Origin of the sequence: Parapedobacter indicus (genome assembly GCF_900113765.1) — a bacterium.
GTDB lineage: Bacteria > Bacteroidota > Bacteroidia > Sphingobacteriales > Sphingobacteriaceae > Parapedobacter > Parapedobacter indicus.
The window spans coordinates 346,029-403,699 of record NZ_FOQO01000002.1 but is presented as its reverse complement, the minus strand read 5'-3'; the positions used below and the strand labels follow the sequence as shown (position 1 = coordinate 403,699).

42 protein-coding genes (2 of these 42 cut by a window edge) are annotated in these 57,671 nt (G+C 47.6%); 37 read left to right on the top strand and 5 right to left on the bottom strand.

The window, feature by feature from the left end:
- From flxY to BMZ56_RS05235, 17 genes are all read left to right on the top strand, one after another.
- Positions 1-421: the final stretch of a flexirubin biosynthesis putative acyl-CoA ligase FlxY gene (flxY, locus tag BMZ56_RS05320; protein ID WP_090625788.1), read on the top strand. The gene continues 869 nt to the left of window position 1, outside the view; only the last 421 of its 1,290 coding nucleotides appear in the window; its start codon lies off the left edge, out of view; the stop codon is at positions 419-421.
- Positions 422-496: 75 nt separating this feature from the next.
- Positions 497-1,834, top strand: coding sequence for a DEAD/DEAH box helicase (locus BMZ56_RS05315; protein ID WP_090625125.1), 1,338 nt, complete (start codon positions 497-499; stop codon positions 1,832-1,834).
- Complete coding sequence (locus tag BMZ56_RS05310) at positions 1,831-2,079, top strand: hypothetical protein (RefSeq protein ID WP_090625123.1); 249 nt, start codon at positions 1,831-1,833, stop codon at positions 2,077-2,079. The genes BMZ56_RS05315 and BMZ56_RS05310 overlap by 4 nt, the downstream gene beginning before the upstream one ends.
- Positions 2,080-2,181: 102 nt before the next feature.
- Positions 2,182-2,532, top strand: a complete 351-nt coding sequence (gene gldC / locus BMZ56_RS05305; protein ID WP_090625120.1) for a gliding motility protein GldC — start codon at positions 2,182-2,184, stop codon at positions 2,530-2,532.
- 38 nt (positions 2,533-2,570) lie between these two features.
- On the top strand, positions 2,571-2,990 hold the full coding sequence (locus BMZ56_RS05300) for an EVE domain-containing protein (RefSeq protein ID WP_090625118.1): 420 nt from the start codon (positions 2,571-2,573) through the stop codon (positions 2,988-2,990).
- Between the two features lie 28 nt (positions 2,991-3,018).
- A complete protein-coding gene (locus BMZ56_RS05295; protein ID WP_090625116.1) occupies positions 3,019-4,020 on the top strand; it encodes a 3-keto-disaccharide hydrolase in 1,002 nt (333 codons plus the stop codon).
- 75 nt (positions 4,021-4,095) lie between these two features.
- Positions 4,096-4,308, top strand: a complete 213-nt coding sequence (locus BMZ56_RS05290; RefSeq protein ID WP_090625112.1) for a hypothetical protein — start codon at positions 4,096-4,098, stop codon at positions 4,306-4,308.
- Positions 4,309-4,358: 50 nt separating this feature from the next.
- Entirely contained in the window at positions 4,359-4,964 is a 606-nt protein-coding gene (locus BMZ56_RS05285) for an RNA polymerase sigma factor (protein ID WP_177195039.1), read from the top strand.
- 146 nt (positions 4,965-5,110) lie between these two features.
- The gene (locus BMZ56_RS05280) at positions 5,111-6,118 is read left to right on the top strand and encodes a FecR family protein (protein ID WP_090625106.1); all 1,008 of its coding nucleotides are present in this window, start codon (positions 5,111-5,113) and stop codon (positions 6,116-6,118) included.
- A 162-nt stretch (positions 6,119-6,280) separates the two neighbouring features.
- Positions 6,281-10,099: a SusC/RagA family TonB-linked outer membrane protein gene (locus BMZ56_RS05270; RefSeq protein ID WP_245893087.1), complete on the top strand. Its 3,819-nt coding sequence runs from the start codon at positions 6,281-6,283 to the stop codon at positions 10,097-10,099.
- A gap of 12 nt (positions 10,100-10,111) precedes the next feature.
- A complete protein-coding gene (locus BMZ56_RS05265; RefSeq protein ID WP_090625100.1) occupies positions 10,112-11,710 on the top strand; it encodes a RagB/SusD family nutrient uptake outer membrane protein in 1,599 nt (532 codons plus the stop codon).
- A 112-nt stretch (positions 11,711-11,822) separates the two neighbouring features.
- Positions 11,823-14,690, top strand: a complete 2,868-nt coding sequence (locus tag BMZ56_RS05260) for a glycosyl hydrolase (RefSeq protein ID WP_090625097.1) — start codon at positions 11,823-11,825, stop codon at positions 14,688-14,690.
- Positions 14,691-14,701: 11 nt separating this feature from the next.
- Positions 14,702-16,180, top strand: a complete 1,479-nt coding sequence (locus tag BMZ56_RS05255; RefSeq protein ID WP_090625094.1) for a glycoside hydrolase family 28 protein — start codon at positions 14,702-14,704, stop codon at positions 16,178-16,180.
- Positions 16,181-16,190: 10 nt separating this feature from the next.
- Complete coding sequence (locus BMZ56_RS05250) at positions 16,191-16,925, top strand: glycosyl hydrolase family 28 protein (RefSeq protein ID WP_090625786.1); 735 nt, start codon at positions 16,191-16,193, stop codon at positions 16,923-16,925.
- A 13-nt stretch (positions 16,926-16,938) separates the two neighbouring features.
- Positions 16,939-18,405 (top strand): glycoside hydrolase family 28 protein, encoded by a 1,467-nt coding sequence (locus BMZ56_RS05245; protein ID WP_090625785.1) that lies wholly within the window; start codon positions 16,939-16,941, stop codon positions 18,403-18,405.
- Positions 18,402-20,696 carry a GH92 family glycosyl hydrolase gene (locus BMZ56_RS05240; protein ID WP_090625091.1) on the top strand — a complete coding sequence of 765 codons (2,295 nt, stop codon included), beginning with the start codon at positions 18,402-18,404 and terminating at the stop codon, positions 20,694-20,696. The genes BMZ56_RS05245 and BMZ56_RS05240 overlap by 4 nt, the downstream gene beginning before the upstream one ends.
- A complete protein-coding gene (locus BMZ56_RS05235; RefSeq protein WP_090625088.1) occupies positions 20,693-22,870 on the top strand; it encodes a right-handed parallel beta-helix repeat-containing protein in 2,178 nt (725 codons plus the stop codon). The genes BMZ56_RS05240 and BMZ56_RS05235 overlap by 4 nt, the downstream gene beginning before the upstream one ends.
- Positions 22,871-22,890: 20 nt before the next feature.
- Here the strand turns inward: BMZ56_RS05235 and BMZ56_RS05230 are convergent, their stop codons facing one another.
- The 3 genes from BMZ56_RS05230 to BMZ56_RS05220 form a co-directional block, all read right to left on the bottom strand.
- Positions 22,891-24,726 (bottom strand): glycoside hydrolase family 15 protein, encoded by a 1,836-nt coding sequence (locus BMZ56_RS05230; RefSeq protein ID WP_090625086.1) that lies wholly within the window; start codon positions 24,724-24,726, stop codon positions 22,891-22,893.
- Positions 24,727-24,794: 68 nt separating this feature from the next.
- On the bottom strand, positions 24,795-25,319 hold the full coding sequence (locus BMZ56_RS05225) for an acyl-CoA thioesterase (RefSeq protein WP_090625083.1): 525 nt from the start codon (positions 25,317-25,319) through the stop codon (positions 24,795-24,797).
- A 75-nt stretch (positions 25,320-25,394) separates the two neighbouring features.
- Complete coding sequence (locus BMZ56_RS05220; protein WP_090625080.1) at positions 25,395-26,300, bottom strand: SDR family oxidoreductase; 906 nt, start codon at positions 26,298-26,300, stop codon at positions 25,395-25,397.
- A 255-nt stretch (positions 26,301-26,555) separates the two neighbouring features.
- Here BMZ56_RS05220 and BMZ56_RS26135 point away from each other — a divergent pair, with 255 nt between their 5' ends.
- The 8 genes from BMZ56_RS26135 (at position 26,556) to BMZ56_RS05180 (ending at position 38,963) form a co-directional block, all read left to right on the top strand.
- Positions 26,556-26,738 carry a hypothetical protein gene (locus BMZ56_RS26135; RefSeq protein WP_369678702.1) on the top strand — a complete coding sequence of 61 codons (183 nt, stop codon included), beginning with the start codon at positions 26,556-26,558 and terminating at the stop codon, positions 26,736-26,738.
- A 36-nt stretch (positions 26,739-26,774) separates the two neighbouring features.
- Positions 26,775-27,350, top strand: coding sequence for an RNA polymerase sigma-70 factor (locus tag BMZ56_RS05210; RefSeq protein ID WP_245893086.1), 576 nt, complete (start codon positions 26,775-26,777; stop codon positions 27,348-27,350).
- 108 nt (positions 27,351-27,458) lie between these two features.
- Positions 27,459-28,607, top strand: a complete 1,149-nt coding sequence (locus BMZ56_RS05205; protein ID WP_177195038.1) for a FecR family protein — start codon at positions 27,459-27,461, stop codon at positions 28,605-28,607.
- Between the two features lie 240 nt (positions 28,608-28,847).
- The gene (locus BMZ56_RS05200) at positions 28,848-32,171 is read left to right on the top strand and encodes a SusC/RagA family TonB-linked outer membrane protein (RefSeq protein ID WP_177195037.1); all 3,324 of its coding nucleotides are present in this window, start codon (positions 28,848-28,850) and stop codon (positions 32,169-32,171) included.
- 19 nt (positions 32,172-32,190) lie between these two features.
- A complete protein-coding gene (locus tag BMZ56_RS05195) occupies positions 32,191-33,696 on the top strand; it encodes a RagB/SusD family nutrient uptake outer membrane protein (protein ID WP_090625066.1) in 1,506 nt (501 codons plus the stop codon).
- Positions 33,697-33,703: 7 nt separating this feature from the next.
- A complete protein-coding gene (locus tag BMZ56_RS05190) occupies positions 33,704-35,026 on the top strand; it encodes a sulfatase family protein (protein WP_177195036.1) in 1,323 nt (440 codons plus the stop codon).
- Positions 35,027-35,038: 12 nt separating this feature from the next.
- Positions 35,039-36,607: a sulfatase family protein gene (locus tag BMZ56_RS05185; RefSeq protein WP_245893085.1), complete on the top strand. Its 1,569-nt coding sequence runs from the start codon at positions 35,039-35,041 to the stop codon at positions 36,605-36,607.
- Positions 36,608-36,704: 97 nt separating this feature from the next.
- Positions 36,705-38,963: a family 78 glycoside hydrolase catalytic domain gene (locus BMZ56_RS05180; protein ID WP_090625060.1), complete on the top strand. Its 2,259-nt coding sequence runs from the start codon at positions 36,705-36,707 to the stop codon at positions 38,961-38,963.
- Between the two features lie 21 nt (positions 38,964-38,984).
- Here BMZ56_RS05180 and BMZ56_RS05175 read toward each other — a convergent pair whose 3' ends face one another.
- Entirely contained in the window at positions 38,985-39,854 is an 870-nt protein-coding gene (locus BMZ56_RS05175) for an AraC family transcriptional regulator (RefSeq protein ID WP_090625057.1), read from the bottom strand.
- A gap of 165 nt (positions 39,855-40,019) precedes the next feature.
- On the opposite strand from BMZ56_RS05175, the gene BMZ56_RS05170 reads away from it, so the two are divergent.
- From BMZ56_RS05170 to BMZ56_RS05125, 10 genes are all read left to right on the top strand, one after another.
- Positions 40,020-43,091, top strand: a complete 3,072-nt coding sequence (locus BMZ56_RS05170) for a SusC/RagA family TonB-linked outer membrane protein (RefSeq protein ID WP_090625054.1) — start codon at positions 40,020-40,022, stop codon at positions 43,089-43,091.
- Between the two features lie 13 nt (positions 43,092-43,104).
- Positions 43,105-44,868, top strand: a complete 1,764-nt coding sequence (locus BMZ56_RS05165) for a RagB/SusD family nutrient uptake outer membrane protein (protein WP_218146467.1) — start codon at positions 43,105-43,107, stop codon at positions 44,866-44,868.
- 11 nt (positions 44,869-44,879) lie between these two features.
- The gene (locus tag BMZ56_RS05160; RefSeq protein ID WP_218146466.1) at positions 44,880-46,067 is read left to right on the top strand and encodes a sialidase family protein; all 1,188 of its coding nucleotides are present in this window, start codon (positions 44,880-44,882) and stop codon (positions 46,065-46,067) included.
- An 11-nt stretch (positions 46,068-46,078) separates the two neighbouring features.
- The gene (locus BMZ56_RS05155) at positions 46,079-47,080 is read left to right on the top strand and encodes a 2-dehydro-3-deoxygalactonokinase (protein WP_177195035.1); all 1,002 of its coding nucleotides are present in this window, start codon (positions 46,079-46,081) and stop codon (positions 47,078-47,080) included.
- Positions 47,067-47,735: a bifunctional 4-hydroxy-2-oxoglutarate aldolase/2-dehydro-3-deoxy-phosphogluconate aldolase gene (locus tag BMZ56_RS05150; protein ID WP_090625045.1), complete on the top strand. Its 669-nt coding sequence runs from the start codon at positions 47,067-47,069 to the stop codon at positions 47,733-47,735. Before BMZ56_RS05155 ends, BMZ56_RS05150 begins: the two co-directional genes overlap by 14 nt.
- Positions 47,732-49,006, top strand: coding sequence for an MFS transporter (locus tag BMZ56_RS05145; protein WP_090625043.1), 1,275 nt, complete (start codon positions 47,732-47,734; stop codon positions 49,004-49,006). Before BMZ56_RS05150 ends, BMZ56_RS05145 begins: the two co-directional genes overlap by 4 nt.
- A 90-nt stretch (positions 49,007-49,096) precedes the next feature.
- Positions 49,097-52,336: a glycosyl hydrolase gene (locus tag BMZ56_RS05140; RefSeq protein WP_090625040.1), complete on the top strand. Its 3,240-nt coding sequence runs from the start codon at positions 49,097-49,099 to the stop codon at positions 52,334-52,336.
- Positions 52,337-52,462: 126 nt separating this feature from the next.
- Positions 52,463-53,929 (top strand): sialate O-acetylesterase, encoded by a 1,467-nt coding sequence (locus BMZ56_RS05135; protein ID WP_090625037.1) that lies wholly within the window; start codon positions 52,463-52,465, stop codon positions 53,927-53,929.
- 30 nt (positions 53,930-53,959) lie between these two features.
- A complete protein-coding gene (locus BMZ56_RS05130; protein WP_090625034.1) occupies positions 53,960-55,048 on the top strand; it encodes an SGNH/GDSL hydrolase family protein in 1,089 nt (362 codons plus the stop codon).
- Positions 55,038-56,126 carry an NAD(P)-binding domain-containing protein gene (locus tag BMZ56_RS05125; RefSeq protein WP_090625031.1) on the top strand — a complete coding sequence of 363 codons (1,089 nt, stop codon included), beginning with the start codon at positions 55,038-55,040 and terminating at the stop codon, positions 56,124-56,126. The genes BMZ56_RS05130 and BMZ56_RS05125 overlap by 11 nt, the downstream gene beginning before the upstream one ends.
- A 1-nt stretch (position 56,127) precedes the next feature.
- Here BMZ56_RS05125 and BMZ56_RS05120 read toward each other — a convergent pair whose 3' ends face one another.
- A complete protein-coding gene (locus BMZ56_RS05120) occupies positions 56,128-56,508 on the bottom strand; it encodes a co-chaperone GroES (protein WP_090625028.1) in 381 nt (126 codons plus the stop codon).
- A gap of 224 nt (positions 56,509-56,732) precedes the next feature.
- Here BMZ56_RS05120 and BMZ56_RS05115 point away from each other — a divergent pair, with 224 nt between their 5' ends.
- Both BMZ56_RS05115 and BMZ56_RS05110 read left to right on the top strand, forming a co-directional pair.
- Positions 56,733-57,278 (top strand): RNA polymerase sigma factor, encoded by a 546-nt coding sequence (locus BMZ56_RS05115; protein ID WP_181127797.1) that lies wholly within the window; start codon positions 56,733-56,735, stop codon positions 57,276-57,278.
- Positions 57,279-57,364: 86 nt separating this feature from the next.
- A protein-coding gene (locus BMZ56_RS05110) for a FecR family protein (protein WP_090625021.1) crosses the window boundary here: on the top strand, positions 57,365-57,671 show its beginning. 884 nt of this gene lie beyond the right edge of the window; the window shows 307 of its 1,191 coding nt (coding positions 1-307); it begins with the start codon at positions 57,365-57,367; its stop codon lies off the right edge, out of view.

Genomic DNA, 57,671 nt, shown 5'->3' with positions numbered 1-57,671 from the left:
GGAAGGGATGCCTTTATTGCGGTTCAAGACCGGTGATATTGTGCAGCCGTATTACGAGCCCTGTGCATGTGGGCGCACCACCCTACGGCTCGGACCCGTTATCGGTCGCAAAAACCAAATGGTCAAATACAAAGGGACGACACTTTATCCGCCCGTGCTGTTCGATTTGTTGAACGACTTTGAGGAGGTGGAAAATTATGTGGTTGAAATCTCGTCGGATGAGTTCGGCGAAGACGAAATCACGGTGAAGGTCGGAGTGGAACGTGCTTCGGAAGATCTGCTACTCAAAATCAAAGATCGTTTCCGGGCCAAACTACGGGTAAGCCCTAGGATTGTGTTTGCCTCCATCCAGGAAATCAACCGGATTAAATTTCCCGAAAATTCACGGAAGAGTGTGACACTTGTCGATTACCGGAAGTGATGTCAGTGGTGATTGTTCAAAGGTAGTAAACATTGCATCATTTGGGGCGTGGCTTCGTTTTCTTATCTTTGCCCAATGGAGCGGAAGACCTTTGCGGATTTTAAGTTTAATAAACAGATCCTTAGTGCGATTGAGGAAGCAGGTTACACAAATCCCACCCCAATCCAGCAAAAAGCCATTCCGCCGATACTGGCCGGGCAGGATGTAATGGGCATTGCACAAACGGGTACGGGCAAAACCGCCGCCTTTGTGTTGCCTATCCTAATGAAGCTGAAATATGCGCAGGGAAAAGATGCCCGGGCACTCATCCTTTCGCCTACCCGCGAACTGGCCTTGCAAATCGAGGAGAATATCCGCTTGTTCGCGACCTATACCGATTTGCGTACGGTGGTACTGTACGGCGGATTGGGGCCCAAAACCCAGCTATCGGAATTGGAAAAGGGGGTAGACATTCTCGTTGCTACACCCGGAAGATTTTTAGACCTCTATCTTGCCGGCCACCTCGTGACCAAGTCCCTGAATGTCTTGGTGATGGACGAGGCGGACAAGATGATGGATATGGGATTTATCGGGAAATTGCATCGTATATTGGAAGTGGTTCCGCGTAAACGGCAGAATTTGTTGTTTTCGGCGACCATGAGCGAATTGGTGCATAAGATCGCAGGCGATTTCCTGGCCTTTCCTACCGTTGTGGAAGTGACAGAACAGGCGACGCCGGCACAGACGGTCACACAAGCGCTTTACTACGTACCCAATTTAAAAACTAAGATCAATCTGCTGCAATACCTGTTAAAAGACGACGACACATTAAACCGGCTGATTATATTCTGCAAAACCAAAACCGTGGCGGATAATGTTTTTCATTTCCTCGAACGTAGGTATGGTGCGGAAAGCGTACGGGTAATCCATGCAAACAAAGGGCAGAACACGCGGATCAATTCCATTCAAGCGTTTAAAGACGGGGCCATCCGGATATTGGTAGCGACCGATGTCGCCGCGCGGGGGCTAGATGTCAGTAATGTCAGCCATGTGATCAACTTCGATGTGCCGATTGTGATCGAAGATTATGTGCACCGGATCGGCCGCACAGGCAGGGCATCCCAAAAAGGTGATGCCATCACTTTCTGCAACCCCGCGGAGGAATATTACATCCGGAAAATCGAAAAATTGATCCGCCAGCAAATTCCTAGGGTGGATATTCCCGAAGGCGTATTTGTTGAAAAAACGGATTTCGAAGAGCGGCAGGCCCTGGCACGCGAAATCGACGCACAGAAAAGGAAAGATGATCCGGAATTCAAGGGGGCGTTCCATGAAAAGAAAGTAGCTAACCAAAAAACGAGTAAACGGGGGCGTAACGATAAAAAACGCAGTGGTTCAGCCCGCAATTCGAACCGGAGTAGAAAGAAACAATGAAGAAGCTGAGAATCACCCCGTTGAATATCACGTCTGCGCTACTGATGACCTGGCTGCTGGCGCAGGTTATCACGGATGCGATTGCTATCGGTACCATTGGCTGGATTTTCTTACTTTTGTTGGTCTTGGTGGTGGCTGACCAGTTTTTCAGGCTGATGTTGCGTGACCTGAAACGTGTATGGATTGCAGAAGGGATTTTCGTGGTGTTTGTGGTGTTGGCGATCTGGATATTGAGAGCATGGTGATTTAAAAAAACGAAATATGAAACCGTCATTATTTTCAAAAATCACTCAGAGAAATAATTAAATCATGACAGCTTCATCGCCGATAAAAACAAATTTAATAGGATGAAAAAAGCAGAAATAAAACTAACGATCGAACTGGACGACAATAACGTACCGGATAGCATTACCTGGGAATCTACCGACGGGGAGAATAAGGAAGCGCTGCCTGCAAAAGCATTGTTTTTAGCCTTGTGGGATCACAATTATAAAAACTCGCTGCGTATCGATTTATGGACGAAGGATATGCCGTTGGATGAAATGAAAAGGTTTTTCTATGAAACTTTGCAGACTTTGGGCGATACGTTTGTCCGGGCTTCGGGCGACGACGAAATGGCAAAGGCTGTGATCGGCGACCTGCGCGACTATTGCGATCATTTTGCAGAAAAGATGGAAGTAACCCAAAAGCAGAATTAGCAAGACGCAAATTTGCAGAACCGCAAAAAAGTAAAACAATGAATCATTTCTTAGTTAAATCAGAACCTTTCAAATACAGTTGGGAGAAGTTTCTCAAGGACAAACAGACTTTTTGGGACGGGGTGCGCAACTATCAGGCACGTAATACGCTGCAAGCCATGAAAAAGGGCGATCTGGTGTTGTTTTATCACAGCAACGAGGGTAAGGAAGTGGTAGGGATTGCCAAAGTCGTCAAGGAATACTACCAAGACCCCACCACTGCTGATGAGCGGTGGGTGGTAGTGGATCTGGCTCCGGTAGAAACCTTGAAGAAGCCGGTTACACTTGAAACGATTAAAGCCGATCCGCTGCTTCAGGATATCGCACTGGTTCGTCAGGGGCGCTTATCGGTTATGCCGCTTAAGCAAGAGGAGTTTGATCGAATCGTCGCGTTAGGTACTGGAAATTTTGTAGATTAGCACCCTGATATGAATTAAACCTATAGATATGCTGAAACAATGTGCAAAATATGGCCCCTTGATCGGTCTGTTGACAATGGGCATGATGTCGTGCAATAACGAAACTTCAACGCAGAAACAGGAAGAAGAGATACATAACGCGGCGACACAGGTCGTGCCCGAGGAAGCGGAAGGGGTGATCGGGCGGTGGGATATCACCGTAGATAAAGACGGCAAAGAAGTTCCTTCCTGGTTGGAAGTCGATTTGTCGGGTTTCGATGTGTTAGTCGGTGCCTTTGTCGCCGATGCGGGAAGTAGCCGCCCAGTCTCCCATATTACGCTAAAAGACGGAGTGTTTTCATTCCAGATTCCACCACAGTGGGAAGGCGGCGGCGGATTGTTTACCGTTGAAGGGAAGCTGGAAGGAGATGGGATAACCGGTACAATCACAACCAACAAAGGAAATACATTCAACTTTACTGGAGTTAAAGCGCCTTATCTGGTTAGAACGGGCGATGCAACGTGGGGCGAACCGATCGACCTGTTCAACGGGAAGGACCTAACCGGGTGGAAAACTTCCGGTGATAATAGTCAATGGGTGGTTGAAGACGGTATATTGATCAATAAAGAAAGCGGAGCCAACCTCATCAGCGAGCAGCAATTTGAGGATTTTAAACTGGTGGCCGAATTCCGTTATAAAGAAGGAGCCAATTCGGGTATTTATTTGCGTGGACGTTATGAGGTGCAGATTGAAGATTCCCCGAAAGACAGGCATCCCGGGTCGCATTATTTCGGAGGCGTGTATGGTTTCTTGACGCCCAGTGAAATGGCAACGTTGGGTCCAAATGAGTGGAATAGATATGAAATCACCCTGCGGGGCCGCATGGTCACCATAGTGGCCAATGGCAAAACAATTATCAGTAACCAGGAAATCCCCGGAATTACCGGCGGTGCGCTGGACAGTCATGAAGGGGAGCCTGGGCCGATTTACATACAGGGAGATCATACGGGAGTTGAATTCCGGAAAATAACGATAACACCGGCGAAATAACCTGCCTTCGGTTGGCTAACCAACCAAACATTTTCCGATTGTCATTGTTGATTACTCCAAACAAACAGTAATCAAATGGCAAGGACAATCGGAATTATCTTGATCATCATCGGCATCGTCATGCTGGTATGGACTGGCTTTTCATTTACACGTGAAGAAAAGGTGGTTGATATTGGAGCATTGGAGATTTCGGCAGATAAAAAAGAACAGGTCAACTGGCCGCCTTATGTAGGGGGCGTGATCTTAGTAGCTGGTGTGGTGCTAGTGCTGGTTCCGCGCCGGAAATAGCTGCACGGGAGAGATTCCTCAAACACGGAAATATCCTTACCTTCGTAGTCGTGAAGAGAGACTACGCAATCTTGACTGATCAACAATTAGCTTCGTTGCTGCAAGCAGGTGACTCCAATGCGTTTAAGCTCATTTACGATCGGTTTTGGAACAAGCTGCTTGTCGTGGCCGCTAAACGATTGGGAAGTATGCCGGAAGCCGAGGAAGTGGTGCAAGATATCTTTCTGAATCTTTGGCGTAAACGCGAGACGTTTACGTTAAAAGCCTCGTTTGAGAATTATTTGGCGGTAGCCGTTAAGTTTGAGATTATTAATCGCCGGGCGAAACGCATGCGGGAGAACACGTTGCGTGTCGAATTGGGGTCGCTGTGGCCGCCGGTGAGCGACGATAAAGCCAGTTTCGATCTGGCATATCTCCAGCAACAATTAGAACAAACCGTTAATAGCCTTCCCCCAAAATGCCAACTCGTCTTCCGTCTCAGTCGCGACGACGATTATACGAACAAACAAATTGCGCAGGAATTGGGAGTGACCGAAAAGGCGGTTGAAAAGCATATTTCCAAAGCATTAAAGGTGCTGCGCAAACGTCTTGGTAACTATTATACGGGATGCACGATAAAATTCGGGTTTGCTCGCGAAGTAGGGTTTTGTGGCTAAAAAAGTCACGTAAAGGCGCAGAGCCGCGAAGCGGTTTTCTTTAGTGTCGTGGCGACTTTGCGGGAAAAAATAGAAAAGCACAAAAAAAAATCAATAAAAGGTAGGGTCATGCTGGTTTTTCTTGGCTATATAAGAAAAGCCAGGAAATGACCCCACAGGAAGTCAATCGATTAGCAAAAAAATGGCAGGAAGGTACAATAGGTGCTGAAGAGCGGGAGAGGTTTGAGCAATGGTACCATTCGTTTGACGATACGAAGCTTGAAATTGATTCCGATGAAGGGGAGACCTTGATGAGAACCCGTCTTTATCGGCAAATCGAGGCGTCGGGAATGATAACCGATGATCGACGCCTAGCTAGCCGTGCGGTATGGTGGCGCTATTCTGCTGCCGCCGCTTTGTTGTTCACACTTTTTCTTTTTTATTGGAATCATCAGAATGCATTCAATGATCGCCCATGGATTACCCATATACGTGTTCATGCCGGAGCTACCATTAAGCAAGAGATTTTGCCCGATGGATCCATTATCTGGTTAAAACCCGGTGCCTCCCTCCATTACCTAAAAACTTTCGATACACGTAATGTGGAGTTGACGGGAGAGGCCCTGTTTGAAGTATCCAAAATAGCCGGTCGGCCCTTCAGCGTCCGGGTGGGAGATTATGTGGCTACCGTATTGGGCACAAGTTTCAATATCCGGCAATCGGACAACCAGAAGGATATGGAAGTGGTGGTGCTTACCGGAAAGGTAGCCGTCAGCAAACAACAGCGACAGTCGGAACATAAAACTCAAACAACAAAGACTACCACGGAAGTTGTGTTGATGTCCAGCCAACGGTTGAAGACCAGCGGTGGATTGAGACCGGATGCGGAGCCCGTGGAGACGCTTGATCTGCTGCAAGAAAATGAATATACACAAGGTACCGCCTATAACATGTGGTTTGATGATACGCCTTTTAAGGAAGTTGCACGCCGCATTTCGATGAAATTCGGTGTTACCGTGGAAGTGGAGGGAGATCGTTACAGCACGTGCCGGATCAGTGCAAACCTCAGCGATCAACCGCTTGAATACAGCATGGAGTTGGTAGCCGCCGCACTGGGGGCTCAATACAAGCAGGAAAAAAATAAAATCATACTGAAAGGAGGAGGCTGCCTATGATTTGATGGATACACCCTTATCAATCACAAGGAGTGAAACCAAGTTATGATATCCCAAAAAGAGTCCGGATTCTGGCTGCAACCGGAACCCGGACGGTGGTTCAATAAAATGTAGTACTTTATCTTGGGAACTGACAATTCCCAACCAAACCGAAACAAAAATATGAAAATCCAATTGTATGGAAAAGCCATACTGTGGCATATGATCCGTATTACTTTCTTTTATATGATTGCGTTGCTGTTAGGAGGAGGGCTGTTGTATGCCGATCCTGCTGATGCTCAGTCATTAAAGCGACGCATAGATCTTACGATCGAAAATAGACCGATTACACAAGTACTCCGTCAGATCGAGGAGCAAACAGATATCCGCTTTATTTATACCAATAATCTATTGGACGGAGCAGAAAATGTGACACTCGATGTGCAACGGCAACTAGCCTCTGATGTGTTGAACACGTTATTCGCTCCGCTCGCGATCCAATACGAGGAAAAGGACCGGGGGTATGTGGTACTAAAGAAACGTAGCGAAACGCAAGCGGTACTCGCTCTGCTATCGTCGTTATCGGCTAAAGCACCGAACCATAGTCTTGTAATCCAGCAGTCTGTAGTGACCGGCAAAGTGGTGTCCACCGTGGATGGTCAACCCCTGGAAGGAGTAACGGTGACCAACAAACGCACCGGATTGCATGCGGTTACCGATGGAAGTGGCGCTTACCGAATTACAGCGATAGCCAGTGACATATTGGTTTTTTCGTTTATTGGTTACAAGGAACGGGAGGAGGCAGCGAACCCCGACATGGTGATCCAATTGGAGGAAATGAGCACCGGCCTGGATGAGGTAGTTGTGGTGGCTTATGGAACAACCAAAAAGCGGGATCTGACAGGATCGGTTTCCACGGTTGATTCGAAAGCGCTTACCAATCAGTCGAATTCAACGGTAAGTAGGGCATTGGAAGGGGCAGCGCCCGGTATTCAGGTGTCAGCTGTTGATGGCCAACCGGGAGTAGACATGGGAATCCGAGTTCGGGGTCTGGGATCCGCGAGCCAAAATACGTCTAACGCATTGGTCGTTATCGACGGTGTTCCAGCCCAGAACGACAACCCATTATCAACAATTAATCCAAAAGATATCGAGAATGTCACCATCTTAAAAGATGCGGCTTCTACCGCATTATACGGCTCACGTGGGGCAAACGGCGTGGTGTTGATTACGACAAAACGGGGGAATAAAGGCGTGCCGAGGATTTCCTTTGAAGGAAAAACAGGTGTGAACCAGGTCGGGCCGTATCAGTTCGACAAAATAGCCGATCCAAAGGACCTCTATGAGTTTGCCTGGCTTTCGATCTACAACTCGGTGCGATATGGAGTAGACGGATCGGGCATTTCCAAAGGATACACCACCAATGTCCAAAATCCCAACATGAGTCATCAAGATGCCGCTGAATTTGCCAGTGCGCATTTGTTCGATTACGTCGGATCAACCTCCAATTTCCAGCGGAACAACTTAGGCAATTGGATGCTTTATGACGTTCCCGGTGCGGTGTATACGCCTAAGGGCTCCGGAGCATCCGCGAGTTCCACAATGTCTGGAGCCTATCTGGTTAATCCCGATGGAAAGCTGAATCCGAATGCTAAACTGCTTTATGACGAAAATTACGACAAATACCTGCTTGAAAATAAATTGCGGCAGGAATATAACCTTTCCGCTTCCGGAGGCACCGATCGTGTAAATTATTTCTTCTCTGGAGGTTATTTGGAAGATCCATCTTATATTCGGGGATCTGCCTTTGAACGATATAACGCCAGGGCCAACGTAGATGCACAATTATTTGATTGGCTGAAAGTTGGTACGAATGTAGGTTTTGCGAACCGCACCACACAGTCGCCCGCAACACGTTTTGGAAGAAATCCGGGCAGCGCGGTAGCCAATGTTTTCCGGTTTATCAATGGGCAAAATCAGTTGACGCAGTTGTATGCACACGACCAATCGGGCAACGTAGTGATGGAAAACGGGACAAAAAAGGTACATGTACTGGCGGGCGACACCTATTCACCGCTTGGGCCTACATCGTCAGCGTTGTCTACGACCAATATCCTCACCGTATTGGATAACGATATGGATGTTCGGGTATCTGATGACTGGAATACAAGAACGTATGGTCAGATCAACTTCCTCAAAGATTTCACATTTACAGTGAATTTCTCGCTGGATAAGTACAACGAACGGAGAACTCGTTATTGGAACAGTGAGTCGGGGCAGGCCGCTGGTGTAGGTGCCTTTGGTAAAGTCTTTTCAACGGTAACCATTCTGAATACACAACAACTGCTTAATTACAACAAAGTGAGCGGTGCACATTCCGTAGAAGCCTTGTTGGGTCATGAGTACGATTCGTTCAATTTTGAAGGGTTGAATTACAATTCTTCTTACGGATTGATCGATAACTTCCCGAGTTTCGTCAATTTCGTTGGTCGATACAACGGCGGCACGTTTTCCAGCCCCGGCGGCTCATTGGATACACGTCGGATGGAAAGCTATTTCGGTCGCGTCAATTATATCTACGACGATCGGTATTACGCGCAGGCGTCGGTCAGAAGGGACGGCTCTTCCAAGTTTAAACTGAAAGACAAGCGTTGGGGAACGTTTTGGTCAGTTGGCGCAGGATGGCGTATCAATGGCGAAAGTTTCATGGAAGACACCCGTGGCTGGTTGGATATCCTCAAACTCCGGGCTAGCTACGGTGTGATTGGGAATCAGAATGGCATCGCCAACTATTCCGGATATCAGACATGGGGATACGGTGCTACGTATACAGAAACCACTAGTGGAACCGGCATTCCTGCGTCTTATACACTGACACTGAATGGGTATGTAAATGATCAATTGACATGGGAAAATATCAATACGTTCGACGGCGGTATCGATTTCGGCCTTCTGGGTCGCGTACGCGGATCGGTTGATTTTTACAATCGCACGACGGAGAATGCGATCTGGAGCCAACCCATTGCTTATTCAAAGGGGCAGTCATCCATCTCTACCAACTCGGCTAAGTTGAATAACCGTGGCTATGAAGTCGAGCTTTCGGTTGATATCATTCGTAACGCTGACTGGGGCTGGACCGTTTCAACCAACGGAACACATTATAAAACGGTATTGAAGGCCGTCCCGGATGGCGTGGGATCCGATGCATTGAATGGTAATTGGACTTCAGGAATCGATGGATGGTCGGCCGCAGGCACGGGATCCGTAGGCAACATTACCTATTTAAGAGGTATCGATAAGGACTATTTCAATATGTACCTTTACAAGTACGGAGGAGTGGATCAAGCGACCGGATTGCCCTTATTCTACCATCAGGTTACCCAAGCGGAGGCAAGTGCTGGCTTGTATCCCGACTACCAAGTGGGGGAGAGCTTCACGACAACCGACTATTCCCTTGCCAGTCGGTATGAAATGGGAAGTGCTTTGCCAGATTGGATTGGCGGATTCAGCACTACACTGCGTTACAAAAACTTCGATCTATACGGTGCCTTAGCCTATCAACTGGGCGGAAAGTTTTTGAGCACCGAGTATGCAAATAACCTGTATGTCAGTGAAAATCCAGGCAGTGCAATTTCTGCCGAGTTGATCGGAAACACCTGGACACCGGAAAATACATCGGCGAAATTTCCCATGCTTATGTATGGGAACACCTATGGAAACGGCTCAACCATTGGTAGCTGGATGTATACCGATATGGCAATGTTCAGCGCTTCGTATTTGAGTTTCAAGAATATCACCATTGGGTACACCTTTCCCGAAACGTGGTTGAGTAAGTATAAGGTAAAAAGGCTGAGAATTTTTGCATCCGGAGACAACCTACTGATGTTTACTTCTCACTCCGGCATTGACCCCCGCCAATCATTGGTGGGTGGATGGGAAGTCGGCGCCTACTCATACCCGACCATGCGTACTTTTTCTGGCGGCATTAATTTGGAATTTTAAGACAAAAGAAACATGAAAAAGATTTTGATATATCTGCTTGGGGGAATGGTTATGGTATCATGCAGCAAAAAACTGGACGTGGCACCTCCCAATAATATCACAGATGAACAGATTCAGGAACTCTTAAGGAGCGGTGACGAAGAAACCATTGAATTGGTTTTAGGGGGTATGGCAAACAATATGCCTCGGATGGTTAATTTTAGTGGGATAAACGGTACCGGTACCGCCGATGGAAGATATCGGAGTGTGCAAGGACTGGATGTGATGCGTAACCTCGAAGGAAACGATATTGTATTTGCCGACCGGACCCTCAATATGTTCGGCTCGGATGAATACAACTTGCTCGATTTTACATCCGCGTCGTCGGATAAGAACTCCCCCTATTGGTTTTATGCATGGAGCGCGATCACGACGGCCAATAAAATGTTGAACTACCTGGACGATGCGACGGTAGGTAGCAACGGTAAATTGCAGGAGTTCAAAGCACGGGGCCTGGTTTTGCGGGCCTATGCATACAACTACTTGATGGAAAATTATCAAGTTGCATATTTGCAGGGAGGACAGGAAAAACTGGGCATGCCTTTGTATGATTTTTATTCCCCTGTTCAGGAAAGTAAAGCACGAGCAAGTGCCACTGAAACCTATGATTTTATTAAGAAAGATCTGACGGAAGCGATTCGGTTGCTGGAGGAAGCGGGCGTGGGGTACACAACAGAGCTTGCTGATTTTGATTTAGGTGTGGCGAAGTTTATTTTAGCTCGTGTCGCGCTATGGACCGGTGATTGGGCAACTGTCATCAGCCACTCGAATGATATTCTCACTCAATACCCGAATTTCATGGGCGAGTCTGTGTACGGCGGTAAAAACACAGGAACGAATAGCAATCCGGTACTGAGACCGGAGGAAAATGGATTCCTAAACAACGAGGTGAATCCCGAGGTCATCTTTGGCTTTCCGCTGGGCGAGGCGCTGACGGCGCATAATTCCTGGATGAATTGTTTTGCCGAAGGGTACGGCGGCTTGAGCCAAGGATTTCAACGGATCGATAATCGTCTCTATGACCTGATATCAAGCTCGGATTATCGCAAGGAGGGATTCATGGCGGAATCGTGGGGTGATTATACCTATCCGACGAATGGTGACCAGCGCACCATACCTACTCTTACTAATCTGAAATTTGCCGCAACACATGGTTTGGGCAGCGACGACAAAAAAAATGTCGGAACCGTTACTTGTTATTATATGCGGTCATCGGAGGTGTTGTTGATGAAAGCCGAAGCACAGGCGCAAAGCGGAGACGGAGCCGGTGCAGAGGAGACGTTGGATATTTTATTGGCTGCCCGGACAAAATCCGGATCATCAACATTGACCTGTGATAATTACCCCGCCATGGCTGGATTATCTGCATTGGAAAAGGTCCAGTTGCAATCGCGGATTGAGTTGTGGGGTGAAGGCGGGCGCGAATTCTACAACAACAAACGGTGGAACATCGAAGTAAATCGTGCCGCTTCCACGAATCACGTGGATAAATCTACATACCCCGTCTCCAAAATGACTCTGCAGATCCCATTGGACGAAATTATGTACAACGATAAAATGGTGCAGAATTGACAGATCCTATTCGCAACGGTCTCGTTTCGTAAGTTTTAGTAAGGAAGGGGGATCCAATCCCCCTTCCTGTTATAAAGCGCCCATTCTGTAAAAATGTGTAGTAAAATCGAATATGGATAGAAGATCTTTTTTAGTGACCAGCTCAGTACTTGGTTCATCGTTGTTATGGCTGAATCATAAGAATGCGAACGCCCTGACCGGCTTTTCCGCTGCCAAGCGGGATTTATTCCAGGTATTTCAGGAACCAGACAGCGGATACAGGCCGTTTGTGAGGTGGTGGTGGAATGGAAATAAGGTGGATAAGGCAGAAATACTCCGGGAGCTGAGGTTGCTGAAGGACGCGGGCATCGGAGGGGTTGAGATCAATCCGATTTCGTTTCCGGACCGTGCCGATGACATGGGAATCAAATCGCTCCGGTGGCTTAGCGACGAGTGGATTGATTTGGTGAAATATGCGGCAGAACAGGCGCGAGCACTGGGAATGACCGCAGATCTCATCGTCGGCTCGGGTTGGCCCTTCGGTTCGGAAGATCTCAAGGAAGAAGAGACGGCCCAAGTGGTACTTGTTTACGCCGAAGAAATTGAGGGCCCGACAACGTATCGGGCAAAACCTTTTCATTTTTTCAGTGCTGTGGACCCCGGTGTGACGGATAAAAATGCCTTGAGAAACCCGGAATTGCTGGCGTTGAAGCTGGCAAAAAATCCGATCGGGTCCTTGGATGACGTCACGGATCTATCCGACGAAATCGGAAAGCAGGAAATGGTTATTGATATTCCGGAAGGTAAACACGTATTGTATGCCCTGGTGAAATTCAATGCATTTGCGGCGGTCATAAACGGTGCGCCGGGTGCCGCCGGTTCCATTTTGAACCACATGGACCGGGAGGCGGTAAACAGGTATCTACATCGGATGTCGGATACCATGCAAAACCGAATTGGCCCATTGAAGAACTACCTCAGGGCACTGTTTACAGATAGCATGGAACTGGAGGGAAGCAATTGGACGGCAGATTTCGCCGCCGAATTTGAGAAGCGGTGTGGTTATGATCTGATGCCGTATCTGCCGTTTATTCTGTTTAAAGTAGGGCGACTGGGGGCAGTAGTTGATGAGAACTACGGAGCTAAAAAAACGGAAGCGTTCAACGAGTTGCTCAGTCGTGTGCGCTTCGATTATGAGTTTACCAAAGCCTGCATACTGAAGGAGCGATTTACAGATACCTACGTGGGGTGGTGCCGTGACCTCGGGGTCAAGTCGCGGGCCCAGGCATACGGACGCGGATTCTTTCCGCTGGAGAGCAGCCTGGAGTATGACATCCCGGAAGGAGAATCCTGGACAACGAACTACCTGAGACACAAATTGGGTGAAGAGATGTCCAATGAAGATTACCGGAGAGGACGGGGCTATACCATGATCGATAAGTACGTTTCTTCCGCTGCACATTTAAAGGGGAAGCGGGTGGTAAGCTGCGAAGAGATGACCAATACGTACCTGGTTTTCAATGCGACTTTGGAGTTGTTGAAGCGGGGATCAGACCAAGCCGTCATGGCGGGCATTACCCATTCGGTGTGGCACGGATTCAATTATTCGCCAAAAGAAGCGCCTTTTCCCGGGTGGATACAGTATGGGTCCTATTACAGCGAAAAAAATAATTGGTGGCCGTATTTCAACTACCTGAACGATTATAAGGCACGGCTATCATCGCAGCTGCAAAATGGCGATTACTTTGCCGACATGGCGATTCTGCCGGCAAACTATGACCTTTGGGCGAATCATGGCGTGCAAACGGATCCATTCCCCGAAAAACTAAATGTGCCCTACACCTCGTTATTATGGGAAGCGATCAATAAGAACGGTGGAAGTGCAGACTATCTAACTGAAATGGTATTGGGTGATTGTACCGTTTCCGATGGCAAGCTCTGTTACGGCAAACGGCAGTATGCTGTGCTTTTCCTGCCCGGTGTAACCAGCATGGCAGCGTCTTCGCTTGAAAAAATTTATCAATTTGTCCAAAGCGGTGGCCGGGTATTTTGCATAGACCGGTTGCCCGAAAAAGGACTGGGCTTGAAAGGACTAACCGACGAAGACACGGCCGTGAAGGAATGGGTGTCCAAACTCCAGGCTTTCTCTCAGCGTTTTGTGCTGCTTGACAAACCGGCTGATGGTGATTTTTTGACGTGGTATACGACGATATCGGTTACCCATGGATTGCCTTCTTACCTGAAAATCGAGGTTCCGGATAGTTATTTCATGCAGATCCGCTATCGTCGCGACGATGGCAGTGAGCTGTTCTTTTTTCAGAACGCCCACCGGTACAATTCGCATGTTACCAACGTCGTTTTTGCGGAAGCGATAGCCGGAAAAAGGACGTGCTGGGTATGGGATTTGGAGAAAGGAGAACGATATCGGGTAGAACTGAATCCCGATCGGTCTATCCAACTTGACCTGGGCCCCAGTGAATCGTTGATGTTGGTGTTTGATACCCATCGGAAGGGCAAAAAATGGAAACCCATTCCCATAACCGGCACGGAAATACAAACGTTGGACAACACGTGGGAAGTGGTGCTTCAACATCGTCAGGAATCGACCGAACGGACGATTGAACTCGACAAGCTTGTCGATTTTAAAGAGCGGGAGGACCTGGTCCATTTCTCAGGTACCGCCATTTACCGGAGGAAAGTCCGGATCAGCGATGCTGCAGCGTATGCCCTAAACCTGGGACGTGTAGAGGGAATTGCTGACGTTTATGTAAACGGAACGCAGGTAGGGGTAAAATGGTCGGGTCGCAGATTGTTTGATTTATCTGGCGTATTGAAGCGAGGCGATAACCTCTTGGAGATTCACGTGGTTACGACCATGGGTAATTACCTGAAAACGTTGACAGATAACGAAATTGCGCAATTCTGGGTCAATAGGAAAGGCCGGGAGCAGGAAATCCAATCCATGGGGATGATTGGGCCGGTAACGTTATATCAAATTTAAGTACGTAATTGATGAATAAATTATTTCTCGTTGTTTTTGTAGTAATTTTCCAATGGTGCCGTGCGCAGGATTTTGAGGCGGCCGACTTTGGTGTTTTGGCAGATGGACAGACATTGAACACGCGGTCTATTCAGGCGGCGATCGATCATGTCCATGAAAAAGGAGGTGGGAGGTTGGTATTTAGTGCCGGCAATTATGTGACGGGTACCATTTACCTGAAATCGAATGTCACCCTTCATCTGGAGGAAGGAGCCAGCTTGTTGGGGTCGAATAATCCGTTTGACTACGTCAAGGATCCATACGTGAACTGGCAGTCGATGATCTTTGCAATTAAACAGCAACATATCGGTATTACCGGTAAAGGAACGATCAACGGAAGAGGTTTTCAGACCGCTATCAATGCGGTACAGAATGTGCACCGGGGGATCGTTGAAGATGAACTGAAACTGGATCGTGTACGCGAATGGAACAGGCCTGAAAACATCTATTTCCGCGAATGTGAGGATGTCACGATTCAGGACATTACGCTGAGGGACCCCGGCAGCTGGAACCAAACGTATGACCAGTGTGTCAACCTGCTCGTAGAGCGGATCAAGGTAGACAGCAAGTCGTATTGGAATAACGACGGAATAGACATTGTTGATTGTAGAAACGTCGTCATCAGGGACAGTTATTTTGATGCGGCCGACGATGCGATCTGTTTCAAATCCCACGATGCCAACGCCTTTTGTGACAACATCCTGGTCGAAAATTGCGTGGCGCGTTCAAGCGCAAGTGCACTCAAATTCGGAACCGTTTCCCGGGGTGGATTCAAGAATTTCGTCGTACGGAACCTGACCGTTTACGATACGTATCGCTCGGCCATCACCTTTGCAGCGGTCGACGGAGGCTTTGTCGAAAACATTTTGGTTGACGGTGTGCGTTCAATCAACACCGGCAACGTGATTTTTCTTCGCATTGGCGACCGTTGGAGCAAAGGGAAGAAGCCCTATATGAAGGACATTACCATCAAGAATGTGTATGCGGAAGTGCCCCTCGAGAAGCCGGATGCCGGCTATAATTACGAAGGGCCCATCGAGGATCTGCCGCGGAATATTTCTCCTGCAAGTATCGTAGGACTACCTCAATACAAAATAGAAAACGTGCGGATGGAGAACATTGAAATTGTTTACCCGGGCGGTGGCAATCCGCTGTATGCCTATCGGGGCATTACCGCGGCCGACCTGGACAGCATCCCCGAAATGGCCGATAAGTACCCTGAATTTTCGCAGTTTAAGGAATTGCCGGCCTGGGGATTTTATATCCGGCACGCAAAAAATATCGACTTTAAGAATGTGACTTTCAAAGCGGCCCGTAAAGACTACAGACCTGCGATCGTGACCGACGATTTAACCGGCGGAACGTGGACCGACGTGCGTTTCGAGGAGCCGCAGTCCGAAGAGAAGAAACAGTATATTTTCCATAACTCCCAAAACGTTAATGTTGATTAAGCCCGAAGCTATGAAGAGAATTGCCTATTTATCGTTGTTTTTTCTGATGGGAGCCAACGTACAAGCAAATGAGTACAATGCTTCGCTTTTCGGCTGCAAGTCGGATGGAGTTACCAACAACACCAGTTCCATCCAGTATGCCATTGATTTTATTGCGAACGAAGGGGGCGGTACCCTGCATTTTTACGTGGGCAGATACCTCACCGGTTCGTTTGAACTGAAATCCAATGTGACCATCGAATTGCACGAGGGTGCGGTACTTTTGGCCAGTCCGAATGTGTATGATTACCTGGATTATTCGGGTAGCCGGGCATTGATTTATGCCAATGGCCAATCGAATATCAAGATACAGGGGAAGGGGGTCATCCAGGGACAGGTGCCGCTGTTTACCGCGAATATGGAAACGCTGGTGTCGAAAGGCATTATGGGAAGGGATAGTAAGCAGTTACTGCCCGATCTGATACGGATGGAGAACTCCAAGCAGGTATCGGTGGATGGAATCATGCTGCTGAACGGCCTGGAAAACGTTCAATCTTACGTGGGATGTACGCAATTAACGCTTTCCAATCAGATCATCAAAAGCAACGTCTATGAAAGCAGCACGGGGATTTTCCTGTCTTCCTGCTCGGGGGTGGAGCTGCGCGCGCTGTATGTCGATGCATCGGGCAAAGCGTTGCGTGAAGTGGGAAAAAATGAAATCCGCATTCAGGAAAATTGCGTGACACCTAATGGAAAAAAGCTATAAAATGAACACAAAGATGCCAACAAAACGATATATACTCAGTTTCATTTTTTTCCTGTTGATTTCTCCGGTTTTTTCAACCGAATACAATGCCTCTTTTTTCGGCATTAAATCCAATGGAACCACGCTGAACACGACCTCGATACAAAAGGCGGTCAATTTCATCAGTGAACAGGGTGGGGGTACGTTGAAATTTTATGTCGGCCGGTACCTAACGGGCACCATCGTGCTGAAACCCAATGTAACCATTCACTTGGAGGAAGGAGCCGTATTAGTCGGATCCACCAATATTTACGACTACAACATTGATACACCCAATTGTGCGCTGATTTATGGAAAAGGGGTCGACAACATCGCCATCAAAGGGAAAGGTGTGATTGACGGGCAGGGCAGGGAGGTGGCTTACCATTTGATGGATCAGATACATAATGGAATCCTCGCCGATCCGCTGGATTACGACCGTCCCCGGAACAGACGTCCGAAGGCGATCTATCTGCGGGAGTGTAGTAACGTACGGATTGAGGGTATTACCATCCGGAATGCAGCAGACTGGGTGCAGACGTACGACCAATGCGAAGACATGGTGGTGGATGGCATTACGGTAGATAGCAAAGAATTCTGGAATAACGACGGAATCGATATCGTAGATTGCAAGAATTTCAAGCTATTGAATTCATTCATCGATTCGGCGGACGACGCAATTTGCCTGAAGTCGCACGATGCTTCCAAACGCTGTGAAAACGTGGAAATCCGAAATTGTGTGGCCCGGTCGAGCGCAAACGGAATCAAGTTCGGTACCGTATCGGCGGGCGGGTACAAAAATATCCGGATCATCAACAACAAGGTCTATGACACGTTCCGTTCGGCCTTTACCATCGCTACACCCGATGGAGGGATGGTAGAGGATATATTGGTAGATAGCCTTCATGCGTACAATACCGGCAACCCGTTGTATCTGCGCATTGGTGCCCGGTGGAATAACGGAAGACAAGGCACCATCAACCAGGTGGTGATCCAGAATATGTATGTAGAAGTGGCGGCTGAGAAGCCGGATGCCGGCTATTCCTATGAAGGACCTATCGAAGACAATCCGCGGAATATATCACCATCCGGCATTGTCGGGCTGGAAGGCCAGCCGATCCGCAATGTTACCCTTCGGAATCTAGAGTTTGTCTATCCGGGTGGAGGGAATCCGAATTATGCGTATCGGGGAACCACCCAAGAAGAATTGGCCGCTATTCCGGAAATGGCGGATGCTTATCCCGAGTTTTCCCAATTCAAGGAGCTTCCCGCGTGGGGTTTCTATATCCGCCATGTGGAAGGGATTATTTTTGACAACGTTAAGCTGCGAGCAAAAGCCAACGAGTATCGGCCTGCCTTAGTATTGGATGATGTAAACGGCTACGATGTGTCTGGGTTGACCGTGGAAGAGGGAACGAATAAAAGGAAAAAACAGATCTTTGTACAAAATTCAAAGAAATGACGCGAATTTCAATCTTAATTGCGGGCGTGGTGCTCACTTGCGGCGCGGTAAGTGCACAGAAGCGACCGGTAGACTATGTCAACCCTTTGATCGGTACCGCGCGGATGGGCCATACCTTTCCCGGGGCAACCGTGCCTTTCGGGTCGGTACAGCTGAGTCCCGAAACGGATACGTTGTCGTATGAAGTGGATGGCGCATATAACAAAGATGTGTATCGGTATTGTGCAGGCTATCAATATGAGGACAAAAGTATCGTTGGATTCAGTCATACCCATTTCAGCGGTACCGGGCACTCAGACCTGGGAGACTTTTTGATCATGCCCACCGTGGGTGAACTCAAGCTGAATCCCGGTACAGCAGACGATACGCAATCTGGATACCGCAGTAAATTCTCGCATGACCGTGAGGTTTCCGAGGCAAACTATTACAAGGTGATGCTGGACGATTATAACATCACTGCCGAGCTGACCACGTCTGAGCGGGTGGGTTTTCACCGCTACACCTTTCCCAAAACGGCCGATGCACATGTTGTATTCGATCTCAAAGCGGGCATTTACAATTACGATGGTAAAAATGTCTGGACCTTTGTTCGGGTGGTAAATGATACCTTGATTACCGGATACCGGCAGACAAGCGGCTGGGCACGCACGCGTACCGTATATTTCGCGATGACATTTTCCAAACCGTTTACAAGCTACGGACGGAAAAGCTACGACAAACCGCAGGCATACAAAGGCTTTTGGCGGAAGTTTAATCAAGAGAAAAACTTTGCCGACTTAGCAGGAAGAGACCTGACGATGTATTTTGATTTCGACACGCGCGAAAACGATGAGGTGCTGGTTAAACTTGCCCTCTCGCCGGTAAGTCAGCAGAATGCCCTGGCCAATTTAAACCATGAGATTCCGCACTGGAATTTCGATTCGGTGAAAGCTGCCGGACAAGATTGGTGGAACAACGAGTTATCCAAGATCGACATCGAAACGATATCGGAAGATGATAAGGTCAACTTCTATACATCGATGTATCATACGTTCCTGGGACCAACCGTCTACATGGATGCAAATGGACAATACCGGGGACTCGATCAGGAAAACCATGTGGCAGACGGTTTTGTCAATTATACCACATTTTCCCTGTGGGATACCTTCCGCGCATTGCATCCCTATTTCAATATCGTGCAACCCCGCCGCAATGCCGATATGGTTACTTCCATGCTGGCGCATTACGATCAGAGTGTATTGAATATGCTCCCGATCTGGTCGCATTATGCAAACGATAACTGGTGCATGAGTGGATACCACGCCGTTTCGGTCATCGCTGATGCAATTGTGAAAGGTGTATATACCGGAGATGCAGAAAAGGCGCTGGAGGCGTGCATCGCCACGTCAAACCGAGTGGATTACGAAGGAATCGGCGAGTACATCCATAAGGGATATATCCCGGCAGACCTCAATAGTACCTCGGTGTCTTCAACACTCGAATATGCGTATGACGATTGGTGCATTGCACAGATCGCGAAGAAACTGGGAAAAGAAGAAGTCTATCAGGAGTATATGGAGCGGGCAGGAAATTGGAAAAACGTATTTGACGAGCGCATCGGTTTCATGCGGCCGAAAAACTCCGATGGAGAATTTGTAAAAGATTTTGATGTGCTGGACACGCACGGACAGGGATTTATCGAGGGAAATTCATGGAATTACAGCCTCTTTATCCCGCACGATCCCAACGCATTGATCACGCTGCACGGAGGTAAGGAAAAATTTGCGGGGTATCTGGACAGCCTGTTTACGATGGAGCTGCCCGATAAGTATTTCGAAAATACCGAAGATATCTCGCGGGATGGGATCATTGGCAATTATGTACACGGCAATGAACCTTCACACCATGTCGCATACCTATACAATTATGTCGGGCAACCTTGGAAGACGCAGAAACAGGTGCGGTATATCCTGAATGAAATGTATCAAGCCCGGCCTGACGGCCTCGGTGGCAACGACGACTGCGGACAGATGAGTGCCTGGTATATTTTCGGCGCACTGGGATTTTACCCGATTTCACCTGGAGCGTTAACGTACGATTTGGGAAGCCCCTTGATCAAACGTGCGGAGCTGAACCTGGAAAACGGCAACACGTTTACTGTTGTGGCCACGAACCAGTCGCCTGACCACGTATATGTTTCCAGGGTGTTATTAAACGGTACCCCCTTGAAACGGCATTATATCACGCATAAAGAGATCATGGGCGGAGGAGTATTAGAATTTGTGATGAGCAAAAAGCCGAACAAAAAGTGAAGATCGCTGTTTTGAAGATCGCTATGTTAGCGATCGCCTTTTTGATCGTGCAGGAAAGCTATGGGCAGTTCCATCCAGGCAATGGCCCTTCCCGGGAAATTTATGTGGCACCGGATGGCAATGATCACGATAAAGGGCAATTTGATGAGCCGTTTGCGACGCTGCAGGCCGCTGTGGACTATTCGCGGGTATTGAGAAACAACATCGCCGACGGCATCCCTCTTTCCATTGTGCTGCGGGAGGGCATCTACCGCATGGATGAAACGATCTATCTGGATGGCCGTGATCATTTGTTGACCATCCAGGCTTATGAAGGAGAGCATGTAGTGATAAGCGGTAGCCACAGCGTACCCCTTGACGCAATTGCGTATCGCGATGGTGTATATCAAGCTGATTTAAAAAAGGTCGGTATTACGGATTACGGCAACATCCGAAAAGTAGGCTTCGGTCGACCATATGGCCCTTCGTGGGGAGAGGTATTTGTCAATCAAAAAGCATTTCAGTTAGCACGATACCCCAACCGAGGGATGGTGCCCATTGAAGAGGTGCTGGAAACGGAATCTTTGCCCAGAATCGGGGATTATTCGGACCGAGGAGGCGTAATGCGGTATACGGAACCACGGATTGATAAATGGGCTCATGAGCCCGACCCGTGGATCGGTGGTTATTTCATGTGGGGTTATGCGGATGATATGATTCCGATAGCGAAAATCGACCCTACTGAAAAGACAATCAAAGCAGGGGCAGCTACAATGTATGGGTTTGCCGATCAAGAGGCCTATCGTACCTGGTACGGCATAAACCTGAGATCGGAGTTGGATTCCGTATATGAGTACTATGTCGACCGTGAAAAAGGTATGTTGTACTTCATCTCCGACGAAAAGCCCCATTCTGTCGAATTTTCCATGCTGGAGTCGCCATTTTTTGATGTTGCTGACACCAAGTGGTTGACCCTACGCGGGATTACATTTGAAAATGCACGTGGTATTGGCATTACAACCACGAACACACACCGTCTGCTCATCGAAGGATGTGTTTTTCAGCGCTTAGGTAGTTTGGGCGTCAGCATGGGACTGGGTGTGACGCCTTTTGAAAATTTCAGGGAGAAAGATGGAGATGTAGCAGCCAGGGGCATTGTAGGTAGTTTGCCGCAATACTTATATAACAATACAATTTTCGACAGAAAGAGCGGAAATTGGAATACGGTGCGGCATTGTATTTTCAGGCATTTGGGTAGCGGCGGCATTTCACTTGGTGGCGGCGACCGCCTCACATTGGAGAAAGGCAATAACCGGGTGGAAAGCTGTGTGTTTCTTGATAACAACCGAATAGAGAAATCCTATCGCCCGGCGGTTCATTTAAGTGGCGTGGGGAATGTGGTGGCAAATTGTGAGATATTTGATACCCCAGGGGTGGCGATGTGGCTTCATGGCAATGACCACGTTATTGAATATAATTACATACACGATATTGCAACGGAGGTCAACGACCTCGGTGCCATTTATTATGGGCGGGATCCTTCGGAGCGCGGGATTGTTGTTCGGTATAATGTGATAGCCAACATACCCGATAAATTTTTGACTGTGGGTATTTACCACGACGATGGTGCCTGCGGGTTGACAGCCTATTCCAATATCTTGATTCATGCCGGACAGCGGAGTGTGCTCATGGGAGGTGGATCTGACAACAAGTATTATAATAATCTGTTTATCGGGCGTGAAGCGGGGGTATTTATTGACGACCGGCTGCGAACGTGGGCGAAACACCTGACGATTCCGGACAGTGGCTTGTATGCAAAGCGCCTTCGTGCGGTCAACTATACCGGTCTGGTTTATAGCCTGGCTTATCCCACGTTAGCCGACTATCTCAGTACGGTACCCATGCCAACAAACAATCTGTTTAACCGCAACGTGTTCATCAACTTCAAGGAACCCGTATATGCGAAGGGCAAAAGTATGGGGTGGCGCAAAACAGCCTTGGGATTTAGTCAGAACAACGTGATTAAGAACGATGAAAACGTCTTGTCCGTTCTCGGTTCATCTGGTTTGCCCGGCGTTCTTGCGGATTTTGCAGATATATTGGATCCCATTCCGGTGGAGTTGATCGGTGTAAAGCCATCGTCTTACATCAACACTAAAAGGTCACAATTGGGTATTCAGGAGGTGGATCGGTGAGCGGATGGTCACGCATCTGTTTAAATATACTCGTTTACTTGTTTATTTCGCTGGTCGTCCAATTGTTTATTTAGGTTGAGGGCCGCGCTGATCAAGCCAAGGTGGGTAAAAGCCTGCGGGAAATTGCCCAGGTGGTCTCCCTGTATACCCAGCATTTCAGCGTAGAGACCGACGTGATTGGCGTAGCCCAGCATCTTTTCAAAATAGTGCCTCGCTTTCTGCAGTTTTCCTGCGCGCGAAAGACACTCCACGTACCAGAAGGTGCACATAGAAAATGTACCCTCGGCGCCCGAAAGCCCGTCAAAATCTTCATTTGGCCGATAGCGATAGACCAGGAAATCAGACACAAGCTGCTCCTCAATGCGGTTTAGCGTGGCGAGCCACTGGGGGTCTTTCGCTCCAATAAAGTGTACTTTGGGCATCAGCAGTGTAGCCGCATCGACGGTTGTGGCCCCCAGAAACTGGACAAACGTATTCAGCGCTTTGTTCCAGAACTGCTGGTGGATTTCGTTAAAAATGCGGTCGCGCTCGGCAAACCATTCCTCCGGCAATGGATAGGAATGTTTCAGTCCTATTTTGATGGCCCGGTCAAATGCCACCCAACACATCATCCGGGAGTATAAAAATTTCTTTTTTCCGCCACGTACCTCCCAGATTCCCTCGTCACTGATGTGCCAATTTTTGCTGAGCCAGTCGACATGCCGGCTCAGGTCCTTCCAGAATTGATAGGAAATGGATTCGACGTTTTTGTCGTATAAGTATACCGAATCCATCAGCTCACCGTAGATATCCAGCTGGATCTGCTCGTAGGCACCGTTTCCAATCCGGACGGGTTTAGAACCCCGGTATCCCTCCAGGTGGGTGAGTTCGCTTTCGCTAAGTTCTTTTCTGCCATCGAGCGTATACATCAACGTGAGGTATTCGTTGGTTTTGGATATATCGATGCATTGTTTTTCTACCCAGGCAATAAAGTCTCGGGCTTCCTTTTTGTAACCCAGGTTGATGAATGCATAGACGGTAAATGAGGCATCCCGGATCCACGTATACCGGTAGTCCCAGTTGCGGACGCCTCCAATTTCCTCCGGGAGGCCAAAGGTGGGCGCTGCCACGATGGATCCGTATTTAAAGGAGGTCATCAGCTTAAGGCAAAGTGCAGACCGGTTTACGGTTTCCATCCACCTGCCCCGATACGTACATCTTGCTATCCAATCCTTCCAGTAATTGATGGTATCAAACAAACTTTTCGTGATGAAATCCTCTAGGTTGCTGCTGGATGCCTCCGTCCGGTTTACCTGCTCCAATATGAAATCAGCCGTTTGCCCTTTTTTAAGATGAAATTCCGCAGACGCATCCCGGCCTGTTAGCCGCAGCTCGACATTGCTTTTCAAACTTAAAACGGTTTCGTCAGGCCCTTCGCTGATAAAGCGTATTTCATGCGCATTGATCGTTTCGGTCCGGTGGGTGGCGCGGGCATAGTCGAATCTGGGCGAGCAGTGCATAGCCATGTCAAATTCGCCCTGGATACAGGTAACACGTCGCACCAGCTCTTTGCCACCGTAAAGCTCTTCGACAGGCATAAAATCAGTCAGCTCCGCAACGCCATGTCGGGCTAGGAAGCGTGTCAGCAGCACGTTGGTGTCTGGGAGATAAAGCTGTTTGTATTTAATATCTTCGGTTACGGGAGCAATGGAGAAATGGCCGCCTTTTTCTTTGTCCAAAAGTGCAGCAAAAATACTTGGCGAGTCGAAATCGGGAAAACACATGAAATCAATGGAGCCATTAAGACCAACAAGGGCAACGGTGTTTAAATCTCCAATGAGTGCATAGTTCTCAATGGGTTGATAGTTGAACGGCATTTAAATCTGGTGTTTTGCCTGTTCAACAAACGGGCGTGGAAATAGTTTGAAGTTAGTATTATGTAAGGTTACTCCCGCACGACCTCTTTAAAGAGGTTTTGCAGCTCTTTGGCATCTTTTGGTTTCAATTTGCCCCCCAATACGAGTCGGAGTTCCCGGCGTTGGAGGGCTTCGTTGTATAATTTTTTTTCTTCATCGGTTTCCGGTATCAGTTGAGGAACGGCAATGGTCCGGCCATTTTGGTCGATGGCGACAAAGGTGTAAAACGCCTCGTTGGACCGCACTTTGGTACCTGAAGGTATGTTTTGCGCCCATACTACCAACCGTACTTCTACCGATGTATTGAATGCCCGTGTTACCTGTGCTTCAATGCTGATGACGTCACCCAATTTTATGGGATGCCGGAAGGATACGTTATCTACTGAAGCAGTCACCACGATCCGATTGCAATGCTTTTGGGCCGATATTGCTGCGGCGATGTCCATCCAGTGAAGCAACCGCCCACCCATGAGGTTGTTTAGCGTATTGGTGTCATTAGGGAGCACGAGCTCATTCATGATGGTATACGATTCGCGGGCAAACTTTTGAGTCATGCTGCAAAGATGGGATTATTTTTTGGGTTTTCTCGCAAAGGCGCCAAGCGCAGCGGGCGCCTTCGCGCCGGATAATTATCGCGTTTGAAGCTGCTGGTCTACCAGCGCCAATCCTTCCCGAAAGCTATGCGGGGTATAACCCAGTACCGAGCGTGCTTTGTCGAGGATAAAACCTGTGCGGGCTGGCCGTGGCGCTGCCTGGCTGAGTGTGGAAGAGCTCACTTCGCGGATAAGCGATTTATCCAATCCCCAAAAGTCGGCTACGGCGGCTACCAATTCGTCAATGGCGAAGAAATCTTCCCCTGAAATATGGAAAATCCCTTCGGCTTTTTGCTTGGCGGCCAGCAGGCATGCTTGTGCCAGATCTTCTGCCAACGTCGGCATGCGCCATTGGTCATTTACCACGTTAAGCGGTTGTCCTTTTTCCAATGCGCCTTTGGCCCAAAGAACGATGTTACTCCGACTCATATCGGCTACAACGCCATAGACGAGGATGGTGCGCAGAATCGCCCATTTGCAGGTGGATTGCTGAATGATTTTTTCAGCATCCCATTTACTTTGGCCGTATAAGCTCAGCGGATTGGGGGCCGCATCTTCGGCATACGGTCCGGCTTTGCCATCGAAAATAAAGTCGGTGGATAGGTGGACCAGGTGGATGCCGTATGTTTCACATAGCTCAACGAGCGATGCTACGGCTTCAACGTTTAGCTTCCGGCATCCTTCGGGATCGTGTTCACACGCGTCGACGTTGGTCATCGCCGCCGTATTGATCAGTACATCGGGCCGGAGTTCCGTTATGGTGTCGTGTAGCTGTTGATTGTCGAGAATATCCAGGTCGACGTAGCGATACCCATCTTTGATAGGATGCCGGTTTTCGCCGCGCGACGTAGCGATCAATTCAATGGTTTTATCCGCCAATGCTAAGTTGGTAACCTTTTGACCTAATAGGCCATTGCTGCCGGTAACGAGGATTTTGTTCATACATCGGCAAAGATAAGCATACCGATCTTTTCTATCAGCACAGTACAGGTTGCTTTTTTTTTGCGAATCTCTACCTTTGGTACCCAACGGATCGGATTACCGTATCTTGCCAATTTTAAAAACCTTAAAACGAAGAGACAATTATGAGAGAACTTGCTTGCACTACGTTCATGCTCTTGTTGGGATTGTTGGTTAATATTCACTGGTTGGCCAGCCTAGGAAATCTGGAGAAGTTTTGTTTGAGAAACATGTCCGCTGCGATACGCTTGTTTCGGAAAGAGTAATCAGGTTGATGACAATTCAGACGTTGGTTTACAGGTTATTGTTGAGGACGTGGACGGCGATGGACTGCCGGATATCGTGGTTTCTAATAAAAAGGGTGTGTTTTTTACCAGGCAAGTGGCGCGTAAGTGGACTGTAAATAGCTATCTTTGGTAACCAAATGTTAGCTTGCTTAGCGGCATATGCCATTTTATGAACCTGCTTATGCATTTTTATACGGAAAAGGCGGACGAAGACTTGCTCACCTTGCTAAGATGCGATGATGCGCTTGCTTTCGAGGAATTGTATAACCGGTATTGGAAGCGGCTTTTTATTATAGCTGCTAATCGAACGGTTCATCCAGAAGATGCGGAAGAGATTGTACAGGATATATTTACAGCATTATGGCACCGTCGGCATTCTTTAACCATCACCTCCGAGCTCGCTCACTACTTGGCTGTATCTGTAAAATATCGCGTCATCAAAATATTGGATAAGTATCACAACCAGCAACGCTATGTTGATTCATTGGTGCGAAAAGACGAAGTGGATGATTCCACACAGGAATGGCTGGCTTTTGATGAGTTGCGTGAAGAACTTGCCCATTACGTAAAGCAGTTGCCTACAAAATGTCAGCTGGTATTTAAAATGAGTCGAGAGGACGGTTATTCCCAAAAGGAAATTTCAGAAACCCTACAGATTTCTGAAAAAACGGTAGAAGCACATTTGGGAAAAGCATTTAAAATACTCCGTTCTAAGTTGGCGAGTTTTATGCTGCTGTTGCTTTAACTATCCGCTGGAAATTCCTGTCTGAATTTTTTACCTAAACTACTTTATTTTTTTTATCCGACTAAGGGATTGGTTCTATCCATGGTACCTATAAATAGATACCCTGTTATGACCAATTACAAACGACACGAAGAACTGGCTTCAAAATGGCTGAATGGCACTATTAGCGATGCCGAGAAGTTGGAATTTGCGGCATGGTATGAGGCACATCCCGATAATCGGTTCGAATTACCTGCATCGTTTGCGTCTGACGAAGAAGAGCTCAGAAAGCGGATCCTAACGAAGATCACGACGCATATGGATTTGAGTAAATCTCGTCGGATAAAATTGCGATATTATTGGATGGCCGGCATTGCCGCTATATTGTTGTTGTCGGTCTCCCTAGGTGTCTATCGATGGAACAGTAGCATAGAGAAACGAGCAGATAAACAACTGTCCTTGAAAGATGTGATGCCTGGGGGCAACCGGGCAACACTGAAATTGGCAGATGGGCGTGTCATCGATTTAAGTGCCAATCAACCGGGCATTATTGTAGGAGATGAGATTTCCTATTCCGATGGTAGTACAGTGTTTGACGGTACTGTGTCGGAGGGAACGTTACAACTCACTACGCCGAAAGGAGGACAATATCAACTTATGTTGCCCGATGGCTCCAAAATATGGCTGAACTCAGCTTCTTCTTTACAATACCCAGAAAGATTCGATGGCGATTTGCGGGAAGTAGAGCTACTAGCTGGCGAGGCTTATTTTGAAATCGCTCGGCAAAAGAATCGTGAAACTGGAAAAATAATACCTTTTCGGGTGAAAACCGAAGACCAGACAATAGAGGTGCTTGGGACCGAATTCAATGTGAACGCATACAAAGATGAAAATGATATCAAGACGACTCTTTTGGGAGGATCGGTCCGTGTTGTTGGCAACCGGAATTCGTCGGCCGTACAGATTTTGAACCCAGGAGAACAGGCTATATTAAGGAAGGACCATTTTGCTGTTCAAAAAGTGAATGCCGAAGAATTTGTTGCTTGGAAAGATGGTTTCTTCTATTTTAATGACGCAGATGTTCATGAGGTGATGAGGCAATTTGAGAGATGGTATGACATAGAAGTTCAATACGAAAGGAGTTTCTCGGATGATTTGTTCGTAGGAAAGATACCTCGAAATGTCAGCTTGTCGATTGCTTTGGAAGTATTGAAAAACGCAGGGATAAATTTTGAACTAAAAGATGAACATCACTTGATCGTGAAACCACGGGAATAATAACAGGTTATTTATTTTTTAAACGAATATTATATGGAAAGAAGTAATAGGTAATTTATTGGATAGGTTTACGGCACAAAATGGCCGGCAGTGCTCGCAACACTTCCGGCCAATGAGTCTGGGTAAACCGACATCAAATTAATTCTTGGAATAGTATAATTGATTGACAAACCCAAACCATACAAATGTATGTATTTAGAACGAATATTCTATTTTTTACCACGTATAAACCGACGCATTATGATGCGCGTGAATTTCATCGTTGCATTGCACATCCTAGGTTATGTCCAACTTTCCGCTCATGTGTTTGGACAACGTATTACGTTACATGAACGCGCTGTTACCTTGGAATATGTATTGAAAGAAATCGAAAAGCAGAGCAATTACACGTTTTTCTACAACAAGAAGGAATTCGTCGACTTCGGTCCCGTTACTGTTTCCGTGAAAAATCACCCGATACATGATGCCTTGGAGAAAGTGTTCGGCGATAAACCTTATGTATTCAATGTGACTGGCAACGTAGTCGTTTTACGAAGGACAAAGGAAACCAAGGATGAAGAAAAGCCGATGTTACGGAAACCGGAAACCAATCAGCGCGACATCCGCGGAAAAGTAGTCGATTCGCTTGGAAACCCGCTTGAAGGAGTGTCTGTCTTGGTAAAAGGAACGTCCCGCGGATCGGCGACTGACAGTGACGGTCGGTATTACATCCTAGCTCAAACAGGTGAAGTGTTAACCTTCCGAAACGTAGGTTTTTTGGTGCAAGAAGTTGTAATAAGTGAAGGCCAAATGTCGGTGGATGTTATCCTTCACCCGGAATTTTCTGACCTAGATGAAGTAGTCGTAGTGGGCTATGGGACGCAGCGGAAAGCCGATATTACAGGGTCTGTTGCTACCGTCTCTGAAAATGTGATACAAAGCAGGCCGGTTAGTTCGTTTCAGGATGCCCTGCAGGGGAGAGCTAGTGGTGTCCAGGTGAGGCAGGGCGGTGGCGACCTCAGCGGAAAGTTCTCCATTTCTATTCGGGGTATCGGCTCCGTAACCGGAAGCAACGACCCCTTGATTGTAGTTGATAATGTACCGCTGTTCAGTGCTGATTTCTCGACAATAAATCCGAAGGACATCGTTTCAATCGACATCTTGAAAGATGCTTCCGCAACCGCCATATACGGATCTAGGGCCGCTAACGGTGTCATTATCATCACGACCAGAAAAGGTCAGGCAGGTGGGAGCCAGTTTGTTTTTAATACAGATATCGGTGTCGAAAACATCACGCGAATGTACGACGTGATGAGTACAGAACAACAGCGGTTACTGTTCGTGGAGGCTTTTAAGAACTCCGGTAGGGATATATCCGTATACGAGGATCTTGCGCATCCCGCGTGGCAGGTCGACACAGATTGGCAGGATCTAGGCACCCAAACGGGGTCAAGACAAAACTACAATCTAGGATTCAGTGGCGGTACGGAAAAAACTCAATATGCGGGATCTGCCTCGTATTTGGACAGAACAGGTACGCTGATTAATTCCAATTTGAAATCTTGGTCGCTCAGGGTTAACCTCAATTCTAAGATCAATGACTGGCTTCGACTTTCTACAAATCTTACCGGAAGTCACCAACGGCAAAACGTGCTGAACAACGATTCTTGGGGCTCGGAAGGCTTCCGTAGCTTGGTATACCAACATTCGTTTACCGAACCTTATGATGAAGCCGGTAACTTGACCGCAATTAATACCACCGCCGCCCCGTATTTCGGGGCTAACGAAAATCCGCTTATTAATGTCCTGCTGCCGACACGAAACGACAACGTGACGCGAATTCTCGGTAATACAAAAATAGATATTGATGTGGCCAAGGGATTAGTTATTTCGGGTAACATCGGCGGAGATATTGTACTTGGCGATAACTACGTTTATTTGCCGGTTTATCAAATCGGTTTGTTTAGCCGGGACGAAGGAAGTGTGACGGTGCCTAATAATCAACAAATTAATTGGATATCCGATTTGACGCTCAACTACGAGCAAAAAACCGGTCGGCACAATTTCAAAGGCTTGTTAGGCTTTTCCGCGCAGCAGTTTCTGACCAAAAATAACAGCGTAACGGGAACCGGAACTATTGACAATGCCTTAGACCAACTGTCCAACCAGACCAATTTCAATGCGACTGGTTCCGAAGTTCGCGCTGGGTTAGTTTCGACATTCGTTAGATTCAATTACGACTACGGCGGTAAGTACCTGCTTACTGCGACCGTGCGTAGGGACGGGTCTTCCAAATTCGGCGCCGATCGGCGGTACGGCATTTTCCCGTCGGGCTCCGTCGCATGGCGCATTTCTCAGGAAGATTTCCTAAAAGACGCTCCGTTTATCAATGACCTGAAACTTCGGGTAAGCTATGGCCTGACCGGTAATCAGAATATTGGTGATTTTGCATTTATTACCCGCGCAGGAGCTGCACCGTACGTCTTTGGAAACAGTGTCGTAGTAGGTAATGTGCCTCAAAATATAGGAAACCCCAACCTGCAATGGGAAGCAAATAAGCAGCTAGACGCGGGTATCGACGTTTCCGTGCTTGATGGAAGGTTTCATGCAACGGTGGACTATTATCATAAGCAGTCCGAAGATTTGTTGGTATCGACACCCATACCACTTACATCGGGCGTGAGGCAGGATCCGATCATCAATCAGGGATCGGTCAAGAATACAGGTGTCGAGCTCGCATTGGGGGGCAACGTGCTTACAGGAACGGTCTCGTGGGCATCAGAATTTAATATCTCCTTTAATAAAAACCGAGTGATTGATATCGGCAATAATTCGATCGGGCAACCCCTGGAAATCCCAGGTGAAAGTATCCCGCTCTCTAATCAGCCGACCAATCTGACCCGCGCAGGAAATTCGGCTGCTGCATTCTATATGTATCAGTACATCGGTGTATGGCAATTGGGAGAAGAAGAAGAGGCTGATCGGTGGTCTGACGCCGTTCCCGGAGACCCCCGCTATGCCGATCTGAACGGAAATGGTGTGTTTGACGTTGGAGACAAAACGTTCGTGGGAACTCCGCATCCTAGGTTTTTCGGCGGGTTCAACAATACCTTTGCTTTTAGAAATGTGTCGTTATCGATATTCCTTGATTATGCAGGAGGTTATCAAGTTTACAACACCGCCCGGAACCTCTTTTCACGAGGTGTTCCCTTTGTACAGAATTTTGCCGAAGTAGCCGATTTCTGGACACCGGAAAATCCCAGTAACACGGTTCCGAGGCCTTCACAAGGTGGAAATACGACCACCTTAGCAACGATGGTGTCCACCCGGTTCCTTGAGGACGCCGATTTTTTACGGATTAAGGATGTCAGAATTTCTTACGAACTTCCTTCCCGTTTATTAACAGATAAATTTTTAAAAGCGCTGCGATTCACGATTTCCGGCACCAATCTTTATACATTTACGAAATATGAAGGCCTTAATCCAGAGGCATCCAGCCGGATCAGCTTGCTTTCGGCGGGGATTGACTATACGCCATATCCGCAGTCGAGGTTGATTTCTCTCGGACTTAGCGCAACTTTTTAACCGCTATAAACAATTGAATATGAAATGTGTAATATATATATCCGTTCTGCTGTTGGGCGTGACCTTGATTTCGGGTTGCGAAAGTTTGCTGGAGCCTACTCCCAGGGGGCAAATCGCACTTGACCAACTGCTGACTACGGAAGAGGGGTTGATTACTGCTGTGAACGGTGTCTACCAACCCCTGCATACCCTTTACGAAGGCAATGTTTCCCGACTTACAGACATGGCGAGCGATGACGGCTGGACGTGGCGCAAAGAAACCGAACCCGATATCTTTATTGTCGATCAAACGTTCAACGTTTCCCAGTCTGTTTGGACCGACCTATATACCGGCATTACCCGCGCAAATACCGTGCTTAGTCGAATGGATGGTGTATCGGAATTTTCAGATGCCGCTGTGAGGGAAGCGATTGAAGGTCAGGCGAAATTTATGAGAGCCTTCTATTACTTTAACCTGGTTCGTTTTTTCGGAGGGGTGCCGCTCATACTGCAAGAAATAAAGACTCGCAGTGATGCCGAGCAAGCACGCGCCACAATTGAAGAGGTATACGTTCAGATTAAAAGTGACCTGGACGATGCATCCCGCCTTTTGCCCGATTCCTATCCCGGAAATACCGGTATGGAGGTTGGGAGGCCTACGTCATATGCGGCCCATGCACTCCGGTCGCTGGTCCACCTTGAGTTGGAAGAATGGACTGAAGCTGCTGCGGCTGCCCAGACCGTTATCTCCAATACAAGCCTGGGGTTACTTCCAAACTATGCGGCGAATTTCAATGGTTCGCAAGAAAACGGACACACCTCGTTATTTGAAGTACAGTACGGAGGTGTGACCGCGGCGACAACAACGGCCATCAGTAACTTTTTTGCTCCACCCGACCTGCAGGGAGGGGCTTCTATACTGCCTTCGGATGATAATTTGGAAGGAAAAGGCGGTAGTTTGTCGTCTGGAAATGGCTTGGTCCAAGCGTTTGAGCCGGGGGATACCCGCCGGGATATTGTGCTGAAAAATTACGGCCTTGCAAACTTCATCGATCCGTCAAAACCAGATGGCAGCCTTTATTTTGTAAATAAATTTTATAACACTAACGATCCGGTAGGACTCAGCACTTGGAATTTTCCGCTGATACGATATGGAGAGATGCTGCTGGTCCGTGCAGAAGCATTAAATGAAATCGATTATATAGCAGATGGAGAAGCGTTTAACCTATTGAATACAATCCGACTCAACGCCGGACTGTCTGCCCGTACTGTTGCTGAACTGCCCGACCAGGAGGCCTTCCGGGAAGCGTTAAGAAAAGAACGAAGAATCGAATTGTGTTTTGAAGCAAAAAGATTCCACGATCTTAACCGATGGGGGATTTTACGTGACCGGGTGCAAGTTCAAATGGATTATTTGGGCTTAGACTTTCCGACTCAGAAAACGATTGAGCACCCCATTACCGGAAAAGAATACTATTTGTATCCGATCCCCAGTATTGAGTTTGTAAACAATGCACAACTGGGAGAGCAAAATCCGGGTTATTGAATGTCTTATGAATCCACGTAAAATATGTGTGTTGCTGATGCTGCCAATTTTCTCTACTTGTGGAGAAAACAGTAAGCGTAATCAGTTGACAGAGCTAAGACCGAATATCGTCCTCATTGTAGCGGATGACATGGGATATGGCGATCTGGGATGTTATGGTAACTCAAGGTTTGATACGCCAAACATCGACAGTCTGGCAGCTGGAGGGCTCCGGCTTACGGACTATCATTCCAACGGTGTAGTGTGCAGTCCAACCCGTGCATCTCTTTTAACCGGACGCTACCCTCAGGAAGTGGGTATCGAAGGAGTTGTAACCGCAAAAACTCACCGGCATACCGGAATGCAGCCCAACGTCCACACGCTGGCTGAATTGTTGAAAGGAAATGGTTATCAGACCGCTTTATTCGGAAAATGGCACCTCGGATATTCGCCTGAATTTGGGCCGTTGGAGCAAGGATTTGATACATTCGAGGGCTTCGTTAGTGGGAATATCGATTACCAAAGCCACATTGATCAGGAGGGGATTGCGGATTGGTGGAATCAGGATAAGCTCATACCGGAAAACGGCTACTTAACCGATCTCATTACCCAACGGGGGTTGCAGTTTATCAACCAAGTTGACCAGCGCCCTTTTTTCCTCTACTTGCCCCATGGTGCTCCACACTATCCTTATCAAGGGCCCGAAGATCCAGCTATTCGAACATTGGATTCATCATTCAAGAGGCAGGAAAGGGAGGACGTGGATGTTGCCTACAAAGAAATGATTCAATCCCTCGACAGCGGCGTTGGTCAAATCTTATCGCAGCTGAAACAAAAGGAACTGTTGAAAAACACATTAGTCATTTTTTGTTCGGATAACGGCGCTTCAGCGAGGGTGGGTTCAAATGGGCTGTTTAAGGGGCATAAAGGGCAAGTCTACGAAGGTGGACACCGAGTCCCCGGTATATTTTATTGGGAAGGAAAGATTACACCAGGGGTTTCTGATCAACTCGTATTATCGATGGATATCGTTCCAACCGTTGCCGATTTGTTACACCTCGATATAATCAATCCGAATTGGTCGGGGAGAAACTTGACTCCCCTGCTTACTGGAAATAGGCCGGCACCGGAAAATCAGCGAACGGTTTTTTGGCGTTTTAAGGATCAAAAAGCAGCCAGAAAAGGAAAGTGGAAACTTATTGCTATTGGAGAACAGCACGCGTTATATGATCTTGAAAAAGACCCGGAAGAAACAACAGACATCCAATCGTTGTTTCCGGAAGTTTTCAAAACATTAATGCAGGCATTAGAACGATGGGAATCTAACCTAACGGAAGAGATCAGGGCTTGAACTAATTGTACGATGATGATATATTTCAGTAACTATTGTATGTTAAGCATGTGGCTGCTCTTGCAAGTAGTCCATATAGCAAATGCGCAGACGACGGTTTCGGGCCACTCGGAGAGACCCAATATCGTCTTTATTCTCGCCGATGACCTTGGTTATGGCGATGTTTCCATCTATAATGAAAATGCTGCTTGGCAAACGACTCATATCGACCGGCTTGCTAACGAAGGAATGCGGTTTACAGATGCACATACCAGCTCGGCAGTATGCACACCTACCCGCTACAGTATTCTGACTGGGCGATACAATTGGCGTTCTTCGCTAAAGAAAGGAGTATTGAGTGGGTATTCAAAAGCGCTGATCGAACCCGGACGCACCACCGTTGCTGCGATGTTACAGCAACAAGAATACCATACTGCATTCGTGGGAAAATGGCATTTGGGATGGGACTGGCAGTTTTCAGGCGCCGCGACCGACACCGATAATCTGTCGAGTAATCCAACAGTAGATTTCAGCAAATCTGTTCAGAACGGTCCAAAAGAAAAAGGTTTTGAATATTCCTATGGATTCAGCGGCTCGTTGGATATGCCGCCTTATGTATATGTTGAAAATGGCCGGGCAACCTGCATTCCAAAAGATACCACGGTGTCGGTAGATGATAAGGGGTTTTGGAGAAAGGGTGTCACTGGGGGCGATTTCATTCATGCAGCGGCATTGCCGCATTTAACGGAGAAAGCGCTGTCATATATCGACGAGCACGCACAGAATTCCCGGCCGTTTTTTTTGTACTTTGCACTTCCTGCGCCCCACACTCCGATTTTGCCTACCACCGAGTTTCTCGGGAAAAGCAATGCAAATTTTTTTGGTGATTTTGTACTGCAGGTGGACGACGTGGTAGGACAGGTGCTGGAAGCCCTTGAAAAAAATGGAATTAGGGAAAATACAATGGTTATTTTCACCAGTGATAATGGATGCTCGCCAAAGGCAAATTTCAAAGAATTGGCAGCGGTAGGGCACCATCCTAGTGGTATTTATCGCGGTCATAAGGCTGATATTTACGAAGGTGGGCATCGGGTTCCTTTTATCGTCAGTTGGCCTGGACATGTTTCAAAAGCATCCGTAACCGATGAGACGATTTGTACAACTGATTTTTTGGCCACTGCCGCAGCAGTTTCGGGATTCTATATTCCGGATGATATCGGTGAAGACAGCTACAATATTTTACCGATTCTATTGAATGAATCGTACCGGCAACCGCTTCGAGAGGCTACTGTACACCATTCCATCAATGGAGATTTCGCCATCAGGAAAGGTAATTGGAAGTTGATCATGTGTCCAGGGTCGGGTGGATGGAGTTTTCCGCGTACTGCCCAAGAACTAGATGGTCTTCTGCCGATTCAATTATACAACTTAACTGATGATCCTGCTGAGGAGAAAAATATTGCTGATAAATTTCCCAAACGCGTTCAGGAACTGAAAGCGCTGCTTACCAAATATGTCATCGACGGCAGGAGCACGCCGGGTGTTGCTCAAAAAAATAATGGGCCGGACACGTGGGTGGGATTGGAATGGATGGATAAATAATATAGAGAAACGGGTAACTTCCTAGGCAGGTAAGAGCAGGACACCTTAGTTCCACAAGATTCATTACTTTACAGCGGTTGTAAACAAAACGCCTGAAATGAATACGCTGTATTTGAAAATTATTTTTGGCTATCCATTGCTGAATGCAATACTGGTTCTAAACGCCCAAAACATCCAGGTGTCCCACCTCATGGTCGATCACCTAAGGTACCCGAATTTGCAGGTAATCAACGGTTATCCTATCATCGGGGCTGAAGAGGCGGGTGGTCAACGGGTACAGGTAGCTAACAAAAAACCTACGTTGGGCTGGGAGCTTGTCGGAGTGGGGCAAGGCGCTCGACAATCTGCCTACCGTATTATTCTGTCAAATAGCCCAGATAGCATTGCCAAAGGTGTCGGCGATGTTTGGGATTCTGGAAAGATAGCGTCAGATGAATCAACCAATGTACGGTACGATGGACCTCCACTGGCTCCCAACACGGGCTATACATGGGCCGTCATGGTATGGGATGGAGACGAAGTTCCATCGTCGTGGTCATCCATGAGCCGATTTTGGTCTGCCGATGCGCTGACAGATTATCAGACAACCTTTTATCCATTGCAGAAAACCGACGAGGCTCCCGAAGGAATCCATCATATGGGAAATGCCATTCGTATTGACTTCGGTAGGGCCGCGTTTGGGCAACTACGGCTAACGCTGGATTCACCGAATGGAAAGGACATCGTGACGATTAAGTTGGGTGAAGCCGTCCATCCCGACGGCAGTATCAATCGCAAGCCAGGTGGAACAATCCGTTATGCGGAATATCAGTTGCCTTTGAAGAAAGGAGTTCATACGTATCAGTTACAATTCCGACCCGACAAGCGCAATACTGGGCCACAGGCGGTCAAGATGCCTGAATACATCGGCGAAGTGCTGCCTTTCCGCTATGTAGAATTGGAAGGATATGCCAACAAGTTGGAAGAAACGGATGTCGTCCGTTCCAGCGTTCATTATCCGTTTGACGACTTTGCCTCGCAGTTTGAGAGTTCGGATTCCATACTGAACGCGGTATGGGAATTGTGTAAATACAGTGTGAAAGCCACCACGTTTGCGGGCATCTATGTAGATGGCGATCGCGAACGCATTCCATACGAAGCAGATGCATACATTAACCAATTGTGCCATTACGGTGTAGATAACGAATACAGCCTGGCTCGCAGGTCACACGAGTACCTGTTACACCACGCCACGTGGCCTACTGAATGGATTCTGCAATCGGTATTAATGGCTTACCACGATTACCTGTATACAGGAGATCTTCGATCAGCGAGTCACTACTACGACGATCTGAAGGCTAAATTACTGTTGCCATTGCGCGAAGCAAACGGTTTGATCAGCACCAAAACGGGTAAGCAGACTAAAGCATTGATGAAAGCTGTCCACTACCAAGGCGATTCACTGCGTGATATCGTGGATTGGCCACATACTGGAGGCTTTGGTATGGTAGGCAATGGTGAAACCGATGGTTTTGTATTCACTACCTACAATGCCGTGGTAAATGCGTTTCATTACAGAGCACTGAAAGATATGGCCGAATTGGCTAAAGCCATGGGGAAGGAAGATGATGCTAGGATGTTTGCGGAGAAAGCGCAGGAGACACACCGCGCGTTTCAATCGTTGTTGTGGGATAAGCAACGAGGGGTTTTCCGCGATGGGATAGATACCGATCATGCTTCTTTGCATACCAACATGATGGCGCTGGCTTTCGGTTTGGTACCCCAAAAAGACAGGGAGAAGGTGATGGCGTTCATCCGTTCGCGTGGTATGGCGTGCAGTGTGTACGGCAGCCAGTTCTTGATGGATGCTACGTATATGGCCGGCGATGCAGATTACGGGCTTTCGTTGCTCACCGCTCAAAGCGACCGAAGCTGGTACAACATGATCCGAGCAGGAAGTACCATTACCATGGAAGCTTGGGACAATAAATACAAGCCCAACCAGGATTGGAATCATGTATGGGGCGCCGTCCCTGCCAATGTTATTCCGAGAAAACTGATGGGGGTTGAACCGTTGGAACCCGGCTGGAAAACCTTTCGCGTGCGTCCACAAATTGGTTCGCTGAAATGGGCAACTATCAACGTGCCCACCATTAAAGGTGATATAGCAGTTTCGTGTAAGCAAGATCCATCCACTTATGTGATGCAGCTTGTGGTGCCGGCCAATACGAGTGGAACCGTGGAATTGCCGAGCGAATTAACCAGCAGTCGCCGCATAAAAATCAATGGTGAACCGGTTAAAACCCGTTTGCAGGATGGTTGGCTGGTCTCCCCGCGTCTAGATGCCGGAACCTATGAAATTATTATGAGTAAGTAAAGCAGGTCAGTCAGACACAATTCAGCGGGACGCTTTTAGATAACCTTTTAAAAACTGAGTTGGCGTTATCCCTTTTATAGTTTTGAACTGTTTGTTGAAATGAGACAGATTTCCAAACCCGCTCGAATAAGCCACTTGGGCGATGGTGAGCCTTCCCTCTAATAATAACCGACAAGCGTACCCTACCCGTATTTCTGTGACGTATTGCATAAATTGTTTATGAGTTCGTTCCTTAAAAAAACGACAGAAGGAAGTAGGTGTCATGTTAATCAGAGAAGCTACCCTGGGAGTGGAAATGGAATTTGTGAAATTTTTCATCACATATTGATATACCCGGTTGATGCGGTCATCAGCACTCTTGTCGAATGAGTTAGCAAAACTATTGCTGGATAGATAAGCGAGGTTCCGGCAGTTGGCCAATACGTGTAGCACTTGGAGAATCAAGTAAATCTTCGGCATTCCCTGGGCTTCGGTTAACTGAATAAAAATTCTTTTTAATTTCTGTTTGGTTTGATGATTGGTGACCCGTACACCTCTTAATGAATCAAATAGTAATTCGTTGATGGATATCACTTCCGGTAACTGGTGGAATCGCTCTCCTAGAAAAAATTGATCAAAATGTATGGAAACGCTTTGCGAATAGAGGTCAGGGCTGTCTTCGATGTCACTCCTAAATTCGTGGGGAAGATTGGGACCCATCATGATTATTTCATCATTTCCATAATCGATCATTTGATCGCCGATAAACAATATGCCCTTTCCCTTATGAATATAGGTGATTTCGCATTCCGGGTGGTAATGCCAGGGGTTATGGCGGTATGGGGTGCCATTTTTCCAAACCTTGAAGGACTCATTGATGGGCTCAGAATGCCTCATTAACAGGGGTTTCATAGTGTGGTTGGTTTAATATTGTCGTTTGTGTGTGGATTTATGGTAAAATTGCATTAGTAATAGCAAATATACCATTTTCTTTGACCTGTTAAAAGGTGAATCTTTGCATTAACCGGTTATAACAAGTGTAAAAAGAAGAATTATGAACCTAACTTTATTGGAAAAATGTTTGTTTTTAAAATCCCACTGTTAATAGTGGGCTTCAGTATGCTCGGCATGGCCTTATACGGCCAATCCCCCGTTTCTGGGTTGGTTATCAACGAGGAAGATCAACCGATTGTAGGGGTGAGTATCGTCGTTCGAAATTCATCCCAATCCACCGTAAGTGATGAATCCGGAATGTTTTTATTGAATGATCTTTCAGAGGGTAGTGTTTTAATATGCTCGCATGTTGGCTACCAGACGAAAGAAGTTACGGTACTCAACCCAAAGGAGAAAATCACCGTCGTGTTAATGGCAACGTCCGAAGCATTGGATGAGGTTGTAGTAGTGGGTTACGGAACGCAACGGAAAACAGACCTAACGGGAGCAATCCACCGAATCGATGCTTCTCAATTTCAGCGCCAGTCGAGCACCAATGTTCTGGAAATGCTCAGTGGTACCGTGGCGGGATTCAGTTCAAATCAGGGAACCTCTGCACAAGGAGGCGGAAGCATGGAAATCCGGGGGCAAACTTCTATAAAAGCGAGTAATGATCCGCTTTTAGTCGTGGACGGTGTGATTTATCGAGGTGTAATTACGGATATAAACCCGTCCGATATCGCAACCATAGACATTCTAAAAGATGCAAGTGCTGCTGCAGTATATGGTGCCCAATCCGCATCCGGTGTATTAATCATCACCACGAAGAGGGGGACAACTGGCACACCAAAGGTAAATGCATCGACCAAACTAGGAGTCGTTTCACTAACTAACATGATGCGGCCCTTCAACGCCGAAGAGTACTTGGAAAATCGGGGTGTCGACACGTATCAGACGTATGGTGACAAGCCACTCTATTATTACAGCAATCCAAATGACCTGCCTACCGGAGTGTCTTTGGAAGACTGGAAGAATCTGGATGCCACAACGTCAGACGACCCGGTAGACATGTGGCTCAACCGGCTTAGGCTGACCAATACGGAAAAGAAGAATTACTTAGCAGGGCGTACCGTAGATTGGTTTGATATGATTTTTCGAAACGGTCTCCGACAGGATTATGATCTAAGTATATCCGGAGGTACACCTCAAGTTAGTTATTTTGCTTCGGGTGGGTACACCAAAAATGAAGGAGTTATATTGGGTGATAACTTTAACGTTTTTAGATCCAGGATCAACTTGGATATCCGAGCCGCCAGCTTTTTGAAATTCAGTGTCGATGCCAATTATTCAAATCGAAATCATGGATTTACTCCTGTAAGCATCAGCAACGCCATCGGTGCCAGTCCGTATGGGCAAGTCTATGCAGATGACGGTACGATGGAGTGGTATACACATGAGGATGCGACGGCTCCAAACCCGTTGATATACTATACGTATCGCGAAAGGCTAAATCCGGTACAGAGCTTATTTGCAACGATATCCGCTGAGTTAAATTTGCCTTTTGGTATCACTTATAAGCCATCTTTCGTGAGTAACCAACGTTGGGTAAAGGACTATACCTTTGATCCCGTAGAAACGCCAAATGGATACAACAATGGCGGGTCAGGAAGTCGATCGAATACAACCTATAATGAATGGATGCTGGACAACCTTTTCAGCTGGAATAAAACGATTGGAACAGATCATCAACTGACGGCAACATTCTTATACAACATTGAGAAAAACCAAAGCTGGAACGATGTACAATCCAATACCCGGTTTGCTCCCAATGATGCGTTGTCTTTTCATGCATTGCAAGCAGGTATTAACCCTTCATTGAATAATAACGATTCGTACAGTACAGGCAACGCATTGATGGGAAGATTAAATTACGGTTACAAAAGCCGTTATTTATTAACGTTGACAATTCGGCGCGACGGATATTCTGCTTTTGGGCAAGACAATCCGTATGCGACATTTCCTTCGGCTGCGCTCGCTTGGCGGATATCCGAAGAACCATTTTTCAAGCTGGAGCCGGTAGATGAATTGAAGCTTCGCCTATCGTGGGGAGCTAACGGCAACCGTTCTGTCGGAATTTACGATGCGCTAGCACGGCTGTCAACCACTCAATATATCTATGGGAATGAGTTGGTAACGGGTGTGTACAGCAGCACCATGGCCAATAGGCATCTCCGTTGGGAGAGTACCGAAGCAGTGAATGCGGGTGTTGATTTTGAGTTGCTTGGGCGCCGACTGTCTGGTTCATTGGATGGCTATGTGATGAAAACTACGAACTTGTTAATCGACCGCTCCCTGCCTTCCATCATCGGATATACCAATGTTGCATCCAATTTAGGGGAATTACAAAATAGGGGAATGGAGCTCACGCTCAATTCGCGAAACATCAACAGAACAAATTTTTCGTGGAGTACGGCATTTAATTTCTCGTTCAATCGCAACAAGATAACCCACCTGTACGGAGATAAGGTGCCTGTAATGGATGCAAATGGAGCGGTAATCGGTGAGCGGGAAGCCGACGATGTGACCAACCAATGGTTTATCGGCCGGAGTATCGACCAAATATGGGATTACGAGCGCTTGGGGATCTGGCAGCTTGACGAAACGGATGAAGCGGCCATTTACGGAAAAAAGCCGGGAGACGTCAAGCTTAAGGACCAAAATGGAGACGGCGTGCTGACACCGATGGAAGATAAGATATTTCAGGGTAATAAAAAGCCATTGTATAACATCGGATTGAGGAATGATATCCGCTTCTTAAGGGATTTTGAGCTCTCGTTGTTCCTACGCGCCGACCTTGGATTCTTTGGCAATAACCCCTTGTACAGAGAAACCCAGTGGATCGATCGGAAAAACATCCTGTATGCACCTTATTGGACGGAAAACAAACCAAGCAATGAATACCCAAAACTGGATACTGAAGTGAGCTCACCCGATTATGGCGTCTGGAAATCAAGGTCATTCGTTAGACTCCAGGATGTTACGTTGTCCTATAACGTGCCGACGGTGTTGTTAAACCGCTATCAACTTCAGGGGCTCAACCTGTTTGTGAATATGCGGAATTACCTAACAATAACCAAGTGGAACCATTGGGATCCCGAATCACAGGCAACCCCGATGCCTAAGTACATAACTGTTGGGTTGAATGCTAATTTATAAGCTATACAATCTTATGAAACCGATTTATATTATTTTCGCTTTTACAAGCTTCTTCGCATTGATTGCTTGTGATAAAAACTGGCTGGATCCTAAGCCTTTGTCAATCAATACACCAGAAAATATTTTTGCTAACGCCGATGGCTTGGAGGCTGCACTTGTACCTTTGCGGAAGAACATCCGAACGAATTTTTACGGAGCTCCATCCAATCTGGCTTTTGAGTACATGACTTCTGAGTTTGGGGTAGCCGGAGAATCGAAAAGCGGTATGGCTCAAAATTTCGATATTGGGGTATCGCCAACAGGCATGGCTGGTTTCTTTAATAATTGGAATGCAGCATGGGGCCCAATCCGCGATGCCAATACCATTATTTCAAGAATCGATGCGGCAACCTGGAGCTCCGATGAAGAGAAAAATGCCATTCTCGGCGAAGCCTATTTTCATCGTGCATTTTGGTATTATCTACTGGTGCACCAATACGGCGATGTTCCCTTCATCAATAAAGAGCATACAGCGCCGAAGATCGACTTCTATTCACATTCGCGAACAGCAATTTTACGGAAACTTCAGGCAGACCTTGAGTTTGCAGCGGCGCATTTGCCGGCAAATGTTACGCCTGGTAAAATTAGCAGTGCGGCAGCATTACATCTCTTGACAAAAGTCTATCTAGCCAACCACGAATTTGATAAAGCCATTCAATCTGCATCCTCGATTATCGACGGGGGTAAATATGCGCTTATGACCAGTCGTTTCGGTGCGGTGGCCAGTGACACGCGGTTTAATGTGCTTTGGGATTTACATCAACGGGAAAACAAGAGTTTGCAAAATAATACGGAAGGTATCTTGGTAGCCCAGGATAAATTCGGTTTTCCGAATGCGGAAACAGGCGGTACACAGACAATGAGACTATATACCCCTTGGTGGTCTCATGCGCTGTGGCTTAAGGATCCGGATGGGAAACGGGCGTGCTTGGATGCACCTGGGGACGCTCAAATTCTACGGATTGGACGCGGAGTAGGTATGTTCAGGCCGGGAAATTACATCAATTATACAATTTGGGCAAATTGCGGGGACGACTTGCGGCACGATACAGATACCAATTGGATGCCGGTAACCAAAATATTGATTAATAATCCTGCCTCGGCGTATTATGGGCAACCTGTAGACTTCCGGTATAGCAATCCTACCGATTCCATCCGGGCGATTTTTCCGTGGCCACAGTATAAAATCTATGTTGAAGACGAGCGGCGTCCGCTGCAGCCCACCGGCGGCAATAGCGACTGGTACGTCTTTCGACTGGCAGAGACTTATTTATTGCGTGCGGAAGCGTATTTTTGGAAAGGCGACCTGGGATTGGCTGCCGATGATGTCAACAAGGTTCGGCACCGTGCGAAGGCCCCCTTAATTGACGCAGGTGACGTGACAATTGATTATATTCTTGACGAGCGCGCGCGCGAGCTTTATTTAGAAGAACCTAGGAAAACAGAACTCACGCGGATCGCATTGACATTGGCCGAGCTGAATAGGAACGGGTATTCACTCGGGAATTTTTACCAAAAGAACTATTGGTATGATCGGGTCGTTGGAGTAGGCCAGTTTTATAACAAAGGGATTGTTTGGGAAACCAATGAATACCGGATAAGCCCTTACCATGTGTTTTGGCCGATACCGAAGGCTGCGATCGATGCCAATGCACAAGGACGTATCAACCAAAACATCGGATATGAAGGTGCGGAATCGAATGTTGCACCGTTAGAAGAGATTACTGACAACCAATAAATAATTATATTATGAACATGAGAAAGCTGCAGAAAAAACTTACCCAGACATGGATTTTATACGTCACCTTGATGCTGATGGGATATGTAGGGATCGCTCAGGCGCAATCCGGCGATGCAACATTGGCACCGAAAGTCGTACAAAACCCAGCCGACTATTTCCGGTATGCCGAACAAAGCAGGCGATTTACCGGAATATCCAGCATAGCTGTGACTGAAAAGGGACGACTTTGGGCTACCTGGTATGCAGGTATTACCCCAGGCGAAGACGAAAACAATTATGTCGTGCTGGCCACCAGTGACGATCAGGGAAAAACATGGGAAGAAGTTTTAGCCATCGATCCAGATGGAAAAGGACCGGTACGTGCTTATGATCCGGAAGTCTGGATCGATCCCGACAATCAGTTGTGGTTATTTTGGGCGCAATCTACCAAAGATTATACAAGTTCTGCGTATGGCGTTTGGGCGCTGACAACGGCAGATATTGAACAGAAAGAAGCTCAATGGAGTACTCCGAAGCGCCTGTCGGATGGTGTAATGATGTGCAAACCCACCGTATTATCAAGTGGGGAATGGCTTTTGCCGGTGTCTACCTGGCGGTATACGGATAACAGCGCAAAAGTGGTTGTGTCTGAAGACCGAGGGAAATCGTGGAAGTTAAGAGGGAGTGTCGACGTTCCGAAACAAGATCGGGAGTATGACGAACACATGGTGGTGGAACGTAAAGACGGGTCATTGTGGATGTTGGTACGGACAAAGTATGGAATCGGCGAAAGCACCTCGAAGGATAAAGGTAAGACATGGGATCCGCTGAAGCATTCCGATATTTCACATACAACTTCTCGGTTTTTTATCCGAAGGCTGAATTCTGGCAACCTGCTATTGGTGAAACACGGTCCAATACAGGTCAAAACGCATCGATCTCACCTCATGGCCTTTGTCTCCAAAGACGACGGGCGCAGTTGGTCAAAAGGATTGTTGCTAGATGAGCGGTTGGGCGTTTCGTATCCGGATGGGCAGCAGACAGCCGATGGTCGTATCTTTATTACGTATGACTTTGGCCGTACCAAAGATCAACACATCAATCTTATTACGTTTTCAGAAGACGACATCACTGCGAGCGACACGGACGAACGACTTTATCAAGTGTTCCTAAATAGAAAATTGATCAGTGACGGGGGAATGCCGGTTTCATATTAGAAGACGTATTTGTGAAAGACTATGTTATTTGCTGCGATTGGGGTACTACTAATCTCCGGATACGGCTTATTGATGCGGCTAATCTGATGGTAATCGACGAAGAATTGTCGTCTGAAGGGGTCTCTTCCGTCTTTGATCAATGGAATGAGAAAGATGGAAACGCCGACTTGAGCGACCGTATTCATTTTTATTTGACCCGGTTGAAAGCATACATCGACAAATTAACAGATCGCAACGCTGGAGTGGGAACGGTTCCGGTAATCATTTCGGGTATGGCTTCTTCCAGCGTCGGCATGATGGAATTGCCCTATGCCGAGTTGCCGTTTCCCATTTCGGGCGAGTATGCTTCAGCGTACTATTTGGCTATTACCCATGAGTTCGGACGTCCAATGGTATTATTGTCTGGCGTAAAAGGAGATGAGGAAGTGATGCGAGGTGAAGAGTCCCAGTTAATAGGTATTGCGGATCGACTGGAAGAAGGAAATCAAACGAACAACACGATTGTTATATTGCCCGGAACCCATTCGAAGCACGTATATATCGATCAGGGCCAGATGATCGGTATGCGAACATACATTACCGGAGAATTGTTTTCTGCCCTGGCAAAAAATGGATTGACCAAAGAGTCTATTAAGCCCCCAGCAATACCGTACGGGAAAAACGATTGGGATGCATTTCACGCCGGAATCGTTGAATCGGGTAAATCTGACATGCTAAGTGCATTGTTTAAAGTACGAATCAACCAGCTGTTTAACAAAATGGCCAAAGAAGAGAATTATCAATTTATGAGTGGCCTGCTAATCGGTTCCGAGTTGCGAAACCTACCATGCAACAAACCGGATCACATCGTGCTATGCAGTGAAGCAAATCTGTTCGAGTATTATGCGCACGCATTGGAATTTCTCGGATTAAATTCGAATACATCCTATATTGATCCGGAAGAGACTGCGCAGGCCACAATCCGGGGACAGCTCAAAATCGCCAAACGTTATTTGAAAAATGAAGGGATTTGACGTTACACGCTTCCGGGAATTGCCAATTATTGGCATCCTGCGGAACATCTCGTTCGCCGAAGTGATGGAGCTTTTGCCATTGTGCGCCGAAGCGGGGCTGTATGCAGTCGAGATCACGTTAAATTCAGCAGATGCACCGCGTATTATCGAAGAAGCGCAACGCCGCTATGGAAGCATACTATGTATCGGTGCAGGAACAGTTTGTAATCTGCCGGATCTACATGTGGCAAAGGAGGCCGGCGCCTGCTTTATTGTTACGCCCATTATGGAGCCCGATGTGATAACAGCCTGCGTAAGTGAAAACCTTGCGGTCTTTCCTGGTGCGATGACACCCACTGAAGTGGCAATTGCTTGGAAATTAGGTGCAACGCAAGTAAAGCTTTTCCCTGCCGGTAGACTCGGGTCCGATTACGTGCGAGACATCTCGGCTCCCCTTGCTCATATTCCTTTATTGGCAACCGGAGGTATTCATCGGGGACAGATGGAAGATTATTGGAGTGCGGGGGCGAACGGTTTTGGCTTTGGATCACCGTTGTTTCCTCCATCGTTAATTGTCAATAAGGAATGGGGGTTGACCGCGGTGCATATCCATGAATATGTAACAACCTTACAGCATGTCATGTCAGGCAGTAAAAAGAAAGGAGAGATCGGATGATGATCAGGAATTATCGATGGCTGATTGTTGGCTTGCTATTCGTTGCAACCACCATCAACTATTTGGATAGGCAGGTGATCGGCCTGCTGAAGCCATCGCTGGAAGCGGAGTTCGGTTGGACGGAAACTGATTTCGCCCACATTGTGATGGCGTTTACAGCGGCTTATGCCGTCGGCTTGCTTCTTTTTGGCAGGGTCATCGACTGGGTGGGGACTAAATGGGGATACACAATCAGTGTAGCGATTTGGAGTATTGCTGGAATGTTGCATGCGATCGCACGGAATGTCGGAGGATTTATGGCAGCACGTATCGGACTAGGTATTGGTGAGGCAGGAAATTTTCCAGCGGCTGTCAAGGCTGTATCGGAATGGTTCCCAAACAAAGAGCGAGCGTTGGCTACCGGTATTTTTAATGCAGGGACAAGTATTGGAGTGGTGACTGCATTGTTTCTAACTCCTTGGATTCTATCGCACTATCGATGGCAGGAGGTGTTTTGGATTACCGGAGCGCTGGGTATTATATGGTTGCTATTTTGGTGGTGGCTGTATGATATTCCCGTGCGCCAAAAGCGTGTCACCGAACAGGAATTGTCATTCATCCAAGCGGGACAAGATAGTACTCGACCTCACGAGACCCCCGTTTCCTGGATTAAGCTTTTTTCTTTTCCTCAAACTTGGGCAGTTATCGTCGGTAAATTATTCATTGACCCCATCTATTGGTTTTTCTTGTTCTGGCTGCCTTCGTATTTTTCATCTACGTTTGCGCTTGATCTTACTAAGCCCAGTCCGGAGTTGATGGTTATTTATGGCGCAACGACGATCGGTAGCATCGGAGGTGGGTATCTCTCTTCATTATTAGTCAAGCGGGGATGGACAGTGTTGAAAGCGCGGAAAACAGCTTTGCTAATTTTTGGTGTGTTGGAAATATCCATCATTCTTGCGCAGTTCGCTTCAAGCGTGTGGATGGCTGTGGCGTTAATCAGCTTAGCCGTGGCGGTTCATCAGGCTTGGGCTACAAATATCTTTACGTTGGCTTCTGATTTGTTTCCCAAGACAATGGTCAGCTCGGTTGTGGGTATCAGCGGCATGGCAGGGGCCATCGGAGGCATCCTATTCCCAATGCTTGTAGGTTATTTGCTTGACAGTTATAAGTTACACGATAATCTGACTGGAGGGTACAATTTACTCTTTACAATTTGTGGATGCACCTATTTGTTTGTCTTGTGGATGATTCACCTTCTGACACGAAGGCGGAGGAAATTACCGATTTGAACTTATGAACCAATCGTAAGCAGGTAGGGACAGGACAATCAAGTTTCCCAAGTTTGCGTACTTTACTGCGATTATAAACAAATATCATCCATGAAAGTATCGCACTTCTTGTTTTGTATGATTGTCATAGGTGGGTTCATCGGTTGTACCACTATACATTCTCAAAAGGCAGATTGGAAGACCCTTGAAAAAGTTTTCGTTGAGGCTCCAGACTCTATCCAAACCAGTGTGTATTGGTATTGGATTTCGGATAATCTCTCAAAGGAAGGCGTTGTCAAGGATCTTCATGCCATGAAAGAAGTCGGCATCAATCGGGCATTCATTGGCAATATCGGGTTGAATGATTTACCAGATGGATCCTATGGCAGCGTCAAAATTTTTACGGATGAGTGGTGGGATATCCTGCATACAGCATTAAAAACAGCTACAGAGCTGGGTATTGATATTGGTATTTTCAATAGCCCAGGCTGGAGCCAATCCGGTGGCCCCTGGGTAAAGCCGGACCAAGCGATGCGTTACCTCGCAGCAGCGGATACCCTCATAAAAGGCCCGTTGAAATTCATGGGAAAACTACCGATACCTGCGGGAGATTTCCAGCGTTTGAAGACATTGGCATTCAGGGTACCAAAGGAATATGGCAAGAGTTTAGCAGACCTTCATCCGAAGATAGGTGCGGATTTCGGAGGGCAGTCACTGGAAAATTTGGTTGATAAGGACCGTCAAACAGAGGTCGCGTTGCCATCCGGTACGAAGTCTGCCATAACCGCCTCAGTCGATAGCGCTTTTATCGCACGAAGCTTGACTATCCATCCTGCCCGACGTAACATGGGATTCGACGTTACGCTGGAAGCGATGAGAAACGGTGCGTTTGAGCCCATTAAGTCGTTTCGATTGGATCGGACCAACAATGCGTTGAACGTGGGGTTTGAACCCTATGCACCGGTGGTGGTGTCATTTGATGCCATAGAAAGTAATGCGTTCCGGTTCGTATTTGACAAGATAACGGGAAATGCCGGTATTGCTGAGATCGAATTGACTTCAACTCCCCGCGTGGAACGCTTCAAAGAGAAATCGTTGGTACGCATGCACCCCACACCGTTACCGTATTGGCACGATTACCAATGGGAGCGTCAGCCAGAGCCGGATGATGAACAATTCATATTAATGCCTTCTGATGTAAAGGATATTACATCTCAGGTGTCTGCTACCGGCGAATTGACGTGGGATGTTCCCGAAGGAAATTGGACCATCCTCCAAACAGGGATGCTACCTACCGGGGTAACCAACGCACCGGCAAGTCCGGAGGGGACGGGCCTCGAAGTTGATAAAATGAACCACGAGCATGTGCTTCGGCATTTTGATGCATTTCTCGGAGAAATTTTACATCGTATACCGGAAGAAGACCGAAAAACCTTTAAGGTGGCTGTGCAGGATAGCTACGAAACCGGGGGGCAGAATTGGACGGACGGTTTCGAGGATAAATTCAAACAGGCATTTGGGTACGATCCTACGCCCTACATTCCGGTTTTTTATGGCCATGTGGTGGGCAGCCAAGATCAGTCTGATCGATTCCTATGGGATGTTAGGCGTTTTGTGGCCGACAAAGTAGCTTATGAATATGTAGGTGGACTGCGGGATGTCAGTCATAAACACGGGTTGACTATCTGGTTGGAAAATTATGGCCATTGGGGCTTCCCCGGGGAGTTCCTGCAATATGGCGGGCAGTCCGACGAAGTAGCGGGTGAATTTTGGAGCGAAGGCGAGCTGGGCGACATCGAAAACCGAGCCGCTTCTTCCGCTGCGCATATCTATGGAAAGAACAAGGTGTCTGCCGAGTCGTTTACTGCTGCGGGAAATACCTTTGGCCGATATCCGGCATTATTTAAGCAGCGTGGCGACCGGTTTTTTGCAGAGGGTATTAACAACACGTTGCTCCATGTGTACATCCATCAGCCGTACGAAAATAAAAGACCGGGCGTGAACGCCTGGTTTGGCAACGAGTTCAATCGTTTTAACACGTGGTATAACGACATGGATCTATTCGTGGATTACTTGAAACGCTGTAACTTCCTGCTGCAGCAGGGGCGGTATGTAGCCGATGTGGCCTATTTTATCGGTGAAGATGCCCCAAAGATGACCGGTGTACAGGATCCGGCCCTTCCAAAGGGATATTCGTTTGACTACATGAATGCCGAGGTGATTTTAAACCGGATTTCCATGAAGAACGGCCGGTTTACCTTGCCGGATGGCCTTTCTTACCGGATTCTCGTGCTGCCGAAGCTGGAGACGATACGGCCGGAGCTGCTGCGTAAAATCGAGCAACTGGTGGCCAGGGGCGGCATTGTTCTCGGTCCCAGGCCACAACGTTCGCCCAGTTTGGCCGACTATGGTGAGGCCGATAAAGAAGTGCAGATGCTGGCTGACAAGCTGTGGGGCAACTTGGATGGCAATCAAGAGAAAGAACACGTCTATGGAAAAGGACTGGTATTGCAGGGACTCACCTTGGAAGAAGCGCTGGAGCGCGCAGGTGTGCTGCCCGATATACAGCTAGAAGATTCGGATCCGGTGGCGTTTATACATCGCACATTACCGGAAGGGGATATTTATTTCGTTTCCAACCAAAGCGATGGCAAAATCCAGATTGACCCAACTTTCCGCATTACCGGCAAACAGCCGGAGCTTTGGAATGCTGTTCACGGTAAATTGCGGGATTTGCCGGAATTCGATGATACAGGCAGCGGCACAACCGTACCGCTAGAACTGGATGGTTACGAAAGCGCCTTTATTGTATTCCGAAAAACTGCTGACGAAAAGCCATCGGATGCAGGTGAAAATTTTCCGGCACCGGAAAACGTCATACCGCTGCAGGGGGATTGGCTGGTCGATTTTATCCGTCCGGATTCTTCAAAGTTTACACTTCAAATGGACACATTAACGGATTGGTCGTTGGTTGCAGACACCGCCGTGGCACATTTTTCAGGTACGGCCTGGTATCGTAAGGAAGTACAATCGATCAATCTTCCTGGAGGCGCACATATGTCTATCAATTTAGGATCCGTGGTTGCAGTTGCGAAGGTGCGGGTCAATGGACAAGACGTGGGTGGCGTATGGACACCACCGTATCGCTTGGATATTACTTCGGCCTGGAAAAAAGGAGACAATACGATTGAGATAAAAGTGGTAAACACCTGGGCCAACCGGCTGATCGGCGATCAGAAACTGCCTGCTGAAGAACGCGGTACCTGGACACTGGTAAATCCGTATAAAGCAGACAGTCCCCTACATCCATCGGGATTGACCGGCCCGGTACGGCTTGAAATATTTAATTAAATCGCTTATGTACACGGTATGTTGAAATTTGCGGGCGGTTTAACGTATGGATTGGTGTTCCTGTTAGCAGTTTGAAAACAGGGGGATAATCAATATACTTGCAAAAGCAATAAATTATAGACAATTATGAGAAAGTATTCAATCCTACTTTGCATCGGTCTGATGTTTTCGATCAACGCATTGATTGCCGATGTCAGGCTGCCACAGATCTTTTCCGACGGCATGGTGCTCCAACGAAATCAACCCATCGCGGTGTGGGGGTGGGCCGATCCCGGTGAGCAGGTAAAGGTTAATCTCAACAGCCAGCGACAAGAAACAACCGCCGACGCTGATGGTAAATGGAAGCTGACGCTTTCTCCGGAAGAAGCCGGTGGGCCGTTTCAATTGGTGGTTTCGGGGAAGAATACGTTGACGTTGTCAGATGTACTCATCGGAGAAGTCTGGATCTGTTCAGGCCAATCCAATATGGAATGGATTGTCGCAAATTCCAACAACGCGGAACAAGAGATTGCAAAAGCAAATTACCCGCAGATTCGGCATGTGAAGATTCCGAGGATAACCGCTGGTGAGCCGCTGGATGATATCGAAGAATCGTTGGAATGGGAGGAAGCTAATCCGCAAAATGTAGGTGATTTTACCGCCGTGGGGTATTTTTATGCACGCGAGCTTCATAAAGAATTGAACGTTCCGATCGGCCTCATCAATACTTCATGGGGGGGCACCATGGTAGAAACTTGGATCAGCAAAGAAGCATTGAAAAAGGATAAAAACCTGAAAAAGGCAGTCCTCGCTTATGAGAATACACCCGCGGATACTGTACGGAAGAATACAAACCCGAATCGGTATCCGACTTTGCTGTTTAACGCCATGATTAATCCGTTGATTCCTTATACGGTGAAAGGAGCAATCTGGTATCAGGGAGAGAGCAACGCAGGTAGAGCTTACGAATATCGCACGTCGTTTCCCATGATGATTACCGATTGGCGTAAGCGTTGGGGGCTGGGCGATTTCCCATTTTATTTTGTGCAGTTAGCCAGCTTCAAGGCGGCCGGTGGCACCAGCGCTACAGGAAGCACTTGGGCCGAGCTGCGGGAAGCGCAACACCTGACGTTGTCATTGCCCCGCACGGGCGAAGCGGTGACCATCGACATTGGCACGACCAACGACATCCACCCTCGCAACAAGCAGGATGTTGGAAAGCGATTGGCGGCTGTAGCGTTGCACGATAGCTATGGTAGGGACGTAGTATACAGTGGCCCCGAATACAAAAAACATAAAACGAGTGGGAATCAGGTGACGATACATTTCGACCATGTAGGCGGCGGGCTAACTACGCACGGAGCGGACGAAGTGATCGGATTTGAAATCGCGGGAGCCGATCAGCGTTTCTATCCGGCAGAAGCTAAGATTGAAGGAGAAACGATTGTGGTAAGCTCATCTTCCGTGAGCAAACCCAAAGCCGTACGCTATGCATGGGCAGATGATCCCGGAACCAGCAACCTATTCAACAATGAAGGTTTTCCGGCCGGTCCATTCCGGACAGATAACTGGACGCCAGTGACAAAAAATGTCGTTTACGAGTTAAAAAATTAAGCGGAACGATGTTTCAAATGATCCGTAGCGATGACAAAAACAATTTCCTCTCTACTTGTATGGTTTCTTTCTGTGTTAACGAATAATTTGTTAGCACAGAAAGAGACCTCGTTTATCTTTACCGACGCCAAGCAACTTACGCTGATCGGCAAAGCTTTATCCACCGATTCGTTTTTCCATCGGATAGACACTGTCGCCTTTCCGGGGATACCGCCCGCAGTAAAGCGACTGCTCACACATTCAGCAGGTCTGGCCATCAGCTTTGAAACCAATAGTACCCGGATTGCCGCGAAATGGTGTACCAGCCCGCAGGGACCAGGGAATAACATGACCGCCATTGCCCAGGAGGGGATGGATCTATACATTAAGCGGAATGGGCAGTGGCAATACGCTGGGGTAGCACGGCCGTCGACACACGAATGCAACGAGTTTGTAGTGGCAGCGCACATGGCTCCCGGTGATAAAGAATGTCTGTTGTATCTCCCGCTTTACGATGAAACCCTTTCGGTACAAATCGGTGTGGAAGCAGGAGCTAGACTTACAGCGAAACCCAATCCATTCAAAAAGAACATCTTGGTATACGGGTCAAGTATCGTTCACGGTGCTTCTGCAAGTCGGCCCGGTTTGGCATACCCGGCAAGGCTCTCGCGCGAAACCGGATATAACGTCATCAACCTTGGCGTTAGCGGGAATGCCAAAATGGAAGCTGCAGTAGCTGAAATGATAGCTACTATGCCTATGGACGCATTTATCCTGGATTGTGTACCTAATTCTTCACCGGAACAAGTGACCGAACGTACGGCTAATCTGGTGAATACCATTCGCGCTAAGCATCCAGATGCGCCGATTATCGCTATTCAAAGCATTATCCGTGAGGGCGGCAATTTCGATGAATCGATTGCAAACCGGGTAGCACAACAAAACGGCAATTTCCTCCGCGAAATCCAGGAGCTTCAGCGTAAGGATAAACATCTCTACCTCGTTACCGCCGAAAACTTGATAGGTGACGACCATGAGGGTACAACAGATGGCACGCATCCAAACGACCTGGGTTTCGACCGCATGCTCCAGAAGATCCGGCCAGCAGTGTTGGAAATCCTTGGCAGTCATGGAATCTAAACTGCTGTACAAAACCGATATTGTTGTCATCGGAGCCGGTCAGGCCGGTTTGTCTTCCGCGTATCACCTTAAAAAGCTGGGACTAGTGCCGGGGAGAGGATTTGTTGTGTTGGATCAATCGCCTCAACCGGGGGGTGCCTGGCAGTACCGCTGGCCGTCGCTTACCCTGAGTACCGTAAACCGGGTACATGACTTGCCTGGACTGGCGTTTTCTGAAACGCTGGACAACGATGCCCCGCAAGTGCGGGCGAACGTTGCCGTACCCCATTATTTTGAGGTGTATGAAAAGACATTTGGCATCACGGTTTACCGCCCGGTAAAAGTAAAGGTGGTCTGTGAACGGGAGGGGCGTTTCCGTGTTGAAACAGACCGAGGTTTCTTCGCTGCTCGGGGGATTATTAATGCCACGGGTACATGGGAGACTCCTTATATTCCGGAGTACCGTGGTGCAGAGAAATTTACGGGAGAACAACTGCATACCAAGGACTACCAAACCGCCGATGTATTTAAGGGCAAGCATGTCATTATTGTAGGGGGAGGTATATCAGCCATCCAACTGTTGGATGAAATCTCACAGGTAACGACCACGACGTGGGTAACCCGAAGGCCACCCTTGTTCCGCGAAGGGCCGTTTGGGGCGGAGGAAGGGCGCGCCGCTGTTGCGGCCGTGGAAGAGCGGGTACGCAAGGGTTTGCCTCCTGCTTCCGTTGTTTCCGTCACTGGATTGCCCGTTACGCCAGCTATTGAAGCGATGAAAGCCCGCGGCGTATTGAAAAGGCGGGAGATGTTTAGCGAAATTACGGAACGCGGTGTTCAGTGGGCCGACGGGCGAGCGATGAACGCGGATGTGATCCTTTGGTGCACTGGATTCCGTAGCTCGCTCGATCACTTGATGCCTCTCATGCTACGGGAAGAAAACGGCGGCATGGTCATGGCAGGAAGGTTAGCGACGATGGTGGCAAAGGACCCCCGGGTACATCTGGTGGGGTATGGCCCATCGGCTTCCACCATCGGTGCAAACCGAGCCGGCAGAGCGGCAGCCATGGAATTGATGGAATATCTTGGGTTACGCGCCTAATCTAGAATTCTTCTTCACGCTCCAGCATAAGGATCGCACTTTGCGGTACGATGAAATATTTCTCTTCCTGATATTGTATCTCTGTAGATGCACCAACATGGAAGATAGCCAAATCTCCTTCCTTCACCTGCAAAGGAATGTATTTTACTTTTTCTTCCTGGGGTTTCCAGGCATCGTCGTCTTCAGCAGGCACCGGCAATGCATAGCCGGGGCCGGTTTTCATCACATATCCCCATTGTACCTTTTCTTTCTCCTGCACGCCGGGAGGCAGGTAAAGACCGCTGGCTGTCCGTTCATTAGGCGTTGTTGGCTTTATTAAAATCCGGTCGCCCACAACAATCAGTTTCTTGAGCTTGTTATCCTGCGTGATTTGCGTGGTCATAAAATTAACTTTTACGCTTAGTTAGCAAAAGCCGTGCAGATCGATACAACGTGTCAATATGTCATTTTCTTTTTTTACGCAAACGGTTGCTTAAATAAAGCTATAGGAAATGTGAGCCGAAGTTTGGTATACTTGAATAAATTATAAACTGTCCGCAATTTTAGTGTTTTGCGATTCCTGATATGAAGAGCGGTTCCTTGGATGATCAAAAGCTTATTGTAATAATGAAGACGGGTGCCAACTTGGCTTTTGATGCACTGTTCGATCGTTATCACCAGGCACTTTATAAAAATATTTTTCGACTGGTCCGAAATAATCAGGTTGCTGCAGATATTTTACAGGACACCTTTGTGGCGCTTTGGCAAAATCGGGACAAGCTGGACCCTAATCAATCCGTAAGTGGTTGGTTATTTCAGGTCAGTTATCGGAACAGCATCAGTTACCTACGTAAAAAGCAACGGGAAGAGGCTGCATTACAAGATTTTCCTTTCGAAATCGAGCATCATCAATCAGACCAATACGAATACCAAGTTAGGTTGTTAAATTCAGCTATGGCACGGCTTTCTACGCAGAAAAGGCGGGTATTTACGCTCTGTAAGCTCGAAGGTAAGACGTATGACGAAACCGCATCGGTTATGGGGCTCTCCAGACATACCGTCAAAGAATACCTCAGTAGCGCCGTTACTAGCATCAAGGAGTTTATCCGCACACATCCCGATGTTTCCGGATATATTACTGTCATCCTGCTCCTTCGGTGTTTTCTGCTGTGAATTCGGTGGCCGACAACAATTTAAAATAAATACGTCCTCTACCCCCCCGTTTTCTCCTTGGGTGCGTATTTACCATAAAAACAGCATTGGAAAACCAAAAGCAGCGATTGCGGCAACTTTTGCAAGCGTCGGAATGGGACGAACAGGATAAGGAATGGCTACGCCATTATCTTGCCGAATACGATGGAAAAGACCTGGAAGCCCTCGTCTTTGAGCACTATCAAAGAGATTTGGGCGATCCAATCCCTGCATTGGATCGCGCGGAATCTGAACAGCTACGTCGCGCATTACATAAAAGACTGAACCTGTCTTCCTCCTCAGTGCATCAGCCGATCACCTCGAATCGACGACTTTTCATGGGGGTGGCAGCAGCTGTCCTGCTGTTATCTCTCG

Excerpts from the sequence above, each read along its gene's own strand:
- BMZ56_RS05175 (WP_090625057.1), bottom strand. The coding sequence starts at position 39,854 with ATGAAACCCCTGTTAATGAGGCATTCTGAGCCCATCAATGAGTCCTTC.
- BMZ56_RS05230 (WP_090625086.1), bottom strand. The coding sequence starts at position 24,726 with ATGCCGTTCAACTATCAACCCATTGAGAACTATGCACTCATTGGAGAT.
- BMZ56_RS05310 (WP_090625123.1), top strand. The coding sequence starts at position 1,831 with ATGAAGAAGCTGAGAATCACCCCGTTGAATATCACGTCTGCGCTACTG.
- BMZ56_RS05145 (WP_090625043.1), top strand. The coding sequence starts at position 47,732 with ATGATGATCAGGAATTATCGATGGCTGATTGTTGGCTTGCTATTCGTT.
- BMZ56_RS05190 (WP_177195036.1), top strand. The coding sequence starts at position 33,704 with ATGAATCCACGTAAAATATGTGTGTTGCTGATGCTGCCAATTTTCTCT.
- BMZ56_RS05210 (WP_245893086.1), top strand. The coding sequence starts at position 26,775 with ATGAACCTGCTTATGCATTTTTATACGGAAAAGGCGGACGAAGACTTG.
- BMZ56_RS05125 (WP_090625031.1), top strand. The coding sequence starts at position 55,038 with ATGGAATCTAAACTGCTGTACAAAACCGATATTGTTGTCATCGGAGCC.
- BMZ56_RS05300 (WP_090625118.1), top strand. The coding sequence starts at position 2,571 with ATGAATCATTTCTTAGTTAAATCAGAACCTTTCAAATACAGTTGGGAG.
- BMZ56_RS05260 (WP_090625097.1), top strand. The coding sequence starts at position 11,823 with ATGGATAGAAGATCTTTTTTAGTGACCAGCTCAGTACTTGGTTCATCG.
- BMZ56_RS05120 (WP_090625028.1), bottom strand. The coding sequence starts at position 56,508 with ATGACCACGCAAATCACGCAGGATAACAAGCTCAAGAAACTGATTGTT.
- BMZ56_RS05160 (WP_218146466.1), top strand. The coding sequence starts at position 44,880 with ATGAACATGAGAAAGCTGCAGAAAAAACTTACCCAGACATGGATTTTA.
- gldC (WP_090625120.1), top strand. The coding sequence starts at position 2,182 with ATGAAAAAAGCAGAAATAAAACTAACGATCGAACTGGACGACAATAAC.
- BMZ56_RS05270 (WP_245893087.1), top strand. The coding sequence starts at position 6,281 with ATGAAAATCCAATTGTATGGAAAAGCCATACTGTGGCATATGATCCGT.
- BMZ56_RS05290 (WP_090625112.1), top strand. The coding sequence starts at position 4,096 with ATGGCAAGGACAATCGGAATTATCTTGATCATCATCGGCATCGTCATG.
- BMZ56_RS05200 (WP_177195037.1), top strand. The coding sequence starts at position 28,848 with ATGATGCGCGTGAATTTCATCGTTGCATTGCACATCCTAGGTTATGTC.
- BMZ56_RS05185 (WP_245893085.1), top strand. The coding sequence starts at position 35,039 with ATGATGATATATTTCAGTAACTATTGTATGTTAAGCATGTGGCTGCTC.
- BMZ56_RS05295 (WP_090625116.1), top strand. The coding sequence starts at position 3,019 with ATGCTGAAACAATGTGCAAAATATGGCCCCTTGATCGGTCTGTTGACA.
- BMZ56_RS05180 (WP_090625060.1), top strand. The coding sequence starts at position 36,705 with ATGAATACGCTGTATTTGAAAATTATTTTTGGCTATCCATTGCTGAAT.
- BMZ56_RS05115 (WP_181127797.1), top strand. The coding sequence starts at position 56,733 with ATGAAGACGGGTGCCAACTTGGCTTTTGATGCACTGTTCGATCGTTAT.
- BMZ56_RS05250 (WP_090625786.1), top strand. The coding sequence starts at position 16,191 with ATGAAGAGAATTGCCTATTTATCGTTGTTTTTTCTGATGGGAGCCAAC.
- BMZ56_RS05165 (WP_218146467.1), top strand. The coding sequence starts at position 43,105 with ATGAAACCGATTTATATTATTTTCGCTTTTACAAGCTTCTTCGCATTG.
- BMZ56_RS05255 (WP_090625094.1), top strand. The coding sequence starts at position 14,702 with ATGAATAAATTATTTCTCGTTGTTTTTGTAGTAATTTTCCAATGGTGC.
- BMZ56_RS05240 (WP_090625091.1), top strand. The coding sequence starts at position 18,402 with ATGACGCGAATTTCAATCTTAATTGCGGGCGTGGTGCTCACTTGCGGC.
- BMZ56_RS05280 (WP_090625106.1), top strand. The coding sequence starts at position 5,111 with ATGACCCCACAGGAAGTCAATCGATTAGCAAAAAAATGGCAGGAAGGT.
- BMZ56_RS05195 (WP_090625066.1), top strand. The coding sequence starts at position 32,191 with ATGAAATGTGTAATATATATATCCGTTCTGCTGTTGGGCGTGACCTTG.
- BMZ56_RS05150 (WP_090625045.1), top strand. The coding sequence starts at position 47,067 with ATGAAGGGATTTGACGTTACACGCTTCCGGGAATTGCCAATTATTGGC.
- BMZ56_RS05170 (WP_090625054.1), top strand. The coding sequence starts at position 40,020 with ATGTTTGTTTTTAAAATCCCACTGTTAATAGTGGGCTTCAGTATGCTC.
- BMZ56_RS05245 (WP_090625785.1), top strand. The coding sequence starts at position 16,939 with ATGCCAACAAAACGATATATACTCAGTTTCATTTTTTTCCTGTTGATT.
- BMZ56_RS05265 (WP_090625100.1), top strand. The coding sequence starts at position 10,112 with ATGAAAAAGATTTTGATATATCTGCTTGGGGGAATGGTTATGGTATCA.
- BMZ56_RS05315 (WP_090625125.1), top strand. The coding sequence starts at position 497 with ATGGAGCGGAAGACCTTTGCGGATTTTAAGTTTAATAAACAGATCCTT.
- BMZ56_RS05220 (WP_090625080.1), bottom strand. The coding sequence starts at position 26,300 with ATGAACAAAATCCTCGTTACCGGCAGCAATGGCCTATTAGGTCAAAAG.
- BMZ56_RS05205 (WP_177195038.1), top strand. The coding sequence starts at position 27,459 with ATGACCAATTACAAACGACACGAAGAACTGGCTTCAAAATGGCTGAAT.
- BMZ56_RS05225 (WP_090625083.1), bottom strand. The coding sequence starts at position 25,319 with ATGACTCAAAAGTTTGCCCGCGAATCGTATACCATCATGAATGAGCTC.
- BMZ56_RS05135 (WP_090625037.1), top strand. The coding sequence starts at position 52,463 with ATGAGAAAGTATTCAATCCTACTTTGCATCGGTCTGATGTTTTCGATC.
- BMZ56_RS05130 (WP_090625034.1), top strand. The coding sequence starts at position 53,960 with ATGACAAAAACAATTTCCTCTCTACTTGTATGGTTTCTTTCTGTGTTA.
- BMZ56_RS05140 (WP_090625040.1), top strand. The coding sequence starts at position 49,097 with ATGAAAGTATCGCACTTCTTGTTTTGTATGATTGTCATAGGTGGGTTC.